44 protein-coding genes (1 of these 44 cut by a window edge) are annotated in these 46,291 nt (G+C 70.4%); 35 read left to right on the top strand and 9 right to left on the bottom strand.

Going from position 1 to position 46,291, the window contains the following annotated elements; translation table 11 throughout:
- The first annotated feature begins 769 nt into the window (after positions 1-769).
- The 11 genes from ACQY0Z_RS32540 (at position 770) to ACQY0Z_RS32490 (ending at position 6,488) form a co-directional block, all read left to right on the top strand.
- On the top strand, positions 770-1,141 hold the full coding sequence (locus tag ACQY0Z_RS32540; RefSeq protein ID WP_215189410.1) for a hypothetical protein: 372 nt from the start codon (positions 770-772) through the stop codon (positions 1,139-1,141).
- Between the two features lie 69 nt (positions 1,142-1,210).
- Complete coding sequence (locus ACQY0Z_RS32535) at positions 1,211-1,765, top strand: hypothetical protein (protein ID WP_439813332.1); 555 nt, start codon at positions 1,211-1,213, stop codon at positions 1,763-1,765.
- A gap of 118 nt (positions 1,766-1,883) precedes the next feature.
- Positions 1,884-3,062 (top strand): DUF932 domain-containing protein, encoded by a 1,179-nt coding sequence (locus ACQY0Z_RS32530; protein WP_439813331.1) that lies wholly within the window; start codon positions 1,884-1,886, stop codon positions 3,060-3,062.
- 277 nt (positions 3,063-3,339) lie between these two features.
- Complete coding sequence (locus ACQY0Z_RS32525) at positions 3,340-3,636, top strand: hypothetical protein (protein WP_439813330.1); 297 nt, start codon at positions 3,340-3,342, stop codon at positions 3,634-3,636.
- A 57-nt stretch (positions 3,637-3,693) separates the two neighbouring features.
- The gene (locus ACQY0Z_RS32520; protein WP_439813329.1) at positions 3,694-4,182 is read left to right on the top strand and encodes a hypothetical protein; all 489 of its coding nucleotides are present in this window, start codon (positions 3,694-3,696) and stop codon (positions 4,180-4,182) included.
- Positions 4,175-4,381 (top strand): hypothetical protein, encoded by a 207-nt coding sequence (locus ACQY0Z_RS32515; RefSeq protein ID WP_439813328.1) that lies wholly within the window; start codon positions 4,175-4,177, stop codon positions 4,379-4,381. Before ACQY0Z_RS32520 ends, ACQY0Z_RS32515 begins: the two co-directional genes overlap by 8 nt.
- A 169-nt stretch (positions 4,382-4,550) precedes the next feature.
- On the top strand, positions 4,551-5,177 hold the full coding sequence (locus ACQY0Z_RS32510) for a hypothetical protein (protein ID WP_439813327.1): 627 nt from the start codon (positions 4,551-4,553) through the stop codon (positions 5,175-5,177).
- Complete coding sequence (locus ACQY0Z_RS32505; protein WP_439813326.1) at positions 5,177-5,419, top strand: hypothetical protein; 243 nt, start codon at positions 5,177-5,179, stop codon at positions 5,417-5,419. The genes ACQY0Z_RS32510 and ACQY0Z_RS32505 overlap by 1 nt, the downstream gene beginning before the upstream one ends.
- A gap of 14 nt (positions 5,420-5,433) precedes the next feature.
- Positions 5,434-5,766, top strand: a complete 333-nt coding sequence (locus ACQY0Z_RS32500; protein WP_439813325.1) for a hypothetical protein — start codon at positions 5,434-5,436, stop codon at positions 5,764-5,766.
- A 134-nt stretch (positions 5,767-5,900) separates the two neighbouring features.
- Positions 5,901-6,143 (top strand): hypothetical protein, encoded by a 243-nt coding sequence (locus ACQY0Z_RS32495; protein WP_439813324.1) that lies wholly within the window; start codon positions 5,901-5,903, stop codon positions 6,141-6,143.
- A 51-nt stretch (positions 6,144-6,194) separates the two neighbouring features.
- Complete coding sequence (locus ACQY0Z_RS32490; RefSeq protein ID WP_019525438.1) at positions 6,195-6,488, top strand: hypothetical protein; 294 nt, start codon at positions 6,195-6,197, stop codon at positions 6,486-6,488.
- 234 nt (positions 6,489-6,722) lie between these two features.
- Here ACQY0Z_RS32490 and ACQY0Z_RS32485 read toward each other — a convergent pair whose 3' ends face one another.
- Positions 6,723-7,658 carry a phosphotransferase family protein gene (locus ACQY0Z_RS32485; RefSeq protein ID WP_439813323.1) on the bottom strand — a complete coding sequence of 312 codons (936 nt, stop codon included), beginning with the start codon at positions 7,656-7,658 and terminating at the stop codon, positions 6,723-6,725.
- A 459-nt stretch (positions 7,659-8,117) separates the two neighbouring features.
- On the opposite strand from ACQY0Z_RS32485, the gene ACQY0Z_RS32480 reads away from it, so the two are divergent.
- From ACQY0Z_RS32480 to ACQY0Z_RS32465, 4 genes are all read left to right on the top strand, one after another.
- On the top strand, positions 8,118-8,432 hold the full coding sequence (locus ACQY0Z_RS32480; RefSeq protein WP_439813322.1) for a hypothetical protein: 315 nt from the start codon (positions 8,118-8,120) through the stop codon (positions 8,430-8,432).
- Between the two features lie 48 nt (positions 8,433-8,480).
- Positions 8,481-8,822 carry a hypothetical protein gene (locus tag ACQY0Z_RS32475; protein ID WP_439813321.1) on the top strand — a complete coding sequence of 114 codons (342 nt, stop codon included), beginning with the start codon at positions 8,481-8,483 and terminating at the stop codon, positions 8,820-8,822.
- 125 nt (positions 8,823-8,947) lie between these two features.
- On the top strand, positions 8,948-9,652 hold the full coding sequence (locus ACQY0Z_RS32470) for a hypothetical protein (RefSeq protein ID WP_439813320.1): 705 nt from the start codon (positions 8,948-8,950) through the stop codon (positions 9,650-9,652).
- 426 nt (positions 9,653-10,078) lie between these two features.
- Positions 10,079-10,993, top strand: a complete 915-nt coding sequence (locus ACQY0Z_RS32465) for a replication-relaxation family protein (RefSeq protein WP_439813319.1) — start codon at positions 10,079-10,081, stop codon at positions 10,991-10,993.
- A 120-nt stretch (positions 10,994-11,113) separates the two neighbouring features.
- On the opposite strand, the gene ACQY0Z_RS32460 is transcribed toward ACQY0Z_RS32465, so the two are convergent.
- On the bottom strand, positions 11,114-12,538 hold the full coding sequence (locus tag ACQY0Z_RS32460) for a hypothetical protein (RefSeq protein ID WP_439813318.1): 1,425 nt from the start codon (positions 12,536-12,538) through the stop codon (positions 11,114-11,116).
- A gap of 25 nt (positions 12,539-12,563) precedes the next feature.
- Complete coding sequence (locus ACQY0Z_RS32455; RefSeq protein WP_439813317.1) at positions 12,564-13,973, bottom strand: hypothetical protein; 1,410 nt, start codon at positions 13,971-13,973, stop codon at positions 12,564-12,566.
- 705 nt (positions 13,974-14,678) lie between these two features.
- Here ACQY0Z_RS32455 and ACQY0Z_RS32450 point away from each other — a divergent pair.
- The 20 genes from ACQY0Z_RS32450 to ACQY0Z_RS32355 all read left to right on the top strand — a co-directional run bounded on the left by ACQY0Z_RS32450 (position 14,679) and on the right by ACQY0Z_RS32355 (position 38,417).
- On the top strand, positions 14,679-15,608 hold the full coding sequence (locus ACQY0Z_RS32450) for a conjugal transfer protein (RefSeq protein WP_439813316.1): 930 nt from the start codon (positions 14,679-14,681) through the stop codon (positions 15,606-15,608).
- Positions 15,605-15,946 (top strand): hypothetical protein, encoded by a 342-nt coding sequence (locus tag ACQY0Z_RS32445; protein ID WP_189891857.1) that lies wholly within the window; start codon positions 15,605-15,607, stop codon positions 15,944-15,946. Before ACQY0Z_RS32450 ends, ACQY0Z_RS32445 begins: the two co-directional genes overlap by 4 nt.
- Entirely contained in the window at positions 15,943-16,518 is a 576-nt protein-coding gene (locus ACQY0Z_RS32440) for a hypothetical protein (RefSeq protein ID WP_439813315.1), read from the top strand. Before ACQY0Z_RS32445 ends, ACQY0Z_RS32440 begins: the two co-directional genes overlap by 4 nt.
- Positions 16,515-19,202, top strand: a complete 2,688-nt coding sequence (locus ACQY0Z_RS32435) for an ATP-binding protein (RefSeq protein WP_037778784.1) — start codon at positions 16,515-16,517, stop codon at positions 19,200-19,202. Before ACQY0Z_RS32440 ends, ACQY0Z_RS32435 begins: the two co-directional genes overlap by 4 nt.
- Before the next feature lie 276 nt (positions 19,203-19,478).
- Complete coding sequence (locus ACQY0Z_RS32430; protein WP_439813314.1) at positions 19,479-22,217, top strand: hypothetical protein; 2,739 nt, start codon at positions 19,479-19,481, stop codon at positions 22,215-22,217.
- A 35-nt stretch (positions 22,218-22,252) separates the two neighbouring features.
- On the top strand, positions 22,253-23,365 hold the full coding sequence (locus ACQY0Z_RS32425) for a C40 family peptidase (protein ID WP_439813313.1): 1,113 nt from the start codon (positions 22,253-22,255) through the stop codon (positions 23,363-23,365).
- Complete coding sequence (locus tag ACQY0Z_RS32420; RefSeq protein WP_439813312.1) at positions 23,362-24,006, top strand: hypothetical protein; 645 nt, start codon at positions 23,362-23,364, stop codon at positions 24,004-24,006. The genes ACQY0Z_RS32425 and ACQY0Z_RS32420 overlap by 4 nt, the downstream gene beginning before the upstream one ends.
- Positions 23,982-26,609, top strand: a complete 2,628-nt coding sequence (locus ACQY0Z_RS32415; RefSeq protein WP_439813311.1) for an ATP/GTP-binding protein — start codon at positions 23,982-23,984, stop codon at positions 26,607-26,609. The genes ACQY0Z_RS32420 and ACQY0Z_RS32415 overlap by 25 nt, the downstream gene beginning before the upstream one ends.
- Positions 26,610-26,931: 322 nt before the next feature.
- A complete protein-coding gene (locus ACQY0Z_RS32410) occupies positions 26,932-27,531 on the top strand; it encodes a hypothetical protein (protein ID WP_439813310.1) in 600 nt (199 codons plus the stop codon).
- Positions 27,525-28,409: an ATP/GTP-binding protein gene (locus ACQY0Z_RS32405; protein WP_439813309.1), complete on the top strand. Its 885-nt coding sequence runs from the start codon at positions 27,525-27,527 to the stop codon at positions 28,407-28,409. The genes ACQY0Z_RS32410 and ACQY0Z_RS32405 overlap by 7 nt, the downstream gene beginning before the upstream one ends.
- Positions 28,410-28,484: 75 nt before the next feature.
- Entirely contained in the window at positions 28,485-29,129 is a 645-nt protein-coding gene (locus tag ACQY0Z_RS32400) for an SAF domain-containing protein (RefSeq protein ID WP_439813308.1), read from the top strand.
- Positions 29,129-29,956: a hypothetical protein gene (locus ACQY0Z_RS32395; protein ID WP_439813307.1), complete on the top strand. Its 828-nt coding sequence runs from the start codon at positions 29,129-29,131 to the stop codon at positions 29,954-29,956. The genes ACQY0Z_RS32400 and ACQY0Z_RS32395 overlap by 1 nt, the downstream gene beginning before the upstream one ends.
- Positions 29,946-31,433, top strand: a complete 1,488-nt coding sequence (locus ACQY0Z_RS32390) for a CpaF family protein (protein ID WP_439813306.1) — start codon at positions 29,946-29,948, stop codon at positions 31,431-31,433. Before ACQY0Z_RS32395 ends, ACQY0Z_RS32390 begins: the two co-directional genes overlap by 11 nt.
- Entirely contained in the window at positions 31,430-32,383 is a 954-nt protein-coding gene (locus tag ACQY0Z_RS32385) for a type II secretion system F family protein (protein WP_439813305.1), read from the top strand. Before ACQY0Z_RS32390 ends, ACQY0Z_RS32385 begins: the two co-directional genes overlap by 4 nt.
- A complete protein-coding gene (locus ACQY0Z_RS32380) occupies positions 32,380-33,264 on the top strand; it encodes a type II secretion system F family protein (RefSeq protein ID WP_439813304.1) in 885 nt (294 codons plus the stop codon). Before ACQY0Z_RS32385 ends, ACQY0Z_RS32380 begins: the two co-directional genes overlap by 4 nt.
- A 39-nt stretch (positions 33,265-33,303) precedes the next feature.
- Entirely contained in the window at positions 33,304-33,636 is a 333-nt protein-coding gene (locus ACQY0Z_RS32375) for a hypothetical protein (RefSeq protein ID WP_437069971.1), read from the top strand.
- Positions 33,633-34,052, top strand: a complete 420-nt coding sequence (locus tag ACQY0Z_RS32370; protein WP_439813303.1) for a TadE/TadG family type IV pilus assembly protein — start codon at positions 33,633-33,635, stop codon at positions 34,050-34,052. Before ACQY0Z_RS32375 ends, ACQY0Z_RS32370 begins: the two co-directional genes overlap by 4 nt.
- 14 nt (positions 34,053-34,066) lie before the next feature.
- Entirely contained in the window at positions 34,067-34,510 is a 444-nt protein-coding gene (locus ACQY0Z_RS32365) for a TadE/TadG family type IV pilus assembly protein (RefSeq protein ID WP_019525387.1), read from the top strand.
- Complete coding sequence (locus ACQY0Z_RS32360; RefSeq protein ID WP_439813302.1) at positions 34,510-34,962, top strand: TadE/TadG family type IV pilus assembly protein; 453 nt, start codon at positions 34,510-34,512, stop codon at positions 34,960-34,962. The genes ACQY0Z_RS32365 and ACQY0Z_RS32360 overlap by 1 nt, the downstream gene beginning before the upstream one ends.
- Complete coding sequence (locus ACQY0Z_RS32355; RefSeq protein WP_439813301.1) at positions 34,962-38,417, top strand: LysM peptidoglycan-binding domain-containing protein; 3,456 nt, start codon at positions 34,962-34,964, stop codon at positions 38,415-38,417. The genes ACQY0Z_RS32360 and ACQY0Z_RS32355 overlap by 1 nt, the downstream gene beginning before the upstream one ends.
- Positions 38,418-39,065: 648 nt before the next feature.
- Here the strand turns inward: ACQY0Z_RS32355 and ACQY0Z_RS32350 are convergent.
- The 6 genes from ACQY0Z_RS32350 to ACQY0Z_RS32325 form a co-directional block, all read right to left on the bottom strand.
- The gene (locus tag ACQY0Z_RS32350) at positions 39,066-40,943 is read right to left on the bottom strand and encodes a DUF2637 domain-containing protein (RefSeq protein WP_439813300.1); all 1,878 of its coding nucleotides are present in this window, start codon (positions 40,941-40,943) and stop codon (positions 39,066-39,068) included.
- A gap of 1,146 nt (positions 40,944-42,089) precedes the next feature.
- A complete protein-coding gene (locus ACQY0Z_RS32345; protein WP_439813299.1) occupies positions 42,090-42,947 on the bottom strand; it encodes a hypothetical protein in 858 nt (285 codons plus the stop codon).
- The gene (locus ACQY0Z_RS32340) at positions 42,934-43,287 is read right to left on the bottom strand and encodes a hypothetical protein (protein ID WP_439813298.1); all 354 of its coding nucleotides are present in this window, start codon (positions 43,285-43,287) and stop codon (positions 42,934-42,936) included. Before ACQY0Z_RS32340 ends, ACQY0Z_RS32345 begins: the two co-directional genes overlap by 14 nt.
- Positions 43,288-43,355: 68 nt before the next feature.
- On the bottom strand, positions 43,356-44,366 hold the full coding sequence (locus ACQY0Z_RS32335) for an NAD(P)H-dependent glycerol-3-phosphate dehydrogenase (protein ID WP_439813297.1): 1,011 nt from the start codon (positions 44,364-44,366) through the stop codon (positions 43,356-43,358).
- The gene (locus ACQY0Z_RS32330; protein ID WP_439813296.1) at positions 44,363-45,259 is read right to left on the bottom strand and encodes a class I SAM-dependent methyltransferase; all 897 of its coding nucleotides are present in this window, start codon (positions 45,257-45,259) and stop codon (positions 44,363-44,365) included. The genes ACQY0Z_RS32335 and ACQY0Z_RS32330 overlap by 4 nt, the downstream gene beginning before the upstream one ends.
- Positions 45,256-46,291: the 3' portion of a YcaO-like family protein gene (locus tag ACQY0Z_RS32325; protein WP_439813295.1), read on the bottom strand. The gene runs 122 nt beyond the window's last position; the window shows 1,036 of its 1,158 coding nt (coding positions 123-1,158); its start codon lies off the right edge, out of view — the gene reads right to left on this strand; the stop codon is at positions 45,256-45,258. The genes ACQY0Z_RS32330 and ACQY0Z_RS32325 overlap by 4 nt, the downstream gene beginning before the upstream one ends.

The raw sequence follows: 46,291 nt of genomic DNA, 5'->3' as shown, positions 1-46,291 counted from the left end.
ACGACGGCGGCCAACTTTCCTGCTCCGCAGGAAAGTTGATGCCCCGTCACTCCGTTCCGGGGCCCGGAATTGCTCCGCAATTCCGGGCAGGAATTCGCTCCGCGAATTCCTGCAGGCGGCAGCTGAATGGAGCGGGTCGGCTAGAAATGAACGTAAGGGAAACATACACCCCCTCAGAAAATCCAACACCGATACAGGATTCAGATTCCTCGGAACCCTCCAACTCATAAACCGAACTGACCTCCCCTCAATTCCCCTACCAAAGCCCAGAACACCCCCGCCGCAAAATACACGACAACCCATAACCACAGCCCCCAGAGTGCGGAGACCCCCCAACTCCAAACCCCGCCAACAACCCCACCCACCATCCCCCACGGACCCCAACCCAAGGGCCTGCCAGCCTCCAGCCAAGCGCGGCGGCGGAGCCGACGCGCAACAGCCACGAGGCTGCTCCCGATCCCCGACGCCGACGCTCGACCACACCCGCCCCCCATTCCTCACTCTCCTTCAACCGGTACCGGAAAAGTGGCAGCAGAGGGGATGTCAGCAGGCTGACCACGCGCCTGCAGAGCAGTTGACCTGGGATGACGTAGAAGCCGGCCATCAGGCCGCGCAACCTCCGGCGCAACACCTGACGCAACATTAGGCGCAACGCTGTACGCGACACGGGGTGCAACAGGTCTTCCCATCAAGCGCCACATCCACTATTATTTGAAGTCCTGGGGGAGGCGACCCCCGGGAACCGCAGAAGTCCAACGAAGGGGAAGGCATGGAGATCCAGATCTCTGACGGAATCGTCCGCCGAGTGCACGGCGGTAAGGATGCACCCATGACCGGCCTTGCAATTCAAGCCCGTACGGTCGCGAACTTCCTGCCCTTGCTCGTTCAGCGGGTGGGCGCGAACATCGTGCACAACTCCGACGCGAATTACACCGGAATTCGGTTCGACACCAAGGTTGGCCCGGTGGTGCTGGAAATACCGACGGGTGACCGTCCTTACCGGCTCGTTCACGAACTCCCGGAGCCGGACGACAACGGGCGCACCGAAGTGGAAATGCGGCGATTCCCCCAGATCTACAAGCCGCAGGGCATCGCGCACATCACGGCCGAGTTCCTCCGGTCGCGCGGATTCCTGAAGTAGTCCGCCTGGGGGCGTCCCGTCCGGGACGCCCCCTTTTTATCCGGCAGCAGCACGAGGGGAAGGGACGTCATGGAGAGCACGCGGATCGCGGAGCATGCCGAGGAGGCCGGAGCGCCGCTCACGGTGGCGGAGCAGGAGCAGGCCGCTTATGCGCTGCGGGGGCTGGCGCGCCGTGCGGGTGACCCGGAGGCGCAGCGGGTGCCGCAGGAGCAGTTGGAGATGGTCCGGCCGTTCTTCGAGCTGGGTTGGGCAATGGGTGTGCGCAGCGGGCACACGGGTCCGGCCCTGGCGGATGTGCCGGTCGACCGCGTCACAGTGGCGCGCGCGTTCGTCTTGCTGAGGGTCGCGCGAATGGCCGACCCGATGGTTGTCGCCGTCGCCCGGAGTTTGGACCCGCAGCACGCCGGGCCGGTGCTGTGGCAGAAGGTCGACTATCACGGCAGCGTGACGCAGCGTCACGGTACCTTTTGGGTGAGCGCGATTCACGCCCACGCGCGCCCGTTGGGCGAGGCCCCGGAGCTGCGCTACGACCTGTGTGAGATGCACGGTGTCACACCGGTGCCGAAGGTCACGAACGTGCGCAGGACGAGTCTGACGCCGTTGCCTGAGTACCGCATGGGCTGAGTGTGCTGGTCAGGGGTGGGTTCACCCACCCCTGAAACACACTATTATTGAATTTGTTCGGGGGGCGGTGGCCCCGCCCCCCGAACCGCAGAAGCCAACACGAAGGGGAGAACACCGCATGACTCAGCAGTTCGCCGAACGCGCCACGAACGTTGCCCCTACCGGTGCCCGAAACGCTGAACTCGCCGACCTGGTCCGCATCCTGGAGGACCAGAACCGGCGCAAGCTGGACGTGATCACCCCCGCGTCCGCGCTGCGGTTCCGTGAGGGCAACGTGCACGTCGAGGGAGTCGAGTCCCTGATCACCGAGGACGGTGTCACGGACGTCGACGGCATCTACCGGCCCACCGCCGTTGCCGACGAGGGGATCGCGGAGAAGCTCCGTATTCCGCTCGCCTACCTGCGCCGCATGCGCGCCGAAAACGTCCCGCTGCTGGACGAGAACGTGAACGCGTGGCTGCGTGAGGAGCCGCAGCGCCGTTTCATGCTCCGCGCGTTCCGGGGCGAGAACGGCCCCGGCATGCCGCCAGCCGAGGGCGTGGCCCGCGCGCTGCTGTCCGACAGCTACAAGCTAATGGACAACTTCGACATGCTGCTCGCCGCCCTTGACGGGGTGAAGCAGTCCGGCCACCCCACCCGCGTGACGGGGTGCGACCTGACCGACCGGCGCATGTACGTGCGCGTCGAGTCCGAGGCCGTCGCCATCCAGGCCCCCGACCTGCTGCGCGGCTACCGCTCCCCGTTCGACGGCCGCAGCGGTGACGAACTGCCCGTGATCTCCGCCGGGTTCGTCATCAGCAACAGCGAAGTCGGTTCGGGGGCGTACACCATCACCCCGCGCGCTGTCATCCAGGTCTGCCGCAACGGCCTGACCGAGACCAAGGACGTCATGCGCGCCGTGCACCTCGGAGGCAAGCACGACGAGGGCGTTGTGTCCTGGTCCGGGCAGACCCAGCGCAAGACGCTGGAGCTGATCACGTCCAAGACCGCCGACGCAGTGCGTACGTTCCTGTCGCGTGAGTACGTCGAGGCCAAGGTGCGCCAGGTGGAGGCCGCCGCCGGTAAGGCGCTGGCCGAGCCGACGAAGACGATCGAACACGTCGCCAAGTCGCTCAGCATCGGCACCGAGGCCAAGGACATGATCCTTTCTCACTTCATCCGGGGCGGTCAGATGACGGCCGGGGGCGTGATGAACGCCGTCACCTCCACCGCGCAGACCCTCACCGACGCCGACCAGGCCGCCGCCCTCGAAGCGCTCGCGCTCCCGGCCCTCACGGCCGCCGCCGCGCACGGCTAACCCCACGACCCCCGCGCGGGCCGGGGATCTTCTCGCCCTCCCCTCCCCCGGCCCGCGCGGGCCCCACACCACCACAGCGCACAGCGCTCCCGCCCGACAGGGGAGCGCGCAGCCGTGTCCGCCCGTGCGCGGCTGCGCAGCAGCCCGCACGCCACCAGTCCCCGCAGCGCAGCGCAGGGGACCCCACCCCGGCGGCGCGCAGCACCGCCGGCCCCTGGCTCCGGGCGCAGCCCGGAGCACCCCGCTGCGGGGGGAACTAGAGAGGAAGCCACCGTTCATGGCCAGGAGTTTCTTCGAACAGCCGAGGGAGCAGCCGCACACGCCCTACACCGTGGCGCGCGCCGCCCTTGAGTTCCTGGGAGACCAGTGGACCGCGCTGCCCGGCCCGTGGGGGACCACCGGGCACCTGCGCAGCCCCGACCGCATCCCGTTCACCGTCGGTGTGTGCGAGGCCGGACACCTCTACCTGCGCAACGACTCCGCAGGAGACAGCACCCACCTGCCCTACGACTCCAGCGCCGACCTCGCGCGCATCGGCCGGGCCGTCGCCGAAGCCATCGGCGGTCTGTACTGACCGGCCCCGCCAAGAAGCCCGCAGCACGTCGGCCACCGATCCGTGAGGAGCCGCATCATGCCCGCACGCCCGGAACTCATACGCCCTGCCGATGCCGCCATCGCGGCCGCCATGAGCCGCGCCCTGACCGCGCTCGCCCTGGTCATCCTGGCGCTCGGGGACGGAGAGCACACGCTGAACCTGGTGGCCGAGCGCACCGACGACACGTTCGTCCGGGGGCAGGCCGACCTCTCCACCGGCACCGATCCGGTGCGCCTGACCGTGCTGAACGAGGACGACTACGCGGCGCTGCGCACGCTGCTGGTGTTCGCTCTGGAAGGCAGCACCGTACGCGGCGCCGTCCTGGTCGCCACCACGGCCGCCGAGCCACATCCCCGTGCGTGCGGCTGGACCGTACGCGGCGGATGGCTGCACCCCATGGACACCGCCGAGCTCCAGCGGGCCGTCACCCCCTGCCCCGGTGTCCCCGCCGTACGGGGGGAGGTCTACGACGCGCCGGTCCTGCCCCAGATCACCGACACCGACGAGGAGGGCCCCCGTGGCTGACACGCCCCCCGTCACCGCCAACGGCTACTGCACCAACACCACCCCGGTCCCCGGCACCATCCGCACCGTCAACGCCAAGAGCACCGGACCGAAGTTCTTCCACCTGCACGGCCGCCGCTACGGCGAATGCCCGTGCGGAAAGGAAGTGTCCCTGACCGAGCGGGACAACCTGCGCCGCCACAAGCCGCCGCAGGAGTAGCCCACAGACGCCGTCCGCCGCCCCCGTCCCCCCGGCGGCGGACGGCCCGCCCCGGCCAGAGCGCCACTGGCCGAAGACCTGCCGCCCCGCCGCCCGCGCCCTCCCCTTCGGCGAGCGCGGGGCGGCAGGCCCCCGCTCACCGAACCGAACCGCCGAGGAGCCGCAGCCCATGACCAGCCCGAGCCTGACCGTCGACACGCCCGCCGGCACCGTGCGCGCCACCGCCGGCCCCCGCCAGGACGACGCCGTCGTCTTCGAGCTGGGCGGGGCGATGCGCGGCAGCGTGCACGTCACCGGCACCCACCACCCCCACCACTGGGACCAGTTCACCGCCGTACGCGCCTGCCTCGGCCCCGTCAACGCCTACCAGACCACCGCCCCCGACGACGCCCTACCGCGGCTCACCCGCAGCCGCACCCGCTACCACGGCAGCCTGACCCTCTACCCCGACGACTACGCCGACCGCCCCCAGGTCAGCGTGTACCCGATGACGTCCGCCGACGGACACGAGCCGCCCGAGAAAACGGCAGCGACGCTCACCGCCGTCCTGCGCGCCTGCGCCGCCCATGTCGCACAGCGCGACGACCTGCCCGTGATCCTGGACGTCTCCCGGCGCAGCGGGACACTGCCGCCCTGCTGCGCTTCCTCACCTGGTCGGCAGCCCACCACCAGGCCGAAGCCGCCCGCTTGGAGCGGGAGGCACTCGCAGCCCACCCCGCGCGGCGCGCCGCCGTGGCCGCCTGGTGAACCGTCGCCCGCTGGTTCCTCGCTTCCCCGCACCCGGTCCTGCTGCTGATGCTGGCCGACCTCCCCTACTCGGTACTCCCCAACTCGCTGGCCCGCACCGTCGCCGTGAAGCAGTGGTGGGCCCCGTACTGCCTCACCGCGGCCGCCAGAGAACACGAGCACACCCGCCGCGCCCAGGCCGAAGCCGACTCCCTGCGTGCCCAGCAGCGCTCACGGCGCCCGGCCCGCCGTCCGCAACCGTCCGCGCACGCTGCCCCGCACGCGGCGCGCCTGGAACTGGAGATGTCGTGACGATGCGCTGGTTGATGACCCTTGGAGAGCGCACCCGCCCCGAGACGCCCACTTACGCCGAGTGCCCGGGCCCGAACGAGGCCCGCGCCGTCGCCCTGGTCGACGACTGCGGCCAGCTCTTCCCCGTCCTGCTGGCGTGGCGGCGGGCCCTCGGCCGCGAAGTGACCGGCTGGGCCGAGCAGGTCGAGGCGGACGACGTCGAGAACCTCCCCGAGGACGTGACCGACGACTGGGGGCCCGGTCTGCGGCTGGACACGATGCCGGGCGGGTACGTGAAGGTCGCGGACTACCGCGACCACCAGCCGCCCGACGCGGTCACCGCCGGTCCCCGCATGCTCATGCGTTGATCTCGGCCTCAAAAGCCGCAGGTCAGGGGCGGGTTCACGCCACCCTAGATCACACTATTATGGATGTTGTGGGAGGGGGTTTTCTCCCCCACACCGCCCCCTCCCGCACCCAAGCGCCGACCGAAAGGGCCGCGATGCCCGAGGAGTTCACGTTCCCCCGCAACACCGGTTCGTACGGCTACCAGGTCCTCGACCGCCAGGACCCGAGCACCAGTTACGGCGTCGTCTGGCACGACCCGGAAGTGTGCCAGTGGGTCGCCGAGTATCCGGGCAACCGCCCGGGCAGCGGTGGCGGGATCCCCGAATTCGCCAGCCGGAAATGGGCCGCGCGCTTCCTGTACCGCTACCGCAAGCCTCAGCCGTCCGGCCGCACCTGACCCGCCGCCCGCCCGCCTCACACCGCCGCCAGTCACAGAAGGGACCGCGCATTGGCCACCTTCGGTCACATCACCCGCGAGCGCTGCGCCCAGCTGGGCCGCGCCCTCACGGCCGCCGGCCTTTCCTGGATGGACAACGGCCGCCAGGACAAGCCCGAGTTCCTGACCTACACCGCCACCGACGCGCACGGCCGCGAGTGGAGCATCAGCCCGGCCACCAGCAACCAGATCACCCCGTCCCGGCCCGCAAGTATCTGGCAGGCCCAGTGCACCGAGCCAATGCACCGGTCTCCGGTCCTGTCCGCCCGGGCGGTCGTCAACCACATCCGGGCGTTCCCCGCGTGACCGGCCCGCTGCGGGCCGTGGCGCCCCGAAGACTTCGACGACTGGTGCGAGACGTGCGGCGCAGCACCGGGCCAGTTCTGTAAGCCGACGTGCGACACCGGCTACACCGCCGAGGACTTCCTCCGAGACGCCGAGCCCCGCGACCAGGACGCGCCCGCGCCGCCCGAGCCGGGCGCCCACCACCCTCCCGAAGGAGTGAAGACGCCGCCACGCCGCGCGCCGGACCGCCTTGGCTCAGCCCAGCGCGTCCATCAGGGAGGTGACATAGGCATCCAGCCGCTCCTCCACGGCTCGTGTCGTCAGCTCGGTCCGTCCTGCCTCCCGCCACGGCTGCGCCACCGACTGCACTTCCTCCGAGAACGCTAGTGGCTCCCGCACCTGCCAATACAGCCGCTCGTCCGCGGCCGCGGCCAGCCTCCCGCCGGCCTCCTGGTACGCCTCGGTGAAGCGCAGGCCCCACGCCGGGCCATGCAGCAGCGCGAGATTGGTGGAACAGTGCGCCACGTCGAGGTCCGCCGGGCCCCAGGAGGCCGCCGCCCAGTCGACGACGCCGGTGATCCGGGCACCGACGGCGCCAGCCGGGTCCTCGGGCGGCAGGTCAAACAGCACGTTGGTGGGCTGGAAGTCCCGGTGTAGGAACCGTCCTTCGTAGCGTGGCGCGGGCTTGCGGATCACGTCGATGGCGGCGGCCCAGACTGCGGCGGCGGCGCCCTCGGGGGGCACGACCGTGTCGGCGGTCGTCAGCGCCACGTACTCCCGGGGCCGGTCGGCCGGCCGCACCGCGTGGACCGCCACGAGTTGACGGGCCAGCAGGGGCAGGCGCGTCTCCAGCCCCTCGTCGTCGAGGACCGTCCGGCCCGGCAGGTGGGTCATGAGGAGCGAGGGGTACTCGCAGTGCGCGGCGGTTGGGTCGACGGCGACGAGTCCGGGAGCCGGCACGCCGGTGCCGGTGAGCGTGGTCAGGGCGTCGGTCTCCCTGTGCAGGAGGTCCTCGGCCGGCCCCTGCCGGGTCGGGCCGACGAAGGAGCGCAGCACCAGGTGCCGGATGCCTCCGTCCCGCGTGCCGATGGTCAGCCTCCGCATGTCGGCGGCGGCGCCGCCGTGCAGCGCCTCGGCTCCGACGATCCGCTCGCCGGCCTCCAGGTGCCGGCGCACCCAGGCCAGTGTCAACGGTCGGACAGTCGCTGGCTTATCATGATTGGTCACCGTGTCACCTCATCATTCGGACGGCGGCACACGCGAACCCTTACGGGCCTGTCCGCGAGTCAGCGTGCAGGTGGCGGGTGGGGAAGTTGGGCGAGCAGATCTGGCCGCACCCATAGCGAGGGGTGGGGAATTTCAAAGAGCCCCTATCACTATCGCTAAGTCCCACGACGGTCACTCACTGTCCGTATCTCCGCCTGGAGACCATCCGGCAGAATCGAGTATTGCGCTCCGCCAGCAGGCGGCGTTCCGTACGGTGCAGGCCAACAATGCGCGTGTCGTCGACGAGTGGCTGCCCGTCAAGGACTGGTCGACCGATGCGGTCAAGGAATGGCACACCGACGCGCCGGTGCCGTACTGCTGGACGTACGATTCGGGCACCCGGTGCGGGCGACTGGGGCGGAACCTCCCGCTGCTCGTGTCGCTGTGCGTCTTCGCCTCCCCCGCCACGACGTGCTGCTCTCCATCGGCCGACGGCCGCGGCTGGCCGCCCTGTACGCCGAGGTCGAACAGGTCCGAGGCGACAGCTTCCGCGCTGACTGGCGCATCACCGATCTGATCCGGCACACCGCGGCCTGCGGAGCACCCGACCCCAGCGTGGTCTGCTCCGACGACGGCCCGGAGTTCACCGCCCTCGAGGAGCAGGTCCGCGCGGCCTTGGAGGAGGAGCCCCGCAAGGAGCCCGACCTGGCCCGGCGGACACGACGATCGCCGTGCGATTGCTGTGCCGCTCCGCTCTGAAGATGGCCCACACGTCGCTGATCTTTCTTGAAAGGCATACTGCTGATGATGACGACGACCACCCAGCGCCTCCTCGACCTCGCCGCGGCCGCACCAGCCACCCGCGACGAGGATCTGGTGCTGCTCCTGCGCGAAGCGAGTGAGCTGTACCAGCAGGGTTGTGCAGACCTGCGCGACACGGTGGCGGCTCGCTTCGCCGGGCTGTCCGGCGGGGATCTGGTGGCGGCCGCGACCGCGGCCGGCATGCCGTGCGATGCGTCCCAGGACCGCGACGAGCTGGTCCTGCTGCTCGCCCTGGCCGAGTGGGAGATGACTCCGGCGGCCCTGGCCTACTCGGAGATGGCCCAGGACGCGGCTCGCCGCGGTGTGTGCCTGATCCCGGAGGAATGACTTTTTCCTCGCGCCGGCCGGGAAAACCTGGGCAGCGTACTAGACCCCCACCCCAAACTCCTGCCATTATGTGAGTTGTGAGCCGGGCAGGCCGGCTCACCTCCGACAGGATGGACACCTCTGCCATGACCTCGCGCCGTGAGCCTCGCCTGGCCGACGCTGCCGAGATCGCGGCTGAACAGGGCCTGACGCCCGCGCGGATCAGCGGCCTCTACAACGACCGCGCCAAGAACGGCTTCCCCGAAATCGCCGACATGCGCGGCCGCGCCCGCCTGTGGGACCACGCGAAAGTCAGCGAGTGGTTCGCGAACCGCCCGCCGGCACGCCTGCGCGAGCACACACCGCCCGCCCGTGACCCGCAGGACCTGCTGAACGCCGCCGAGGCCTCGAGGTTCCTGGGCTACAAGAATCCCAACCAGGTCACCACCTTCGTCCGCGACCACCCCGGGTACTTCCCCGACCCGGACGTCGTCGAAGAGCTGGGCACCGCCGAAAACCCCTACCGCCGACAGCTGTGGCGCGTGCAGACCCTGCTGGACTGGATGGCCACCCGGCCGGGCCGCGGCAAGCACGCCGGCGCGAAGCGCACTGCCCCCGCACTGCCCGACGTCCCTGTCGACGGCGACCCCGACGAGCTCCTCGGAGCAACTCAGGCCGCGGCACTGCTGGGGTTCAAAAGCGTCAACTCCTTCTCCAGCAGCCTGTCCCAGGGCAATCTGCCCCTGCTGGAAACCCCCGACGCTCTCACGGAGAAGGGCGGGCGCCGACGGTGGACGCGCCGGCGCATCCTCGAGCAGGCCGCCCAACCCCGGGGCAGAAACCGGCGGTGAGCGCCCCTTCGCCCACCGCCCCATAGACGCGGCATCCGGTTACGGGTCGTTGGTCCCTTGCGGGCCGGGTGTCGCACGATGGCCGGCATGGCGTGACTCGCCACCACGCCCCGCAGCAGCCCCCGTCTGCTGCGGACCGGCCATCGCCGAACTTCTCATGGGGCCGCCCTCTTCCTGGTTCACCCACAGCCCCTTGCCGTAAAGCTGTCGAACTCCCCGGCAGGAGCAAGCTGCTCTGGCGCGCGGGCCCGTCCCGTGGTCGGGGCCATGGACGTCAGCAAAGACGCAGAGCGCGAGGCTGTTTCGACTTCGTGACCATGGTCGGGGCTTCCTGGTCGGGGGTCTGGTCGGGGCCTGCGGGTTTCCTGAAGCAGCAACCGGAAGGTCTCCGCCGGAGACCGCCACGGCCGCGGAAGGAAACGTCTCATGAGCAGCGCCGCACGGAGCACTCCGGCGACGAAACCGGCCCCCAGCCCCGCTGAGCCCTTGGCCCACCAAGTGCTGGCGGGGCTCGCCCAGCACCGCATCGCCACCACCAGCCAGTTGCGCCGGATGCTGCGCCCGGACGGCACGCGACAGCTGATGTCCCGTGTTCTGAACAGGCTGCGCTCCGACGGCTTCGTCGACTGCACGGTGCTGCCGGACGCGAACCGGACCCGTACCAACGCCTGGTACCTCACGCAGGAAGGCGCCCGGCTGACCCGTAACCTGCCCGTCCTGCGGGGGCGGCCGCCCTACCCCATCACCTCGACCGCGGCAGCGTCTCTGAAGACCCCGCATACACTCGCTGTCGTTCGCGCTCACCTTGCTTTCGCCGCAGACGCCCGCCGGCTCGGGCACGAGCACGGTCCATGGGACTGGACCCCTGAGGTGTCCCACTCCATCGGCGAGGGCGAGCGGATCGTGGCCGACGCGGTGATGTACTACACGGTCGTCGAGAGCGAACACCGGCGAAAGCTGCGCGCGTTCGTGGAAGTCGATCGCAGCACCATGAGCAGTGAGCGACTGGCCGTGAAGCTGATCGAATACGCCCGCCTGTTCCAGTACGAGGCCCAGCCCGTCGGCCGACGGAGGCAGGCCACCGCAGGTCCCGCCTGGCTGCGCTGGTATCCGGTCTTTCCACGTGTGCTCTTCGTGCTCACCGGCGCCTCCCGGGCCAGGCTGGAGAATCGGATGAGCGATCTGCAGGCAATGGTCGCCCAGCACCCGCTCGTGGCGGCCCTCGCCCGGGAAGTCCGGCTGGGAGCCGCCGTGCTTGAAGACCTGGAGCAGCACGGTCCCTCCCAGGACGTGTGGCTGCCTCTGGCCGGCGGCAGGACTCGCCCGTGGACGGATCTGTGAGCCGCCGGCGCAAGCGTTAAGTGCGGATCAGCCTGACGCCCCAGGACACCGGTCCTGGGGCGTCAGACGTATTCCTGAAACATCGTGATCGCTTGATCAGCGTGCTGCTCCCACTTGCTGTCAGACGCTCTGGCACAGCGGCGGCAGGAGTCCGTCGCCCGGCCAGAAGGGTCGCTCGGCCGCGAGGCCGGTGAGGTACGTGCCGACCTCGGTCAGGACCTTGGTGCGGTCGTCCGGTCCGTAGACGGTGAACTCCCCTGCTGCAGCGTCGAAGGCGCGCACGTGGCTTTCGGGGCCGGTGCAGATCAGGGCCCGGGCGACTTCGGGGAGTCCGAGGCTGAGGGCGTCGCACCTCTGTTTCTGCACAAGGTGCACCAGGTCGACGGTGACGCTCTCCCAGTCTCCGACTGTAGGCCAGTCGGCGCCGCCGTTCAGTTCGTGGGTGAGGGAGGCCAGCGGGATGATCTCGCCCGGCCGCCGTCCCTGGGTGAGCAGGGCGTGGATCCGGGTGCCGTCGGGCTGGAGCACCTGCGGGTGGAGCAGTGAATCGGCGGCGACGACGGTGGTGTTGATCTCCTGGGTTCCGGGGCCGGGGTAGTAGGGCTCGTGTGCGAAGAGCAGGTAGACGGCTGAGGTGCGGGCAGCGGTGTTGGGCTTGGACATGACGAGTGCTCCCTCCGGTGGTGAGGTGCCGGGCGTGTGCTGAGGTGCTGGCCGTGTCGTCGATCGGGCGCCAGGCGGCCGCCCCGCCTTGGGGGCCTGGTCGGCGTGGTCCGGCCGGGCCTGGGCAGGTGCGTGCTTGAGAATCTGGGCGACCTGGTCGGCGAGCTGGAGCATCAGCCGTTCGCAGGTGATGAGTGCGCATGAGGCCGAGCGTGTGTCTTGCGTCTGCAGCATGTCGGCGGCGTCCCACAGCAGGTGCTGGCCGATCTCGGCCGACCGGCGCAGTTCGTAGCGGTCGCTGCCGGCGGCGGCCTGGATGAGGCAGGTGTGCGGGGCGGCGAGGCGCCGGATGTAGCGGCAGGCGCTGGCTCCTTCGACGCTGCGGACGTGTTCGCGGGCCCGGGCGTCCAGCGTGGCCGGCAGGTGTTCGGCGAGCAAGATCGCTGGCAGGGCGACGTCGGCGGGGATGCCATCGGCCATGGCGAACAGGCCGGCGACCAGGCTGAAGAACGCGACCGCGACGGTGCCGAAGCGCAGCGAGGCGCGGATGCCGAGGGCCAGGCCGATGCGCCGGGCGGGGCGCCTGGTCAGCCAGCGCAGGGCCATGCGCTGCGTGGGTGTGGCCGATGGGGTGAGGACTCCGATCTGGTGGGGGAGTTCAGGCCGTGTACCGTCGCCCGGGACCGTCCAGGCGAGCCAGCCCCACCGGGTGCGCTCGTAGACGAGCACGGGTTCGCACTCGGCTGTGCAGGTGTGGTCGCGGACGTGGCCGGTTCGCGGGGCGCGTGCGTGTTCCGCCTCCCACCGGCCCGGGGCAGCCGCGAAGGGGTGCAGGTGCTGCGCGAACCCGGATGGCGATGGTGTGCGGCGGATGTCGGTCACGGGCTGCTTCCTTCCGGTTGGTCGGTCAGGCGGAGGCGCACGTCGTGCAGCGGCCGTCGCCGTCGGGGTGGGCTCGCTTGCGAGTCGGGCCGGGGCAGGTGCGGCACAGCGGCCAGCCGAGGCAGGTGGGGCAGAGGTCTTCGCCGGGGGCGGTGGCGGGCACGCCGCAGCCGGCGCACTCGACGAGGGCCCGGTAGGTGAGGGCTTGGGTCACGGAGCGGGCGGCGGCCGCTGTCGATGACCTGGTCGCGTCCACAAACGGTTCGTCCAGCGGGGCCGCGGCGGGGCGGGCGACGCTGGCGGGCGGCGGGTAGGCCTGGGCGGCGCGGAGCCGGGCGGCGATGATCGCGCCGATCGAGGTGCGCACCGGGTTCGGCAGCGGCCGGTCGGTGATGACGTGGCGCAGCTGCTCGGGACTCCAGCCGGCCTCCAGCATCACGGTCGCCACGCGGCCTTGATCAGTCAGTGCCGGCCCGGTCAGCAGCAGTTCGGGACGGCTCGCCCCGATGTCCAGCAGCAGCCGGATCCCCGCGTGCATCTCGTCCGCCGGAGGCGGTGGCTTCGGCGATGTTGTCGCGTGCGAGGGGGCCGTCCGTGCGTTCGTGCGCGCCGCGTCGCCGCGATCGCACGGACGGAGGGGGTTGGTCTTCTGCTTGTTGGTCTTCTTAACGATGGTGTTCTTAGTGCCGGGATCAGCCAACACTGGCTCAGCCAATCCTGGATAACCCGACTCTGGCTGTGAGCTGGGATTTTGCAGGGCGGGCAGGTCGGTGATGAAGTACAGGGCCTGCCCGAGCGTGCCGTCGGGGTTGCGGTCCCGGTCGCGCAGCAGGAATCCGTGGTGCTCCAGTTCCTCCAGGCCGGTGGTCACCGCGTCGACGCGTTCGCGGCCGTGTCGCGCCAGGTTGGCGACGGTGATCTGCCAGCCGTCCCGGTGGGTGCTGATGTAGCCGAACAGTCCCTTCGCCTTGAAGGAGATCCGGCTGTCCCTGAACAGCGCGTTGGCGATCTGCGTGAACTGGTCTCCGGCCATCACCCCGCGGCGGATGCCCGCGCCGAAGTCGGTGTCGCTGCTGGCTTCCCGGAAGGTGGATGCTGGGTCGATCGGGGGAACGTCCGGAGCGGCGGGACGGTCGGTGATGCTGTAGACGATCTCTCCGAGGGTGCCGTTGGGGCGGCGCACGCGATCGCGGACCAGGTAACCGAACTTCTCCAGCTCGTTCAGTCCTGCCCGCACCGCGTCCCGCCCGTCGGGGCCCAGGGCGACGAGGGCGGCGATGGTCACCAGCCATCCGTTGCGGTGGGTGCTGATGTAGCCGAAGAGGCCCTTGGCTCGGTACGAGATGCGGCTGTCGCGGAACAACCCGTTGGCGATCTGCGTGAACTGATCGGCCGCCATCACGCCGCGGCGGACCCCGGATCCGAAGCCGCTCATCGCGCCGTCCGGTACGCAGGCCGCGTGCGGTGGCCACGGCAGCGCACCGTGCCCGCCGGGGTGGGGCGGCCGGTGGGCGCGAAGGCGGAGGCGTACGTGCGTTCCATGCCGTCAGCTCATCCGCCGGCCCCGACCAGGCTGACGGCCATGAGCCCCGACCATCGGTCACGATCCGGCAACGCAGCCTTCTAGCTGCCGTGGTCGGGGTCGTGGTCGGGCCGACCACGCCGTGCCAGCACGGTGCGCAGTCGTTGCGCAGCCCCGATTGCGCAGCCTTCGTGGGCGTTGCGCAATGGGCCTGCGCAACCGATCGAGGGTCGTGCGCAGTCGGGTTGTGTGCCGCGGGTGCGCAGTACGGCCCGCGGATCCCGATGTCCTGTTGCGCAGGGTCGGGTGTGCCGATGCGCAGGCTGCCCCCGCGGGTCTGGTGGTGTCCTTCTGCGCGCTCGCGTACGGCGCCGGCCGGGGTGCGGCAGACGGGTGCCAGCGCATCCGTCGGTGGGGTGCCGGCGGATGACGCGGTGAGCGCCCACAGACCCAGGTTGGGTCCATGGTCGGGTCTGTGGTTGGGCCGACCATGGCCCCGACCACGGGCTTCGTGTCCCCATCGTGACCGTGGTCGGGGTCTCGTGGTTGGTGGTCGGGTCGGGGTCGGCGGGTTTTCTCAAGGTCAGTAATCACACGTTCTGACCTGGGAGTTTGACCATGTCTCCTGGCAAGCAGGCCTCACAGAGCGAGGCTGCTGCTCCGATGGCGGGTGGCGCCCGGTTGGAGGCGATGCGGCGCCGCGTCCGGCTCTCGCGCTTGGCGGTCTGGACGGTCATCGCGGCCGGCCCCGTCGCCCTGGCCGTCGCCGTCGCCTCCACCCCGACCACAGTCGAGGCGGCTACTCCGGCCAAGCCCACCGCCGTGCGCACCGCGGCGGCCGCCGCCAACCCGGCCGGCTATGCGCAGTTGTTCGTCAGCGCGTGGCTGCGCAGCAGCGCCGATGACGCGACGACTGCGCAGGCGCGGCTTGCGCAGTCGATGGCGCCGGACGTCGAGCTGCCCAACCCGGCAGCGGGTGCGCAGTCGTCGCCTGCGTCCGTGACCGCGGTGCGCAGTGCGCAGCGCGCGGACGGCGCGTGGTCGGTGACGGTGGCTGCGCAGTACGCCAACGGAACGGTGCGCTACTACACGGTGCCGGTGGCCGCCGACGCCTCGGGTGCCTCGTTCACGGTGCCCCGTGCGCCCGGCGTGGTGGCCGGCCCGGGCCGGGCCGAGGTGCCGAAGTCGCCGTACGGCGTGAACGTCCCGGAGGGTGAGCTGTCCTCAGCCGTAGGGGAGTTCCTCGCCGCCTACCTGACCGGTGCCGGCGAGGTCGACCGCTACCTCGCGCCCGGTGTGCAGATGTCGGCCGTCTCCCCCGCCCCATACACGGCGGTCTCCGTCGAGCAGGTGTCCGCGGTCGAGGAAGACGCGGCCGCCGAGAAGGTGCCGGCCGACGGCACGGCGGTGCGGGTCCTCGTCCGGGTGGAAGCCCGGGACGCCGGTGGTCGGTGGCCGCTGGCGTACGAGCTCACGCTCAAGGCCCGCTCCGGCCGGTGGGAAGTCGCGGCGCTTCAGTCCGGGACTCAGGGCGGGGGTGTCCGGTGAACACGATGCACAGCCTGGTGCTCGCCGGGCAGCTCAACGACCTCGGCGACTCGTGGATCAACATGTTCAAGGAGTGGGCGACCAAGGGTCTGCAGGCCGGTCTCGTCTGCCTCGTCGTCGTCATCATGATCCAGAAGTTCAGTCTCAAGGCGGGGATCGGCGCCCTGCTGCTGATGATCATCGCGCTTGGGCTGTACAACTCCCGCGAGAGTCTCGCGAACATGTTCGAGGACGAGGTGAAGAACCCGGCCAAGGGCGCACCCGTCGTCCCCGGCGTCGTTCAGTCCGAACTCCCGTCCTCTCGTGACCACTCGCGGGGCGTCGGGGGCTGGCTGTGACCGCGGCAGCGGCGCGGGTGGGCCGCTTCTACACCGCCGCCCGACGCCACCCATGGGTGCTGGGCAAGGTCGCCGACTGGAAGATCCCGCTCGGCCCCTACACGCCCGCGCAGATCGCGGTCGCCGTCGGCGGCGGTTTCCTCCTGATCAAGACCATCAGCTGGTGGTCGTGGATGGGCCCGGTCCCCATCGTCGCGTGGCTGCTGGCGATCTGGGCGGTACGTCGGCCGAAGATCCGGGGCCGTGCGCCGATGCAGGCCGCGTTGGGCTGGGTGCTGCTCGCCTGGCAGCCGCGAGGAGGGCGGATCGGTGGGCGGGCCGCCCGCGACCGAGTTGCCCGACCTCTCCTCGGCGGCTTCACGGTCGAGGGCGCGCCAGGGCTGGACCCGAAGGCCACACCCTCCCCTGTGGCTCGCCAAAGTGCTGCCTCTCGAGCGCCGCTTGCGCGGTCGGCCGCCGGTCGCTCGTCCGCGCGCCGGCCCACGGAGCCGATTGCTCCTGTCATGCCGGCGGGGCCGGTCTCTGGTGTGCAGCAGCTGCTCGCGCTCGCCCAGCAGGGGGGTGCGCGGTGAGGGTTCCAATCCGTCACATCGCCGGGCACCTCGTGTGGTCGACGCACGGCAGCGTGTGGGCCGTCTACCGCCTGCACCCTGGCCCGGACGCGCAGGGCCAGCGTGAGGAGACCGTCCAGGGCACGTACGTGCCCGCCGCCGTCCGCGACGAACAGCTCGCCAAAATCACGCACTTGGTGCGGTCGCTGTCCGGGGCACCGCGGCTGTTCGGGCTGTGCGCGCAGGTCGATCCGGGTGAGATCGCCCTCAAGATGATCGAGGGCATTGAGCCGGCCGAGCCGGCACCCGGTGCGGGTCGGCACCCGTGGGTGGAGAACGTCGAGGCCACCCTGGAGTTGCTGGACGACCAGGAGATGCACCGCCGCACCCTGTGGCTGGCCGTGCCCCTGCAGACCGAGACCGGCGGCCTGCAGGTCTCCGCGCAACTCGGCGCGGCGTGGGCAGAGATAGCGCCGATGCTGGGCATGCGCCCGGCACCGGTGGCCCGGCGTGAGGTGACCGCCTACCGCGAGCAGGCCTCCCGGGTGGAAGCCGCGCTCGCCGGCGGCATCGCCTTCCGCCCCGCCCGTCCGGCGGAGATCGTGTGGATGATCCAGCACGCGCTCCACCGCGGTCTTGCCGAGCCCCTGCTTGCCGAGGCCGAGACCAGCGAGTTGTACGGCGGGCAGATCCGGGACGGCGTGCTGCGCTCCCCCAGCTACGCCGACCTTGGCCAGGTCCGCCTGCAGGAGGGAGGCATCGACCCCGAGCTCGACGACGTCGACGAGCTGAAGACCGCGGGCCGGATCACCCGGTCGGGACGCAAGGCCTGGTGGCGGGTGAACACCGGCTCGCCGCTGGGGCGGCGCTGGCTGCAGGTCGAGTCCGACACCGGGGTGGGCTATCAGGCGCAGTTGGCGCTGGCCGAGTGCCCGCCCGCGGTCAGCCAGGACGCCGCGGACCTGTTCGCCCAGCTGGAGCTGCTCGACTTTCCCGTCGACTACACGGTCGACCTCACGCTGGTGCCCGCGGAGAAGGCCCGCGATCAGGTGCGGTGCAAGAAGAACGAACTGATCGACCAGGCCGACCAGTACGACGCCCGCCCGACTGGCATGCCGGCCTCGCTGACCGAGGCCGCCCGCGACTTGGGCGAGCTGGATGCCCGCCTGTCGCGCACGTCGGTCGAGGTTGAGGTGCAGTCGGTGACCGTGCTGACGGTGTGGGGGCCGACGGCGGCCGTCTGCGACGCCCGGGCCCGCGCCCTGGCCGCACTGCTCGGCGGAGCCGACTACCGCGCCGTGCGCCCGGCCGGCCTGCAGGAAGCTCTGTTCACCCTCGGCCTGCCCGGCACCGTACGGCCCGGCGTGGTGCGGGAGTTCACCCAGCACCAGATCAGTGAGGACTGGGCGCTTTCCGGGGCCTTCACCACCGCTCAGGTCGGCGACCCCAACGGGATGTTCCTCGGCATCGACCTGGACTGCGGTACCACCCGCCCCGTCATGATCAACGTGGCGGACGCGCCCAAGGTCGACGCGTCCGCGTCGATGGGGATCGTCGGGGATCTCGGCGCGGGCAAGAGCGTGCTGCAGAAGCTGATCGCAGAGGCGGTGTGGGCGCGCGGCGGCTGCGCAATCTGCATCGACCGCACTCCGGTCCGTGAGTGGGCCACCTTCGCCCGCAGCGCGGCCAAGGGCCGGGCCCAGATCATCGACGCCGCCCAGGCCGAGGTCTCCATCGACCCGCTGCGCATGTTCAGCGGGCCCGAAGGACGGCACTACGCCCTGTCCTACCTCACCCTGCAGCTCGGCATTGGTCCGATGAGCACCAACGGCGAGGTCCTCCACCACGCCGTCGAGCAGGCAGCCGCCGGCCCGGAGCCGTCCATGCACCGCGTCCTTGAGGTCCTCGAGGAGATGGCCACGCACGAGGTGGGCAAGCGGAAGGACTCGGCCTCGACCCTCGCCGGACTCATCCGCGTCGTCGCCAGCAACTCCCTGGCCCGGATGGTCTTCGACCCGACGCTGCCGCCGGTGCGGCTGGACGCCTCCAGCACCACCGACATGATCGTGATCACCACGACCGGGCTGAAACTGCCTCCCAAGGCAGCGTTCGACAAGCCGGAGGTCCTGCACCAGCAGCCGCTGGAGGCGCTGATCGGCCGCGCGGTGCTCTACCTGATCGCCGCGATCGCCCGACAGACCGCCTTCGAGGACCCCGAGCGGTTCACCCAGGTGGTCCTGGACGAGTTGTACTGGCTGACCTCCTCTGCCGAGGGCACCGCCCTGGTCCACGAGATCCTCCACGACGGCCGCAAGCACGGCGCCGGGCTCCTGGCGGGCTCGCACGACGCCGAGGAACTCGGCCCGGACCGCGGCCTCATGGCCTACCGCGCGCTCGCCCGCACCACCGACCGCGAACGAGCCCGCCGCGGCCTGGAGTTCGTCGGGCTCGATCCCAACGACGACGCACTGGTGCGGCTGGTGACCACCGGCCTGTCCCCCGTCGGCCAGAAGGGGCGAGAGGGCGAGTTCCTGCTGACCTGCCCGCGTCAGAACACCGGCCGGATCAAGGTCTCCATCCCCCGCATCCCACGCATCACCACCTCCATCACCACCACGCCAGGACGCCGCACGAGCGCTGCCCCGCCTTCCGTAACCGGTGCTGGTGAGGCCGTGGATGGCCATCCGAAGGAGTACGTCCGATGACCACGTCTTCCTGGAACCGCGCCCGGCGCGTCGCCGCGGCCGCTAGCGTCCTCACCGTTCTCGCCGTCGTCGCGGGCGCGGTCATCCTCGCCCTTGGGGTGGGCGTGCCAGACGGTTGGTGGCCGCACACCGGACAGGCCTTCGCCACCAGCACCGCGTCCGCTGGAGGGCAGGACGTGACTGGTGCAGCGTGGATGTTGGGCACCGCCGGGGCCGGTGTAGCTGCCCTGGTGGTGTGTCGGCCTCGGTCCGCCGCTGGGCAAAGGCGGCGCTGACGTGTTCAGTCCCGACCGCGCGACCCTGCGTTCGGCCGGCTTCGTCGTGCTGCTCACCGGCACCTTTCTCCTGGTGAACAGCCAGGTCGTGTACGCGGCCAGCGGCAACAGCGAGACCGGAGACCTGCTCGCCCCGCTGAACATCGCCTCCTCCGAGGGTGTGCCGATCGACGGCTACGACCTGAACGCTTCCGGCGGCTCCATCGTCGCTTTCAAGACGCAGGCCCTCGCCTTCGCGCTCAGCGGCCTGTTCACCCTGATCCGGCTGTTGGTCGGTCTGGCCGGGTGGGTGATCGAGGTCGCTTTCCGGTTCCCGCTGCTCAAGATCCTCACCCGACCTGCGCAGAAGGTCGCCGACACCTACGACAACGTGGTGGTCGACACCCTGGGGCTGAAAAGTCTCCTGCTGGCCTGGGCGTTCGTCTTCGCCGGGTTCATGATCGTGCGCGGGCGGGTCGGCCGCGGTCTGGGCGAAATCTTCCTCACCCTGCTCATCGGGGCGATCGCCGCCTCAGCTCTCATCCGCCCCGACACCCTGCTCGGCCCCAACGGCCCTCTGGGCCAGTCCCAGCAGGTGGCCGCCGAGGTCGCCCAGCAGAGCGTCAACTCCTACGACTGGGGCGGGAAGCTCGCCGGCTATGACGCATGTTCCCGCAGAAGCGGCAACGCCGAATTCGAGTGCGAGCAGCGGGAAGAGGAAGGACCGGTCTCCTCAACAGAGGTGGCCCGCCCCCTTCAGGACTCGATCACGAACGCCTTGATCGTCAAGCCCTACATGCTCCTCCAGTACGGGCGCATCCTCAACCCTGCCAAGGACTCCGACCGCAAGGCCTACGCGGTTCATCTGAAGTGGGTCACCGGCGGATACAAGCCCGACGCCCATGACGACACAGGCAAGGACAACGATCCCTGCGACATGCTCAAAGGGCCCGGCCGGGCCTACTGCGAGCGAGGCCAGGAGGAGACCGGAACCGAGGGTGCGCTGCCTGAGTTCACACCCGGTGGCGAACTCCTCGACACCTCGAACGCGATCGTCACCGACGAAGACCAGGCGTTCGCCGCGTTCCTCGCCGACATGAAGAAGGCCGGCCCGGTCGGCAGGTCGTGCGCCGTCTACGCCGAGAAGCCCACCTGGTGGCGGCTCGGCGGTGCCTTCCTGCTGCTGATCGCCGCCCTGTTCATCTGCGGCATGCTGCTGTCCAGCGCCATCGTTCTGCTCGGCATCCAGGGCATCTGCGCGGCCGCGGCGGCCGCCGGCGGCGTCACGTTCATCGCCGCCATGCTGCCGGGACCGCCACGGCAGAGCGTGTGGCGGTGGCTGTCCCTGTGGGGGATCGCGGTCCTGGCCGTGGTCGGGATCTGCGCGTTCATCCCGTTCTTCGGGATCGCCGTGGACGCCACCATCACTAACGGACCCCAGTTGATGGTGGAGCGGATCCTGCTCATCGACGTCCTGGCCATTGCCGGCGCGGCCGGACACCGCCGCCTGCTGACCGGCATCACCTCCTTCGGCCGGCGCATGGCGATGCGGATGCGCTACGCCAAGGTCGGCGGCACCCACATGCCGGGCGACACCTCCGAGCTCGGCGCCGCGCTCGCCATGAACTCCCCCGCCGCAATGGGCGGCTACGGCGGACTGCGCGCCTTCACCGGCGGGGGCGGCGGCAGGTTCGGAATGCTCGGCACCCGGCAGCGGCTGATGGGCGCCCTCACCTCGTTCTTCGACGGCGCGGGCATGCCGGTGGACACCGGCAGGATCCTCTCCGATGCCACCGCCGAAGCCGGGCGCGGCCTGGCCCCGCTCACCGCGGCCGCGGCCGTGGGCGGGCTGGGCACACGGCTCGGCACCAAGGGCGCGCACTGGCTGCTGATCGGCCGCCGGCCGGACAAGGATCAGCTGGCCAAGTGGCGCAAGCCCACCGCAGACGGCGACCCTGGCGCGGGCGCGGGTGGTCCGTCGGGCGGCGGGGACGGTGGTTCAGGCGGCGGCGCAGGTCCGCGCCGGCCCTCAGGCCCGCCCGACCGGTACCGCAACGAGCAGGGGCAGGTCGTCGACCGCAACACCGGTCAGGTGCTGCACGACCAGAACAGCGACCGCACGCTGCTGTCGACGCGGGCCCACAACCGGCTGGTCCGTTTCCGCGGGTACCGCATCCTCAACCGGGGCGGCCGGGCGGCATACGGGGCGATGGTCGGTCTGCCGGCCAACGTCCGCCGGGCCCGGGCGGGTGGCTCGCGCTACTCCCAGGACGCCCGCCAGCAAGTGCGGGTGTGGGGCAACACCGTCCGCGAGGACGGCCGTGCGTGGGCAGATACCGGGCGTCACGTGGCGCGGGTCCTGCGGGAGCACACCGATGACAGCGGTGGACCTGGTCCGTTCGTCGGTCGCCGTCTGCCCACCGCAGCCACTCCGACCCCTGGCCCAGCTGCACCCGCTCGGCCTGCCCGCTTGGGACGCCCCGCGCGTCCGGCCCCTGCCCCCGCGCGGCCCACGCCGTCGGCGGGCGGTACGGCGGCTGCTCCGCCGCCGGAGCCGCTCCCTCGCCGGGCGACCCCTCTCGGTCCGCCGCGGTCCGATGTCGGCGGGTCTGCCCTTCCCGGGGGCGGAGGCCCCCGTAACCGGGCGCGTGATGAGGCACGGGCCCGGATGCAGGACCTGATGCGGCGCACGGCGCCCGAGGCCGAACGTCTGCGCCGGGACCGGGCCCAGCGGCAAAGCGAGGACGGTGACGACGAGTGAAGCCGCCGGGACGCCGCGTCGGGCGGTGGGGATGCATGGTGGCGCTTCTGATGTTCGCCGCCGTGTGCTGTGCCGCTCCGGTGGGGAACGCGATCAGCGCGTACGTCGCGCTGAAGGCGGGTGCGCAGGACGACGGCGGTATCGCCGAAGGGGGCAGCGCCGCCGACATCCCTCCGCGGATGCTGACCGCCTACAAGAACGCCGTCCGGCAGGTCGGGAAGTACTCACCGAAGTGCCAGGGCATGCGCTGGCCGATCCTCGCGGGGATCGCCAAGGTCGAGTCCAATCACGCCACAGGACGGAGCATCGCCGACAACGGCGACATCCGCCCGAAGATCTATGGGGTGCTCCTCAACGGCTCCGGCCAGGGCGGCAACACCACCGTCTTCCCCGACACGGACGGCGGCAAGTGGGACGGCACTGCGAACGGGGAGCGCGCCGTCGGCCCCTTTCAGTTCCTGCCCTCCACCTGGGAGGGGAACGGCAAGGACGCCAACGGCGACAAGAGCGCCGACCCGCACAACGCTGACGACGCCGCCCTCGGCGCCGCGATCTACCTGTGCGGAGGCGGCCGTGACCTGACGAGGCGGTCGCAGTTGAAGGCCGCGCTCCTGCAGTACAACCACTCGAGCGAGTACGTCGCCAACGTTCTGGGGTGGATCGATCAGTACACGGCGGCCGCCGAGGACCCGGACCTGAAGAACGTCACGGGGAAGGTCCGCACCGTCATCGAGGCCGCTCTGTCCCAGCGGGGTGTCCCGTACTCGTGGGGCGGCGGCAACGCGAGCGGCAAGTCGTACGGGTTCTGCTGCTCGCCCAGCGGCAAGAGCGGCGCGAGTATCAAGGGCTTCGACTGCTCAGGGCTCACCACCTACGCGTACGCCAAGGTCGGCATCCGCCTGCCGCGCACCGCGGCTGCCCAAGCCGGTGTCGGCAAGCGGATCCCGGCCAGCCTCGGCACGGGCGCGCTCAAGCCCGGTGACCTCGTCTTCTATGCCACCGCCCCTGGACACGATTCCACGATCTACCACGTCGGCATCTACCTGGGCAGCGGGGAGATGGTCAACGCCCCGCGCCCGGGCACCGTGGTGCGCCTGGACACCGTCAACGCGATGTCCGGCTACGCGGGGGGAGCACGCCTGCTGTGACCACCGCCTCGCGCTCACCACGCCTTCCGCTGCTGACTACCGTCCTGCTCGCCGTCGCAGGCGTCGCTCTGCTCGGTATGCCGCACGGTCAGGAACCGACAGCCCCAGCGACGAGGGCGACCGTGCACGCGGCCACGGATTGGCCATCGGCGGCTGCTCCGCTTTCCCCCAGCGACCCGACCGTCGGTGCAGCTCCTCCCGCGACGTCGGCTCCGTCGACGCCGTCGACCGTCGAGTCCGTTCTGCCGCCGCACGGCGAAGGTGTAGCCGGCGACCGGGCCATCCAGCGGAACCTGGAGGCAGCCTGGCCCTCTGACCTTCCCGCCGCCGACGAGCGGACGTTGCTCACCGCCGGTCGCACGCTGCTGCGTGCGGACGCCATCGGGGTCGGCCGCGAGAAGTGGCCCACAGTCTTCGGCGACTCGAGACAAGCGGTGGCCCCGGCGTTCGCCACCGCTCGCTTCCGCATCCAGGCCGCGATCGCCCGCCGCGACGGCAGCCCGAACAGGGCGGTTGTCCATCTGGTGTGGGCCGGCATGGACCGCGGCGGCACCTTCACCGACCTGCGCATCACCGACTGGTTCTTCACCCGCACTATCAAGAAGGGAGCAGCGACGTGGACTCCGCAGCCCCGTACCTGACGGACCGGTCCAATGACACGGCCGCTGGTCAGGTTCTCGGCCTGGTCAGCGGCCTGGTCGACGCCGCTGGCTGGCTCTACAACCACTGGTATCTGCTCGCCCTGGCCATGGCCGTGTGCTGGGGGGTGGGCGAGCTGGTGGTACGTCGGCTAGCGGTGCGCGCCTCGGCCGAGCGGATGGCCCTGGAGCTGGTGTCCAGCCGGCACTTCGACCCGAGCCTGGAGGAGATCTTCCGCCGCGGCGTCCAGCTAGCTCGCGCTTCCACGGCCATGCCCTGGTGGGCGCCCCGCAGGACGAAGGCCGTGCAGATCAGGCTGCGTGCGGACGGCTCTAGCCCGCTGCGCTACCGCATCGAGGGCCCGGCCGGCGGCCAGCGGCTCTTGTCCATCACCCCGTTCGGGCCGGACGTCACCGTCAACCGGGCCCGGCCGATCGCCGATGAGACACGGACGCACACCGTGCGCGCGGAGTTCATCCTGCGGGGCAAGCCCACTGCCCCGCTGCGTGAGGTGCCCCTCACTCCCGACCCGCTGCAGCCGCTCATCGACGCCGTGTCCGACCTGCGCGCCGAGCTCGGCGACCTCGCCGAGATCCGGCTCGACATCCAGCGCGCCCCCAAATGGGCGCTGCGAGCGCGCCGGATTCAGTTGATGAGCGCCGCCCGCCGCGCGGAGCGCCGGGAGGCCCAGCGGGCCGCACGCTGGCTGCGGCAGGATGCCAGCGGCATCGAGGACTCCCTCACCTGGCAGCTGCAGCAGCTACTCAGCGACAAGCCCGCTGCTGGCGCCAGCCGGCGGCTGGTCATGCCGCCGGTGCCCCGCCGGGTCGAGCCGACCGAGGCGCTGGGCAAGCTCGCCGACGACGACCACCTCGTCCGGGTGCAACTGCTGGTGATGTGCGCCTCGAACACCGAGGGTCGAGCCCAGGCCAGGCTCGCCCAACTTCAGGCTGCGCTCGATGTGTTCGGAGGCCGCTCGAGGTGGGCCATGCGCGGATGGCGGCTGGGACCGTGGCGGATCGGCGCCGACCACTGGCCCACCAAGCGTGGTTTCGAACGCCGCTGGAACCTGGGGCACTGCCAGCCGCCTCGCGCCAACTGGGTGAGGCTGGAAGAGCTGACGGGCCTGCTCAAGCCGCCCACCATGCACTGCCGTCTGCCGGTACTCGCCGGGGACCTACCGACGTTCGAGTTCGGCGATTCGGAGCTGCTGCTTCAGGGCATCTACCGAGGCCCGGACGGCCGCGAGCGCCTGGTCGCCACCTACGCCGAGGAGACCCTGTTCGAGGTCGGGGTGGGCAAGGCCGGCGGGGGCAAGACCGAGCGGGCTTTGGCGCAGGCGATCGGCTGGGCGCATGCCGGGGGCGGCCTGCTGTTCGTCGACCCGCACCGTGACTCCTGGCCCCGGGCCACCACGTTCCTGGCGCACCAGGCCCTCATGCGGCGGATCGCCCTCGTCGACCTCAACGGCCTGGGCGCCGACCCGCGGGTGAGCTCGTGGAATCCGCTCGGCATGCACCACCAGCAGACGGGGCACGAGGTCGTCGAGGCCATCACCGACGCCTACGCCTCCGCACTGGCCTGGGACGATGCGACCGCACCCCGGGCAATCACCATCCTGACCGCCGCACTGGTCGTCCTGGTCGCCGTCAACGAGGCCGCCTGTCAGGCCGGCCGCCCCGAGGACCAAGCCACGATCTTCCACGTGCGGGCACTGCTCACCGATACCGCGTTCCGCAAGGCAGCGCTCGCCGCGGTGGCCGACCGTCTGGACGAGGAGACCCGTTCCTGGTGGCAGGTGGTCTTCCCGACCTTGCCGCCGGACGCGTTCGCCGTGGTCCTCAACCCGATCGCCCGGCTGGCCGCCAACCCCATCACTCGTGCCTTCCTCGGTCAGCCTGTTGGCGTCTACAACATCCGCGCCGCGATGGACTCGCGGATGGTCGTGTGGGTGTGCCCGGGCGGCAACGGGCCCACCGACCGGCTGGTGACCGCGCTGCTGGCCCGCGATCTGCTGCGGGCTGTGCGCTCTCGGCGTGACACCCCGGAGGCCAAGCGAGTGCCTTTCCGGGCGTACTTCGACGAGCTGATCACCCTGACGGGCGCGGCGCCGGAGACCATCGCCGCCATGTTCGAGGACTTCCGAAAGTACAGGTGCCAAGTTCACGGCATGACACAGCTGTTGGCACGACTGCCCTCGCCGGTTCGGCTGTCTCTGGTGCAGAACGCGTCCACGTTGGCCACCACCGCCGGGTCGAAGTCCGCGATCGCACCGATCACCGCCGAGTGGGGCGACAACCCCAGCCCGGACCGGGTGGCCACCATGGAGCGATTCGAGCACTACGTGTCCATGAACGTGCACGGGCGGCGAGTGGGACCTGTGCAGTTGCGCGGGCCCCATCTCGACGCGGTCTTCGCCGCCCAAGCCCGCCCGCGGCAGGTTCCTACGCTGGAGCATGCTGCCCTCGCGAACGCCCGTGCTCTCCCACTGAATCAGCTCACCGACCGCGCAGCCGAGCAGATCGGCCGCGTCGCCGCCTTCCTCGCCGAGCGGCCCCCAGCTGACGCCACCTCCGTGCCTCTGGCGAAGGAGGAATACGAGTGACCCGCCCAACGACACGCCCGCATCCCGCTGGGGCGGGCAAATGTCGCAGTCTCGTGCGCGTGTGGGCCGTGGGCCCGTTCATGCGCGGCCGACAACCATCGAGTGCATACAGCTACAAAGCGTCATCTGGTTCCGAAAGTGACGGGATACGACCCGAGATGTACGAGTGAACTCGATGATTGAGCTGGGAAGTTGACTGGCATATGCGTAATCTTGCGGCTACGCAAACGGATCACCGCAGCTGGACCAGGCCGCGGGGCTGGACTGCCGTCCGTAGGCGGCTCAGGCAGCGGTCATGTCACGCGCCGTACGGGGAGGCATCGTGAAACGTCGCGCACACCAGGTTCATCGCTCCGCTGTTCACTTAAAGACCGCCGCCTTCATCACGCTGTGCGCTGGGCTCGCCCTGACCGCGTGCAGCTCATCCGGCGGGAAGAATGAGGCGACAGGCGAGTCGCCGAGCGTCGCGCAGTCCCCAGCGTCGCCTGCCCCCGCCGACCCGAAGGAGACGGCGAAGCAGGAGGCGATCACTGCATACGGGGCCTACTGGAAGGAGATGGAGAAGCTCTACGCCGACCCAACCGGCAAGAGCGCGCATCTTGATCAGTTCGCTGCATCTGCGGCGCTGAAGAACGCTGAGGCAGATGCCAAGCGTGCTCATGACCGCGGCCGCATCTACACCGGCAGCGTCGCACTCACCGACCAGACAGTCACCAAGGTGGACGTCTCGGGCAAGATCCCCAACGCGACCGTCTCCAGCTGCCTGGACATTTCCAAGTGGCGGAGGGTCGATGCCGAGACCAAGAAGCCGGTGCCCCAACCGGAGAACCGGCTGACGAAGTATCTGATCGTCAGCGTGGTCGAGAAGTATCCGGAAGGGTGGCGCGTCATCCGTGATGAGCCCCAGGGGAAGTCGTGCTGACGCGCCGCATCGCCATCACCGCGGTAACCGTCTTGGCCACGCTCTCTGTCCCTGTCCTCAGCCACGCGGAGGATGACCCTGAGGGCGGCGGCGGTATTGAGTGCGGACTGTACGACTGCGAGGTCGAGGTAGACGTCCCGGGGCAGGGCGGCGGCCAAGCAGGCGGCAGCGGCGGCACCGACGGAACAGGTGGAAGCGGTTCGTCCGATAGTGGCGACCCCACCGATAAGACCGTCTGCGTTTACAAGCTCGCGGACCCGCAACCACCTGCCGGCAGCTTGGACTGGCAAGGCCACGACCCCGGAGACGGGGCCGTGTACGAGCAGACATGTGGGTGGGGTGGCGTCGACGGGGACGTCATCGTTCGGATGGTCTGGTTGGCCGATCCACCTCCGCAAGAGACTGTCGATCCGGCTGTCTTGGCGCAGCGGGCGGTCGACTCGATGACGCTGCTTGGCCCGGATATCGCTAGTCCACGCGTGGCCGGGAAGTACACGGTCGGGGTTCCGATGTGGATGTGGGTCAACAGGAGCGCCACAACCTACGGGCCCAACACTGCGTCGGCGTCGGCGGGCGGGATCACCGTCACTGCGACCGCGAGGGTGTCGAAGATCGTGTGGAAAATGGGCGACGGTGCCAGTGTGACGTGCAACGGCCCCGGCACGCCCTACACGTCGTCCGAGGGCATGGCCCAGTCACCGACCTGCGGGCACGTGTACTCCAAGACCTCAGCCGGTGCCCAGAACGGCAAGTTCCCGGTGACTGCGACCTCCACGTGGACGATCAACTGGCAAGGCGGCGGACAGGCCGGCCAGCTCACCGAGGTCCGGCAGACCAACGTGCAGGTGGCAGTCGGCGAAGTACAAGTCGTCAGGTAAAGCCGCCGGAAGGACAGAACGGTGAGCAAAACCCAAGTAGACACAGCCTCGAACGGAGTTCCCCAGCAGGGCCGCGTGCCCGGACCGGTGGCGCCGCCCCGGGTGTCGGCTCGCAGGCGACGACCAGGTGTCATCGCCCTGTCTCTGGCGCTGATCGCCGCCGGAGGCGCGGGAGTTGCCGTCCTGCTGCTCCAGGTCGGCAACCGCACCGACGTAGTGACCGTGGTCCGCGACGTCCAGGTCGGCCAGGTCCTCACCGAGGACGACCTGGGCAAGGCGTCCGTCGCCCTGGACCCGGCCGTCAAGGCGGTGCGTGCCGACGACCTGAAGTCGGTGGTGGGGAAGCGGGCCGCCGTGGAACTCAAGCCTGGTTCCTTGCTGGCTCCCTCGCAGGTGACGAGGGACTCACTGGTGAAGGCCGGCGAGCAGTTGGTGCCGATCGGCCTGGAGCCCAAGCAGATTCCGGCTACCGCTTTGGTGCCGGGCCAAAAGGTGCAGCTGGTGCACGTCCCGGCTCAGGGAACGACGGATACCGGCAAGACGTCCGACGTCACGCCGCAGACCATCGACGGCAGGGTGGTGAAGGCATCCGGCGCCGCCCCCGGTACGGGCATCGTGGTCGTCGACGTGGCCACAGCCGCCACCGATGGTCCTACGGCCGCCGTTTGGGAGGCGGCCGGCACTCTGCGTCTGGTCCTCGCTGCTCCGGACGGTTACTGATGGCTGTGATCGCGCTCGCAGGCTGCAGTGGTGCGCCCGGCGTGACCACGAGCGCTCTGGCCCTGCTTTTGTCGTGGCCGCTGGAGGCGGGCCGCCGGATGATCCTGGCCGAGTGCGACCCGGACGGCGGGGCCGTGCTGCACGGCTTGCTGCAGGGCACGCTCGGTGACCGGTACGGGCTGCGCAACCTCTCGGTCGCCGCTCGCAAAGGGGAGTTCAGCGATGCCTTCTGGCGCCAGTTGATCGACTTGAGCAGCGACGACGGCAAGCAGGAGTCTCCGCGCGACCGGCTGCTGCTGCCCGGCGTCACTGACCCCTCACAGTCGGCAAGCCTCACCTCGGTCTGGAAGATCCTCGCGCAGATGTTCCGCGGCATCGAGGCCGAGAGCGGTCACGACGTGCTGATCGATCTCGGTCGCCGCGGCGCGTGTGGGCCCTCCGGGGTCCTGGCCGAGCAGGCCGATGCCACCTTCGTGGTGGTCCGCAACACCCTGCGCTGCCTGCAAGCAGCTGAGGGCCGGGTGCGCGCATTGAAGGAACGTGTCGGTGACGTCAGCGTGCTGATGATCAACGAGGGCCCCTACCCCGCGGGTGAAGTGCAGCGTGTTCTGCAGGTGCCGGTGATCGCCACGTTGCCGTACGCGCCAAAGGACGCCCGTGTGCTGTCCGACGGCGCCGAACAGCCACGCCACTTCACCAAGTCGCCGCTGATGAAGGCCGCCCGCACGGGCAGCACGCTGCTTCTCCAGCGGGCCGCCATGCGCCGGGCCCGCCTCGATCCACGCAGCCTGCGCGCTGCAGGCGGGGAGGTGACCCATGCAGGCTAGGCCCCTGCACCCCGACCCCACGGTGGCACCACTGCCCCAGCAGTGGGCCCACCAGACCAACGGCACACCGGCACCTGTCGGCGCTGCCGCGAGTACACAGGTGCTCGGCACGGCGGTTCCTCAGATCACCGTCGACTACCGGGTGGCCCGGGACATTGCGTCCCAGGTCGCCAGGCAGCGCGAGGAACTCCTCAAGACCAAGCCCGACATGGACCGGGACAGCGAAGAGCAGCGCTGTCTGAACTGGATCGCCGAGGCCGTCGCGCTCTGGTCCGACGCCCAGGCGATGACGCCCCAAGAGGATGAGGCACTACGCCGCGCCGTGTACGACCTGCTCTTCAGGGCCGGCCGGCTCCAGCCGTACCTGGACGACGAGCGGGTCGAGGACATCATCATTCAGGGTCCGCATGAGGTGTGGCTCGATTACGGCGACGGCGAACGTCGCCGGGTGGGTCCGATCGCGGACTCGGAAGAGGAACTGCTGGAGCTGCTGCGGGAGTTGGCGCGGGGATCCGGGCACAGCGAGCGGACCATTTCCACCGCGAACCCCACCCTCGCCTTGTCCCTGCAGGACGGCTCCCGTCTGCAGGCCATCACCGGGCTGGGGCCGATGACGTACGCGGTCATCCGCCGGCACCGGGTCTCCCACGCCGGCCTCGACGATCTGGTTCGGCTGGGCACCATCGACCCGATCCTGCGCGAGTTCCTCGGTGCGTGCGTGCGCGCGGAGAAGAACATCATGATCGCGGGGAAGCAGAAGGCCGGGAAGACCACGCTGATGCGGGCGATGCTCAGGGAGTTCGACCCGGAGTGCCGGTTCGCGACCATCCAGACCGAGGACGAGCTGTTCTGCCACGCCAACGGCTACCACAAGCAGGTCGTGTCCCTGGTGGGCCGCGAGTCCAACGGGGAGAAGGACGTCACTGGGCGCGGTGCCGGTGAGGTCACGCTCCTGGACCTGATGCACCCGGCGTTGCGGATGTCGCTGGAGCGGATTGTGGTTGGCGAGGTCCGTGGCCCCGAAGTCGTCGCCATGATGCAGGCGTTGACGAACGGGTCGGGCGGCAACCTGTGCACCATCCACGCGCGTCGCCCGGACATCATCTTCGACCGGATCGCGGAGCTGTACGCGCTCGCCCAGGAGAATCTGTCCGAGCAGCTCGCCTACCGGCAGACCGCCAACGGCCTGGACTTCATTGTCTACGTCGATATGACGGACGAGACGCGGATCGGCGGCCGGCGCCACCGCTACGTCTCGCACGTCCTGGAACTGACCGGGATCGGCGAGAACGGCCGGCCCGCCACCAATGAGATCTTCTCCCCCGGCCGCGAGTTCGGTGAGCTGCGGGCGGTGCCGCGAATGGATCCCCAATGCATCGATGACCTGCGCCGCGTCGGCTTCGACTCGACGCTGCTGCAGCAGCCGTACGGCGCCTGGTCGGCGCCGCTGCCGCTGAAAGTGGCGGTGAGCCGATGACGCTGCTGTTCGGACTGTTGTCCGGCATGGCCGTGGTCGGCGGGCTGATCGGTGTCGTAGTGGGCGTCGTGGGCACTACCGCGCCGCGCCGCGCTCCGCTGCGCCACCGCTGGCAGGCGGTGCTGCGCGGTGGGAAGAACCAAAGTGAGGAGGCCCGGCTGCGGCGGCGGACCTTCATCGTCGCCGCCGTCGTGGTGTTCGTGGCCGTGTGGCTGATCAGCGGGAACTTTGTCGGCGGTGCGCTGCTGGGCGCGGCCGTCATCGGCGTGCCCTGGCTGATCGCCCCCGCGCAGATGGCGCAGGAACGCATCGGGCAGCTGGAGGGCTTAAGCGAGTGGACGCAGCGGCTGGCGGGCCTGCTGCGGCTGGGCATGGGCCTGGAACAGGCGATGATCACCAGCCGTCAGGGGGCGCCGGACGAACTTGCCCCGCAGATCATCAACCTGTCCGACCGGCTGCGCCTGGGGTGGCGGCCGGAGGGAGCGCTCCGCGCGTTCGCCGATGAACTGGACGATGTCACAGCGGACAAGGTGGTCGCCGCGCTCATCCTGTCGGTCAACGACCGCGGCCCCGGCCTGGCGCAGGCCCTGGAGGACCTGTCGGGCACCGTCCGCGAGGAAGTCGCCCGCAAGCGCGCCATCGAGGCGGACCGGGCCAAGCCCCGCACCACCGTACGGTGGATGACCATCATCACCGTGGGTGTCGTGGTGGCCGGGTTCTTCGTGCCCAGCTACACGAGGCCGTACTCCACGCTCCTCGGCCAGCTCGTGCTCGCTTTCCTCACGGCCGGGTTCGTCGGCGTGCTCGCCCTGATGCGGCAGCTGGGCAGCTTCCCCCGCATCCCCCGCTTCCTGGTCACCGATCCGACCAGCACGGTCCGGCTGCCTGCTCTTGCGCCGGAGCCGGATGCACCGAGCGCCGCCCGGGAACCGGAAGGAGCCGCCTGGTGAACCTGCTCCCCGTCGTTTTGAGCGGCGGCACGGTCGGCGCCGGCGTCGCCTTGCTTGTCCGGGAACTGTTGCAGCCTCAGCCGGCGTTGGGGCCGGCGCTGAAGCGCAGTGCCCCGGCGACGTTGACGATGCCCGAGCCGGAACTGGACCGCGAGGAGGTGTGGGGCCGGTGGCTGCTGGCCCGCCTCGAGCGGCTTCCGGGCGTGAGGGTTCCCACCACGAACCTGGCCCTGCTCGGGCAGGGGCCGGGCCAGTTCATGCTCAAGAAGACCGCGCTCGCCGCCTTGGGTCTGCTCTGCCCGCTGATCGCAACGGTTCCGTGGATCATCGCGGGGGTGGGCCTGCCGTTCTACGTGCCCGCCGGTGTCGGACTCATCGTCGCCGGCCTGCTGTTCATCACCCCGGATCTCGCGGTTCGGGACCAGGCCAAGCGGGCGCGGGAAGAGTTCGCGCACGCCCTGTCCGCCTACCTCGACCTGGTCGCGCTCAAGCGGGCCGCCGACGCCGGGCCCGCCGAGGCGCTGGAGAAGGCAGCCGAGGTCGGCGCGGGCTGGCCCTTCCTGTATCTGCAGGGCGCGCTGCGCCGGGCGCGGCTGGAGAAGATCCCGCCGTATCAAGCGCTCGCGGAGCTGTCCGCCGAGTACGAGTTGCCCATCCTGGACGACGTCGCCGACATCATGCGCGGCTCAGCTACCGACGGAGCCGCCGTCTACAAGGCGCTGCGGGCCCGCACCGCCGCGCTCAACGCCGAACTGCTGGCCGATCAGGCCGCCGAAGCGAACGCGGCCAGCGAGAAGATGACCGCGCCGGGAGCCCTCTTGGCCGTCTTGGTGATGCTGCTGATGGCCTTCCCCGCCGTGATCCGCATGCTGACCGTCTGAAGACCACAACCTCGTCAACTCTCCAGAGAGGTAGGGAACATGAAGCACACCGCAGCCCGCGCCCGCCGTGCTGTGCTCCGGGCGACCACGCACACGCATACGCACATGCGCACCGGCCCGTACACCCCGTCCCGGGGGCCGGGGCGTGGCGGCCGGGGAGCGCGAGCCTGGGCGCGCGCCAACGGCGCAGTCCTGCGCCTGACCACGCGCGTGCAGGAAGGCCTGCAGGAGGCCGCCCGTCGGCCGGATCGCGGCGACATCTCCACCACGACCGTCATCATCTGGGTAGCCGCTGTCACCGGTGCCGTCCTGATCGCGGGGACTATCGCCGCAGTGATCGCGAAGTACAACGGCAGGCTCAACGGGCTGTGATCGAGCGGCTGAAGGACTGGTGGCAGGGGCGAAGGTGGCGCGAGGACCGCGGTGACACCAGTATCCAGATGGCGATCGTCTTTCCGTTCGTGCTGCTCGCCACGGTGGCCGTCATCCAGGCGTCCATGTGGTACTACGCGCGGCAGATCGCCCTGACCGCCGCCCGCGAAGGCGTCACTGCGGCCCGTGCCTACCAGTCGAGTCAGGCCGTCGGCGCGGCCCAGGCGCGGTCTGTGCTGGGCCGCACGGCGGGTGACAGCCTGAGCGGTTACAGCGTTTTGGCCAGCAGCAACGGTCAGCGTGTGCGTATCCAGGTGTCCGGCACGGCCTTGTCGGTGATCCCGGGTGTGCCGGGCCTGCAGGTCACGCAGTCGGCGTCCGGCACGGTGGAGCGCTGGACAGTCCCGGGGGAGTGAACCAGGTGCGGTCCATGGCCCGTTGGGCTCGCAGAGTACGCAGCGATGAGGGCAGTGCCGCGATCGAGGCGGCGATCGTCCTCCCGGCATTGATCATGTTTTTGTGTCTGGCGATCGCCGGCGGGCGGATCGTCATATCCGGGGCGAAGATCGATTCTGCGGCTGAGGACGCGGCCCGGGAGGCATCCATTCACCGCACAGCGGCGGCCGCACAGAGTGCCGCGCAGTCGGCGGCCGCCGAGTCTTTGGACGACCAGGGCATCGCGTGCGCTTCGACGTCCGTGAAGGTCAACACTGGCGGTCTCAGTGTGCCGGTGGGGCAAGTCGGCACGGTCACCGTGACCGTGGCCTGCACGGTCGATCTGTCGGACCTTCTGCTGCCGGGTGTGCCAGGGGCGAAGACGCTCAGGTCGACGGCTACCTCGGTAGTGGACCAGTACAGGCAGCGTGGGGATTGATGATGTTACGTCAGATGACTCTGGGTCGGGGGTGGTTGGGTGACCGGGGCGGCGTCACCGTGTTCGTCGCCGTGTGCGTCATCGCGCTGATCGGGATCATCGGCGTCGCTGTCGACGGCGGCAGCAAGATGCGTGCCACGGAACGCGCCGACTTCATCGCCGGCGAAGCCGCGCGGGCAGGCGGGCAGGCCATCGATCCTGCCGATGCGATCAGTGGGAAGGCGATCGTCGTGGAGCCGCAGGCCGCGGCCGCCGCAGCCCAGTCCTACTTGCGCTCCGCCGGGGCCGTCGGCACGGCCAGCGTGTCCGGCGATGGCAAGACGCTCACCGTCACGGTCAACGGCACCTACGACACGAAGTTCTTGTCGGTGGTCGGGATCGGCTCTCTGCCGGTGACCGGCCACGGCAAGGCCACCCTCCTCCATGGCGTCACGGCTCCCGAAGGAAACTGATGCGCACCACCTCCTCCCCCGCCGCAACCGCCGGCCGCTTCCTGGCGCGGCTCGTTAAGGCCGGCTTGAGTCTGCTGGTCTTGGCGGTCGCGGTCGCCGGACTGCCGCTGCTGCTGGCGTGGGCCACCCCGGTCATCTGGGCGGCCACCCACGATGACGTCCTGCACCTGCTGGACCGGCAGGACGCCGGCAGGGTGTTCTTGCTGATGCTCGTGGCCGTGGGGTGGATCGGGTGGGCGCAGTTTGCGTTCTGCGCGGTACGCGAGCTGATCGCGCAGTTGCGGTGCCGCACCTGGCAGGCCCCGCGCGGGATGGGCGCCTCGCAACGCGCCGCGGCTCTGCTGATCGGCAGCATCCTGGTGCTGCTGCCCACGAGTTCGGCGCTGGCCTCCGACGCCCAGGCCGCCCCGGCCACCACCGGGGCCCCCGACCTGGGGCAGGCTCACGTCCCGCACGCCGCCAAGAGCCGGCAGGCTCAGGCCTCCGCGGCGAGCACACCGGCGTCTCGCACCACGTATACGGTGCGCGAAACGCGGCCCGCAGAAAGCCTGTGGGCAATCGCCGAGCGGGAGTTGGGGGACGGCGAGCGGTGGCGGGAGATCGCCGACCTGAACGAGGGCCGGACCATGGTCGACGGCACGGTGTTCCGCGCGAACAGCTTTCTGCAGGCCGGCTGGCAGCTGCAGATGCCCGAATCCGCCGCGGCTGCGGCAGGCGTCCGTACGCAGCCGGGTGACAGCCCGCCGACGGTCGACGATGAGGCTGAGCGCGTCGTTACGGTCCGCCCGGGCGACTACCTGTCGAAGATCGCTGAGGAGGAGCTCGGCGACGGCGACGCGTGGGTGGAGCTGTTCGAGGCCAGCCGGGGCAAGCCGCAGCCACACGGCCTGCCCAAGATCACCGATCCGGACATGATTTTCGCAGGGCAGCAGGTCACAGTACCCAAGGCCCGGCCCGACCAGCCGCACCACGAACAGAACCGCAGTGAAGGGTCGGGGGGGCAGGAAACCACTCCCCCAGCCACCCAGGATCCCGACGGCTACCAGAAGCCGGACGACAGCGCGGGGCATGCGCCGGCACCTGCGCCAAGCCAAACCGCGGCGCCTCCACCACAGACGTCGGCACCCAGCACACCATCCAGTCGCCCCGCCGAACAGCCCGGGCAGGATCAGTCCTCCCCGTCCGCACGCGAGCCCAACGCCGACGCCTCCCCCACTGCCGCCTCCCCGGCGGCATCGGAGTCGTCCGGGCCTGCAGCCTCCTCCCCCGCCACTCCCGCACCCGAGACCCCGGCGACGGCCCCCGCCGGCCCACTCAATCTGCGCATCGTGCTCGGCGCCGGCGCGCTGCTGGCCGCCGCCGTCACCGGCGCCCTGGCCCTGCGCAGAACGCTGCAGCGCCGCCGCCGCAAGCCAGGCGAGAAAATCGCCATCGTCTCCGAAACCTCCGCCGCCGAGGCCCAGTTGGCAGCGGCCGCCGAGCCCGGCGGCGCAGCCCGCCTGGACGTTGCACTGCGGACCCTCGCCCACCACGTGGCCCAGCAGAGGGAAGACGCGGCCCTGCCGCCGCTGCGGGCCGCCCGGATCGGCACCCGAATGGTGGAGGTCCTGCCCGAGGACCTCACCCAGGACCCGGTGGCGCCCTTCACGTCCGGGCACGGCGGCTGGTGGGCCCTGCCCACCGACGCCGCCCTCCTGGACGACGAGGCCGCCCGCGACGTACCGGCCCCGTATCCGGGGCTGGTCACGATCGGCAGCACCGAGGGAGGTGATCTGCTGCTGCTCAACCTTGCGCAGCTGCCTGCGCTGCTGCTGGACGGCAACCCGGTGCACATCACCGAGCTGTGCACCTCGCTCGCGCTGGAACTCGGGATGAGTCCCTGGGCGGCCGACGTCGAGGTCGTCACCCTGGGCTTCGGTGAGGACCTGCCGCAGCTGCTGCCCACCGCGCGGATCGCCCACATGCGTCAGGCCACGCACGCGCTGCGCGACCTGAGCGAACGACTGCTGGAAGCACACCAGATGCCCGAAACCCGGCATCAGCCCTATCTGCTGCTGTGCGCATCCTCCCTGGACGAGGACACGGCCTGGCAGTTCGCCGACGTCATCGACAAAGCGGGCGCAGTGCCCGTCACACTGATCGCCCCTGCGAGTACAGCGGCTGCTCGCTTCCCCGAGGCGGCAATCCTCAACGCCTCCCTCAACACCCCGCAGACCCTCGACTACGCCGGCACCGACATCACGGTGCAGCGCCTGGAACACGCCGCCTACCTTCAGATCACCACCGCGTTGAACGTGTCCGGGCAGCCGCCCCACCCGGCCGAAGGGCCCTGGCAGCACGTCCCGGACGAGCCGGAAAACATGCAGCAGCCCAAGCACACACCGCCGGAGCACTCCATCGCACCCGCCACCGCCCCGACCCCCGCACCGGCAGAGGCACCGGATACGAACGACGAGGTCTTCCCGGCCCTGCTCGCCGCCAGCACCGACCCGTCTGGACTCCGCCTCCTCTCCCCCGCCACGTCACCGGCCGGGCTCCACGACGCAACCGGACCGGGCGCCGAGGCAGCCGAGCCGTCCGCACCGGCGCCCCCAGCCGATGACGGCCCCATGGGCACGGCAACAACTGCCGTATCCGACGACCCGGAGACCGCAGTCGAGAAGCCCGCACCGCCGGACACGCAAGAGAGCCAGGCGCAGGACCCGCACGCCCCCGAGATCCGGGTGCTCGGGCCGGTCGAAGTGACAGGTGTGGACAGCACCGGACACGGCCCCAGAATGGCGCAGCTGGCCGCCTTGCTGTACTTCCGGCCCGGGCGGACCGCTGATGTCCTGTGTGCCGACATGGATCCCGTCAGCCCCTGGTCGACGAGCACCCTCAACGCGCGGATGCAGGGCCTGCGCAGCTCCCTGGGCAGCGACTCCTCCGGCAACCTCTACGTGCCGCGCCGCAAGGCCGGGGAAGACCCGTACCGGCTCGCCCCCACCGTGCGCTGCGACTGGAGCCGTTTCCTCCAGCTCGTCGAGCGGGCGCTGCCGCTCGGCCCGTCCGGCCTGACCGACCTGGAGAAGGCACTGGCTCTGGTGCGGGGCAGGCCGTTCGGCGGCCGGCCGCTGCCCTGGGCTGAGCCCTACGCGCAGGAAATGATCACGCGGATCATCGACGTCGCGCACACCGTGGCCACCTACCGCATCCCCGCAGGTCCCCACCACGACCTCAGCGCCGCCCGCCAGGCCGTTGCAACCGGCCTCGACGTCGACCCCACTGCCGAGCTCCTCTATCGGGATTGGATGCGTCTTGAGGCTGCGCGAGGGAACCGCTCCGGACTGCACACCGCGATCACTCGCGTGCAACAGATCAACCGGGATCTGGACTGCTCGCTGGAGACGGAGACATCTCAGCTCATCAACGAACTCCTCAACAGCACGGGCACAACGGCGCGCAGGTCCCTGTAGCCGCGGGTGTGCAGGGCCGCACGGTGCGCGCTACTGGCTGGGGGCAGCGTCCCGGGCCGTGTAGGCGAGCAGTTCGCTGAGGGCCGCACCGTTGGACGCCGGGGATCGGCTACGCCACTCCCCGAGTGTTATCCGCACGGCCCACGCAACCGCGTGCGCGTGCTGGGTCAGATCATCGTCGAGGCCGACGACTCCCCCGTCGTGACCACGTCCGGTGCCCATGACCGGCCCGTAAACCGGGTACACGGCGATGCCTCACCAGGCACTCGCCAGCGCCCACGCGGTGACGTTCTGCGTGAGCCTGGTCGCATGCCCGCCCCCGGTGGATGTGCAGGAGGGCTCATCGGTGCGACGCGCCTTGACCAACCGCGCTGGCCGTTCCAATGTGATCTTGGACCGCGCCAGTGCACACCGGCCTCGGGCAGGTCGAGTTCCGGGACGGTGGTGTCGGAAGCGATGCGCAGCACGCGCAGGGTTCCTCCTGCCCCGATAGCGGGTGCGCCGCGCGCAGACCGCGGTGCGCCCTGGCTACGCAAATGAGCCTCCCGGCTACGCGATACTGGGCCGACCTGCGGCTTTTCCTTGATCACGCAGCCGCTGGTACTGGCTGGCTTGCTGGTGCGCAGCAACAGGGCAGGGCGCGGCTTCTTACTGCTGTGGCTGCGCGTGGTGGCGGGTCAGTGCCTGCCAGCGCCGTTCGAAGTCGTGGGCCTGCTCGGCGATGTAGTCGGCTGTGAGGGGCCGGTTGTGCTGCGCGGTGATCCCGTGAGCTGCGCATTCCTGCGCAACGGCGTCGAGCGACGGGGACTCGCTGTGCACCCGCTGCTGCGCCCAGACGGTGTAGACGCGGAACGGCAGAAGGTAGCGGCGCAGGGTGGAGGGGCTGACCGGCTTTCCACCGCGGCCGGTCATGCCCTTCGTGCTGGCGAGATAGGCGGAGAGCTGCTCGGCCTTGGGTTCCTCGCCGTGCTCGGTCCGGTACTCGGTCCAGGCAAGGTAGTAGCGGTCGACAGTGGTGAGCGCTGCGGGCTCTCCGGTCGCGTCGTCCTCGCCTGGTGGCTCGTCGAGGGGGGCGCTCACTTTGGAGCTGCGCGCCTCCTTGGCGGGGTGCGCGCCCGAGCCGGCCATTGTCCCCTCAGGTTCGTCGCGGTTCGGGACGGGCTCGTCGGCGGGTGCCTGCGCGGCGTGCTCTGTTGTCTCCTCGCCAGTGGGCGACTTGGGCTCGTCGAACTCGCGCCGCCGGAAGGCGGAAACGAAGTACTCCAGGTCTGCGCCTTTGACGGGCCGGCCGTTGCCGCCGGTGATCTGGTCCCGCTCGTAGACGTACGCGGCGAGGGCGTCCGCATCGGGGTACGCCCCGTGCTCTTGCGCGTACACGAGCCAGGCGTTGTAGAAGTACCCACCCCAGCCGTCGTCCGCGTCGCTCGGAGCCTGGGATTCGGTCCCGTCCTCAACTGCGGGCGTGGGGCGCTGCTTGAGGAACTGCAGCAGGGGTTCGAGCTGTTCGTCGGACAGTGGCCCGCCGGCCGCGGACGTGATGCCGTACTGGTCTTGGAGCCACGCAGCGAACTGCGAGCTCGTGGGCTCGAATCCGAAGGCGGCGATCCAGTCCTGGTAGGCGTCGGCGAGGTGCTGGGCGTTCCCTTCGTCCACAAGATCGTGCGACGGCTCGGAAGGTGCGGTCCGCGGCTGCCCCGCCGGCTGGGGCTGGGCGCTGCGCGCCGGAGCCCGCTCCTTCTCCTGGCCGACGGCGGCCTCGAGTTCGGGGCTCTGCCGCTGTGCCGGAGCCGGAGTCCGTTCCACCGTGAACTGAATCGGAAGCTCGTCAATGCCCGCGGCCGCAAGGCCGGCCGGGGCCGTTTCGGCCAGGGGGACGCCGTAGCGGGCGAGGCGGAGCGGCATCAGCGCCTCCACCGGGGCCTTGCGGCGCCAGGCACGGCCGAAACGGGAGCGCAGCCGGGCCTGGTAGACGAGGCGTTCCTGCTCCAGCTTGATCACCTGCTCGTAGGAGCGCAGCTCCCACAGCTTCATCCGCCGCCACAGCAGGAACGTCGGCACCGGCGACAGCAGCCAGCGGGTCAGCCGCACGCCCTCCATGTGCTTGTCGGCCGTGATGTCCGCGATCCGGCCGATCGCGTGCCGCGCCGCCTCCACGGACACCACGAACAGGATCGGGATCACCCCGTGCATGCCCACGCCCAGCGGATCCGGCCAGGCCGCCGCACCGTTGAACGCAACCGTCGCCGCCGTCAGCAGCCACGCCGTCTGCCGCAGCAGCGGGAACGGGATACCGATCCACGTCAGCAGCAGATCCAGCGCCAGCAGCACGCAGATGCCCGCATCGATACCGATCGGAAAGACGTAGGCGAAGTTCCCGAAGCCCTTCTTCAGGGCCAGCTCGCGCACCGCCGCATACGAACCCGCGAAGCCGATCCCCGCGATGACCACCGCACCGAAAACAACCACCCCGATGAGAACCCGATGCGCCCGAGTCAGCCGAGGCACACCACCCGTCCCCGCCGCCACGCCCTATCCCCCCTTACTGAAACCTGACGACTGAGCAGGTATCACACTGTCACGACAAGCCACACGCTGTGACCCCCGAGGGCGCGGCTCCGGAGGGATCGTCCACGAAAAGTGACCGCTGCGCAGTGTGCATGGGAGTCGGCCTTGTCCTGCACCTGAGCAGCCCGGCCGGCGCAGGAGTGCTGGGGAGCCGCCGTGCCGTACACCGAGTTGTTCACGACTGCCGGATACCACATGGTGTGCTGGCTCGCCGTCCTGGACCGGGCTCGCCGTCCTGCACCCGGCAAGCACAGACACCACTGTCTCCCACACACCGCTACCCCACTCCACGCCCGGAACAGAGGTACTCGCGCCCCCACCAGACAGTCCGCCGCACCCGCCCGACCGGCGGGACCCCTCGGGAACGAAGGACTGCCCGCCGCACCGGAGCCGCCGGCACACCGCTGCAGCTCACGGCCGAGGAACTAAGCCCGGAGCGCGCCGCACGCCTGACTCGCCGCAGCCGCCGGCACTGCGCCAGCGCAACTCCCTCCTCGGCCCGCGCGCCGCCTCCGCCGCGGCCTGCGAACGCAGCCAGATTCATCACCTACAACCTGTTCGTCGCCTACCTCGGCACCCCCTGACGGCTCGAGACCCCCCACACGAGACCGGCGAACGCCTCGCCCCCCCTGGTCCCCCGGCAGGCCGACCGCTTCTTCCCGTTCCCGCGGTACCCAGCCGCCGTCCCGCACGCCGGGTTTGATCTCGCCGAGGACGCACAGGGACCATGCGTCTTCGTCCACGCCCTCGACGAAAGCCACATCCCAGTTCGCGCGCCGTACACCCGCGGCAGCGACACCCCGGCCTCTCCCGCGACCTCCGGCCACCGACGCCCGAAGCTCGACAAGCCGAACCCATCTGCAACCAGCCGAGCACCTCACCAGTCTTGTGGACCGTACATCCACCCGATCTGCTCCAGCGTCCTCGGCAGCGCCGTCGCCAGGCCGCACGGCGTGGCCTACACCTCGGCACTATCATGATCCTTTCCTTCATAGCCGCGACTCTGCGCTCCGCAGCCGTGTTCTACACCGGCTGGCACCTGCCGGGCGTGCGCGAGTTGAAGTACCGAACGGACGCTGAGCCTTTTGGCACGGTGGAGCCACAGGATCAGGCGGAGAAGGCGACGTAGGTTCCCGTTGTCAGGCCGGAGAAGGTGATCAGCTGCCGCGGCTTGAGGCAGCTGAATGCGGCGTGCATCGCAACGCCGGCGGCAACGGCGTACGGCATGGTCTGCGGGATGAGTAGCGCGATCGGCAGTGCGAGCTCCGCTGTGATGACGACGGCGGCGATCAGGCGCCACAGCCGGACGTCACGGTCAGTGAGGTTGCCGAGGCGGTGTAGAACGACGGCCGGGACGGCGTACTGACCGCGGCGATGCGGGAGGTGCTGTCGGACCTGGGTGTAGGTGTGCACCCACTGCGCGAGGTAGAGGCCGCTGCGGAACTGGTCGCTGCGGATCTTCTGCCAGGCGCTGTTCCAGTAGATGTCCGTGGTGATCAGCACGAGGAGGCACAGGGCCCATGTGTTCGCGGCGCTCGGGGTGTGCTCGATGTGCAATCCGTGGCCGAGGTCGCCGGCAAGGCCGAGGCAGGCGCCGGTCAGCAGGGTGTAGCGGACGGCGTTGGGGCTCTTGAGGTAGAGGAGTTCCATGGCGGCTCCGGCCAGGGTCACCAGCAGGGCGAGGCGAGGGGCGGCGCCGAGCGCCAGAGCGAGCGCGGCGGCCGTGCGGATGAGCAGGGCGGGCCGGTATGCGGCTGCGAGGAGCCGGGATCGGCGTGGGCCGAGGCGTTGTTCGGCGAGGCGGAGGCTGAGGGAGCCGGGGACGAAGCGGTCCCAGCCGCCTTGGCCGAGGGCGAGTGCGAAGCGTGTGGTGAGCACGGTGCCGAAGATGATCCGGAACATCTGCAGCCGGCCGGGGTCGGTGGGGCGGGTGAAGCCGGAGGCGAGAGCGTCAAAGAACCACACGGCTGGCCACCACCTTCACGGGCTGCTCGCCGCGGGCGGACAGTACGCGGCCGATGCCGTCGATGCGGTCGTAGCGGCCGCTGGCGGTGAGGTGGTCGAGGACCGTCTGGAGCTGGGGCGGGCCGAGGATGAAGCTGCCGGGCGACAGGTGGTCGTAGACGTTGACCGGCTCGGCGTGGCCGTCCTTGGTGCCGGTGAGCTGGACGATGGTGAAGGTGGCGCGGCAGAACATCTTCCACCGCAGCCAGCGGCCGGGCAGAGGGGTGAAACCGGTGATCATCCATGCCACGAGGGCAACGGTGATCACGATTTGGGCAGCGGGCAGCATGGATTCGGGCATGGTGAAGACCTCCGTGGGGAGGGTGACGGCGAGGCGCGGCCGGTCCTTCGGGCCGGGCGCCGCAGTTGTTAGCGCTCGGGCTTGGGGGGCCGCTGCATCAGCGCGGCCGCGGCCTGGTCGAGCGTGACCTTCTCGTGCAGCAGGTCGGAGACGATCTCGGTGAGCGGCATCTCGACGCCGTGGATGCCTGCCAGGGCGAGGATCGCCTTGGCGGACTTGACGCCCTCGGTGGTCTGGCGGGTCGCCGCGGTTGCTTCGGCCATGGTCAGGCCTTGACCGATGTGGGTGCCGAAGGTGCGGTTGCGTGACAGCGGTGAGGAGCAGGTCGCCACGAGGTCGCCCAGACCGGCGAGGCCGGCGAGAGTGGCCGGGTGGGCGCCCAGTGCGGTGGCCAGCCGGGTGGTTTCCGCGAGGCCCCGGGTGATGAGCATGGATTGGGCGTTGTGGCCCAGTCCCATGCCGGAGGCGACGCCGACGGCGAGGGCGATGACGTTCTTCACCGCGCCGCCGAACTCACAACCGACTACGTCGGTGGAGGTGTAGGGGCGGAAGTACGTGGTGTGGCAGGCGCGCTGGACGCGGTGGGCAACGTCCTCGTCGGGGCAGGCGATGGTGGCGGCGGCGGGCTGGCCGCCCATGATCTCGCGGGCCAGGTTCGGGCCGGATAGCACCGCGATCCGGTCGGCGGCGATGCCGGTCGCTTCGGTGATGACTTGACTCGCCCGCAGCCCGGAGCCGATCTCGATGCCCTTCATCAGCGACACGATCACGGTGTGCGGTCCGATGTGCGGAGCCCAGGCCGCGAGGCTGGCACGCAGGGACTGCGCGGGGATGGACAGCACGAGGAAGTCCGCGCCCTCCAGCGCGGCGGCCGGATCGGTGGTCGCGGTCACCGTGTGGGGCAGCTCGACGTCCGGGAAGTAGCCGGGGTTGCGGTGCGTGGCGTTGATCGCGTCGGCGATCTCGCCGCGGCGGGCGTGCATGATCACGTTGGTGTCCGCGTCGGCCATGATTTTGCCTACAGCGGTGCCCCAGGAACCGGCCGAGAACACCGCCGCACGGGTGTGGCGCTGGGTCACTGCGGGGTCTCCTCGCTGGTCGCGGGCATGTCGCTGGGGTGGCGGTCGGGCGCGGTCATCCTATCGGCCGCCCGTTTTGCGCTCGTCGCTGATTGTGGGCGGCGCAGCGTCAGCACAACGGCCCGTCTTCTGCGGACCTTGGGGAGCATGCGGTGTGCCTCGCGGAGCATGTTCTGGGCCGGTGAGGCGCCCAGCTCGCGCCGCAGCTGGTCGGCGTGGGCGATCCACAGCTGGTAGAGCTGCTCCCACATGGCGGGCTCGTCGGGCCGCTCGTCCAGGTGCTCCAGCGACAGGCCGGCGGCGTCGGCCTGCTCGTGCCACGCCGGTTCTGCGCTGCGCCGCAGCGCGCGGGTGACGACCAGGCGGCCGCCCGGGGCCAGGATGCGGCCGAGCTCGCGCACAGCGGCCCCGCGGTCGGTGGCACCGCCGAGGGCGTCCACGCACACGATGCCGTGGGCGCAGCCGTCGGGCAGGCCGGTGCGCTCCAGCTCCCCGACGCGGAAGACGGCGCGGTCGGCGTTGGGTCCGAGGAAGTGGGCGCGCCGGGCAGTGGCCTGAGCGGTGGCGATGGGTGAGAGGTCGAAGGCCGTCAGACGGACGGCAAGGGCACGGGCCAGCCATAGGCCGATGCCACCGGCGCCGCAGCCGGCGTCCACGAGAAGCTGGCCGGGGTTCAGGCGCAACCTCGCGGTCAGCAGTCCCAGCAGGGGCCAGTCGCAGGAGCTGGAGGCGGCGACCTCCACGGGGTAGTCCTCGCCCATCGCCTGGGCGTACAGGCCGGCCACCACAGAGCTGCGGCCGCGGGCGGCGTGGAAGGTGTCGTACTGGGCTGAGCGGGCCTCCTGCGCGGGTGTGAGCGGCTCCGGGGCTGGGCCGGTGGTCGTCGGGTTCATCGGGGCATCGACCTTCTGATCCGGGAGTGGGTGCCGGGGCAGACGACCTGCACGGCGTGGACGGGGCAGCTGGGGGCGGTCAGGTCCAGGACGACCGGCTCATGGCTGGTGATGAGCTCGATGCGGCGGGCGATGTTCAGGGCCTGGTCGGCGAAGCCGCCGGTGGCCGGGGTGAAGCGCGCCGTCACCTCCGGCCACGGAGCAAGACCTGTGGTTCGGGCTGGGCTTGGACGGAAGGGCGGGATGTCGAAGCTGCCGGGGTCGGTGGGGAGGTCGTCGCGGGTTCCGGCGATGGTGGCGAGCCGGGACTGCGCGGCCTCGGTTACCGCCCGCGTCAGGGCGATGGCCGGGTCGCTGTGGCAGCCGCCGCCCGCGAAGACGGCCGGGTGGTCCTCCGACCACAGATACGCCAGGCACACCGGCAGCCCGTAGGGGCCCTCTACGAGGGCGATCTCCAGCGCGATGCCCGTAGTGGCCAGTCGGGCCATCACCTCGCGGCTGAACGGGTCGTCGACCGTGCGGGGGTCGATCAGCGTGCGCCGCCGTCCACCTGCCCGCGTGTCCTGGTGCAGCACGTCGCGCTCGACCACCTCGAGCAGGGCGTGCACCATCGCCTCGTCGCGGGTGTTGCCGCAGGCAAGACCGGTGCTGGTCGCCCGCCACACGTCTGCGGTCCACGGGCGGCGCTGTACGCGGCGGCGAACCAGGTCGACCGGCAGCAGCGCCTTCGCGCCGCTCACCAGGCCGAGGCCGTGCGTCCACTCGCACACCACTTCGGCGAGAGCGTCCTCGGGGTAGGAGGCGGTGGTCGGTAACGCGGCCACCGGGCAGTCAGGGGCGACCTCGGCGGCCGGGCCCACCGCGGCGATGGACAGCGGCCGCTCGATGTGCCACAGCTCGATCGCCTCCATCACCGCCGACAGCTTCGCCAACAGGGCGGTGGCGCCCTTGCCCTGCGCCACGGACAAGGTCATCGACGCCGGCCGGATCGCCGCCCACACCGGCAGCCCGATCACGTCCAGGCCTGTCAGG

The sequence above is a fragment of the Streptomyces sp. P9-2 genome, from assembly GCF_051903975.1.
GTDB classification, from domain to species: Bacteria; Actinomycetota; Actinomycetes; order Streptomycetales; family Streptomycetaceae; genus Streptomyces; species Streptomyces cellulosae.
This window is presented reverse-complemented; position numbering and strand designations above follow the sequence as displayed.

Bases quoted from the DNA above. Each gene is read 5' to 3' on its own strand.
- ACQY0Z_RS32520 (WP_439813329.1), top strand. From the start codon at position 3,694: ATGCCCGCACGCCCGGAACTCATACGCCCTGCCGATGCCGCCATCGCG.
- ACQY0Z_RS32535 (WP_439813332.1), top strand. From the start codon at position 1,211: ATGGAGAGCACGCGGATCGCGGAGCATGCCGAGGAGGCCGGAGCGCCG.
- ACQY0Z_RS32495 (WP_439813324.1), top strand. From the start codon at position 5,901: ATGCCCGAGGAGTTCACGTTCCCCCGCAACACCGGTTCGTACGGCTAC.
- ACQY0Z_RS32385 (WP_439813305.1), top strand. From the start codon at position 31,430: ATGACGCTGCTGTTCGGACTGTTGTCCGGCATGGCCGTGGTCGGCGGG.
- ACQY0Z_RS32340 (WP_439813298.1), bottom strand. From the start codon at position 43,287: ATGCCCGAATCCATGCTGCCCGCTGCCCAAATCGTGATCACCGTTGCC.
- ACQY0Z_RS32390 (WP_439813306.1), top strand. From the start codon at position 29,946: ATGCAGGCTAGGCCCCTGCACCCCGACCCCACGGTGGCACCACTGCCC.
- ACQY0Z_RS32425 (WP_439813313.1), top strand. From the start codon at position 22,253: ATGGTGGCGCTTCTGATGTTCGCCGCCGTGTGCTGTGCCGCTCCGGTG.
- ACQY0Z_RS32330 (WP_439813296.1), bottom strand. From the start codon at position 45,259: ATGAACCCGACGACCACCGGCCCAGCCCCGGAGCCGCTCACACCCGCG.
- ACQY0Z_RS32505 (WP_439813326.1), top strand. From the start codon at position 5,177: ATGCTGGCCGACCTCCCCTACTCGGTACTCCCCAACTCGCTGGCCCGC.
- ACQY0Z_RS32360 (WP_439813302.1), top strand. From the start codon at position 34,510: ATGATGTTACGTCAGATGACTCTGGGTCGGGGGTGGTTGGGTGACCGG.
- ACQY0Z_RS32470 (WP_439813320.1), top strand. From the start codon at position 8,948: ATGACCTCGCGCCGTGAGCCTCGCCTGGCCGACGCTGCCGAGATCGCG.
- ACQY0Z_RS32450 (WP_439813316.1), top strand. From the start codon at position 14,679: ATGTCTCCTGGCAAGCAGGCCTCACAGAGCGAGGCTGCTGCTCCGATG.
- ACQY0Z_RS32530 (WP_439813331.1), top strand. From the start codon at position 1,884: ATGACTCAGCAGTTCGCCGAACGCGCCACGAACGTTGCCCCTACCGGT.
- ACQY0Z_RS32540 (WP_215189410.1), top strand. From the start codon at position 770: ATGGAGATCCAGATCTCTGACGGAATCGTCCGCCGAGTGCACGGCGGT.
- ACQY0Z_RS32355 (WP_439813301.1), top strand. From the start codon at position 34,962: ATGCGCACCACCTCCTCCCCCGCCGCAACCGCCGGCCGCTTCCTGGCG.
- ACQY0Z_RS32525 (WP_439813330.1), top strand. From the start codon at position 3,340: ATGGCCAGGAGTTTCTTCGAACAGCCGAGGGAGCAGCCGCACACGCCC.
- ACQY0Z_RS32475 (WP_439813321.1), top strand. From the start codon at position 8,481: ATGACGACGACCACCCAGCGCCTCCTCGACCTCGCCGCGGCCGCACCA.
- ACQY0Z_RS32465 (WP_439813319.1), top strand. From the start codon at position 10,079: ATGAGCAGCGCCGCACGGAGCACTCCGGCGACGAAACCGGCCCCCAGC.
- ACQY0Z_RS32365 (WP_019525387.1), top strand. From the start codon at position 34,067: ATGGCCCGTTGGGCTCGCAGAGTACGCAGCGATGAGGGCAGTGCCGCG.
- ACQY0Z_RS32500 (WP_439813325.1), top strand. From the start codon at position 5,434: ATGACCCTTGGAGAGCGCACCCGCCCCGAGACGCCCACTTACGCCGAG.
- ACQY0Z_RS32395 (WP_439813307.1), top strand. From the start codon at position 29,129: ATGGCTGTGATCGCGCTCGCAGGCTGCAGTGGTGCGCCCGGCGTGACC.
- ACQY0Z_RS32375 (WP_437069971.1), top strand. From the start codon at position 33,304: ATGAAGCACACCGCAGCCCGCGCCCGCCGTGCTGTGCTCCGGGCGACC.
- ACQY0Z_RS32455 (WP_439813317.1), bottom strand. From the start codon at position 13,973: ATGAGCGGCTTCGGATCCGGGGTCCGCCGCGGCGTGATGGCGGCCGAT.
- ACQY0Z_RS32510 (WP_439813327.1), top strand. From the start codon at position 4,551: ATGACCAGCCCGAGCCTGACCGTCGACACGCCCGCCGGCACCGTGCGC.